General features: G+C 61.7%; 51 protein-coding genes and 5 pseudogenes (1 of these 56 running past the window's edge). 29 read left to right on the forward strand and 27 right to left on the reverse strand.

Annotated elements, in window-relative coordinates; genetic code table 11:
* Positions 1-257: 257 nt before the first annotated feature.
* Entirely contained in the window at positions 258-479 is a 222-nt protein-coding gene (locus QTI24_RS29635) for a hypothetical protein (protein WP_286605369.1), read from the forward strand.
* 353 nt (positions 480-832) lie between these two features.
* Here the strand turns inward: QTI24_RS29635 and QTI24_RS29640 are convergent, their stop codons facing one another.
* The gene (locus QTI24_RS29640; protein WP_286605370.1) at positions 833-973 is read right to left on the reverse strand and encodes a DUF4158 domain-containing protein; all 141 of its coding nucleotides are present in this window, start codon (positions 971-973) and stop codon (positions 833-835) included.
* 115 nt (positions 974-1,088) lie between these two features.
* Here QTI24_RS29640 and QTI24_RS29645 point away from each other — a divergent pair, with 115 nt between their 5' ends.
* The 3 genes from QTI24_RS29645 (at position 1,089) to QTI24_RS29655 (ending at position 2,811) form a co-directional block, all read left to right on the forward strand.
* Entirely contained in the window at positions 1,089-1,787 is a 699-nt protein-coding gene (locus QTI24_RS29645) for a toll/interleukin-1 receptor domain-containing protein (RefSeq protein WP_286605371.1), read from the forward strand.
* An 86-nt stretch (positions 1,788-1,873) separates the two neighbouring features.
* Positions 1,874-2,161: a hypothetical protein gene (locus QTI24_RS29650; protein WP_286605372.1), complete on the forward strand. Its 288-nt coding sequence runs from the start codon at positions 1,874-1,876 to the stop codon at positions 2,159-2,161.
* Between the two features lie 410 nt (positions 2,162-2,571).
* Positions 2,572-2,811: a hypothetical protein gene (locus tag QTI24_RS29655; RefSeq protein WP_286605373.1), complete on the forward strand. Its 240-nt coding sequence runs from the start codon at positions 2,572-2,574 to the stop codon at positions 2,809-2,811.
* A gap of 190 nt (positions 2,812-3,001) precedes the next feature.
* Here the strand turns inward: QTI24_RS29655 and phbB are convergent.
* From phbB to QTI24_RS29665, 3 genes and pseudogenes are all read right to left on the reverse strand, one after another.
* Positions 3,002-3,752 (reverse strand): annotated as a pseudogene (gene phbB / locus QTI24_RS29660) (acetoacetyl-CoA reductase).
* Positions 3,753-4,085: 333 nt separating this feature from the next.
* Positions 4,086-4,328 (reverse strand): DUF5710 domain-containing protein, encoded by a 243-nt coding sequence (locus tag QTI24_RS31565; RefSeq protein ID WP_353506126.1) that lies wholly within the window; start codon positions 4,326-4,328, stop codon positions 4,086-4,088.
* A gap of 164 nt (positions 4,329-4,492) precedes the next feature.
* Entirely contained in the window at positions 4,493-5,188 is a 696-nt protein-coding gene (locus QTI24_RS29665) for a Bax inhibitor-1 family protein (RefSeq protein WP_286605374.1), read from the reverse strand.
* Between the two features lie 134 nt (positions 5,189-5,322).
* On the opposite strand from QTI24_RS29665, the gene nhaR reads away from it, so the two are divergent.
* On the forward strand, positions 5,323-6,234 hold the full coding sequence (gene nhaR, locus QTI24_RS29670; RefSeq protein ID WP_286605376.1) for a transcriptional activator NhaR: 912 nt from the start codon (positions 5,323-5,325) through the stop codon (positions 6,232-6,234).
* A 151-nt stretch (positions 6,235-6,385) separates the two neighbouring features.
* On the opposite strand, the gene QTI24_RS29675 is transcribed toward nhaR, so the two are convergent.
* Positions 6,386-6,745: a type II toxin-antitoxin system PemK/MazF family toxin gene (locus tag QTI24_RS29675; protein ID WP_286605377.1), complete on the reverse strand. Its 360-nt coding sequence runs from the start codon at positions 6,743-6,745 to the stop codon at positions 6,386-6,388.
* 24 nt (positions 6,746-6,769) lie between these two features.
* On the opposite strand from QTI24_RS29675, the pseudogene QTI24_RS29680 reads away from it, so the two are divergent.
* Both QTI24_RS29680 and QTI24_RS29685 read left to right on the forward strand, forming a co-directional pair.
* Positions 6,770-7,474, forward strand: a pseudogene (locus QTI24_RS29680) (IS110 family RNA-guided transposase); the annotation flags it as partial.
* Between the two features lie 402 nt (positions 7,475-7,876).
* Positions 7,877-8,143 (forward strand): annotated as a pseudogene (locus QTI24_RS29685) (ISKra4 family transposase); the annotation flags it as partial.
* Between the two features lie 83 nt (positions 8,144-8,226).
* On the opposite strand, the gene QTI24_RS29690 reads toward QTI24_RS29685, so the two are convergent.
* Both QTI24_RS29690 and QTI24_RS29695 read right to left on the reverse strand, forming a co-directional pair.
* Positions 8,227-10,839 (reverse strand): tetratricopeptide repeat protein, encoded by a 2,613-nt coding sequence (locus tag QTI24_RS29690; protein ID WP_286605379.1) that lies wholly within the window; start codon positions 10,837-10,839, stop codon positions 8,227-8,229.
* Positions 10,769-11,746, reverse strand: a complete 978-nt coding sequence (locus QTI24_RS29695) for an SIR2 family NAD-dependent protein deacylase (RefSeq protein WP_286605380.1) — start codon at positions 11,744-11,746, stop codon at positions 10,769-10,771. Before QTI24_RS29695 ends, QTI24_RS29690 begins: the two co-directional genes overlap by 71 nt.
* A 207-nt stretch (positions 11,747-11,953) precedes the next feature.
* Here QTI24_RS29695 and QTI24_RS29700 point away from each other — a divergent pair, with 207 nt between their 5' ends.
* From QTI24_RS29700 to QTI24_RS29720, 5 genes are all read left to right on the forward strand, one after another.
* Entirely contained in the window at positions 11,954-12,556 is a 603-nt protein-coding gene (locus QTI24_RS29700; protein ID WP_286605381.1) for an NUDIX domain-containing protein, read from the forward strand.
* 28 nt (positions 12,557-12,584) lie between these two features.
* Positions 12,585-13,976: a hypothetical protein gene (locus tag QTI24_RS29705; RefSeq protein ID WP_286605382.1), complete on the forward strand. Its 1,392-nt coding sequence runs from the start codon at positions 12,585-12,587 to the stop codon at positions 13,974-13,976.
* A gap of 21 nt (positions 13,977-13,997) precedes the next feature.
* Positions 13,998-14,303: a hypothetical protein gene (locus QTI24_RS29710; RefSeq protein ID WP_286605384.1), complete on the forward strand. Its 306-nt coding sequence runs from the start codon at positions 13,998-14,000 to the stop codon at positions 14,301-14,303.
* Positions 14,303-14,566 carry a hypothetical protein gene (locus QTI24_RS29715; protein WP_286605385.1) on the forward strand — a complete coding sequence of 88 codons (264 nt, stop codon included), beginning with the start codon at positions 14,303-14,305 and terminating at the stop codon, positions 14,564-14,566. Before QTI24_RS29710 ends, QTI24_RS29715 begins: the two co-directional genes overlap by 1 nt.
* A 236-nt stretch (positions 14,567-14,802) precedes the next feature.
* A complete protein-coding gene (locus QTI24_RS29720; RefSeq protein ID WP_286605386.1) occupies positions 14,803-15,234 on the forward strand; it encodes a DUF4158 domain-containing protein in 432 nt (143 codons plus the stop codon).
* Between the two features lie 1,708 nt (positions 15,235-16,942).
* Here QTI24_RS29720 and QTI24_RS29725 read toward each other — a convergent pair.
* The 3 genes from QTI24_RS29725 to QTI24_RS29735 all read right to left on the reverse strand — a co-directional run bounded on the left by QTI24_RS29725 (position 16,943) and on the right by QTI24_RS29735 (position 19,171).
* Complete coding sequence (locus tag QTI24_RS29725; protein ID WP_503011328.1) at positions 16,943-17,146, reverse strand: DUF8198 family protein; 204 nt, start codon at positions 17,144-17,146, stop codon at positions 16,943-16,945.
* A complete protein-coding gene (locus QTI24_RS29730; RefSeq protein ID WP_286605388.1) occupies positions 17,143-17,364 on the reverse strand; it encodes a hypothetical protein in 222 nt (73 codons plus the stop codon). Before QTI24_RS29730 ends, QTI24_RS29725 begins: the two co-directional genes overlap by 4 nt.
* Positions 17,365-17,668: 304 nt before the next feature.
* Entirely contained in the window at positions 17,669-19,171 is a 1,503-nt protein-coding gene (locus QTI24_RS29735) for an FRG domain-containing protein (RefSeq protein ID WP_286605389.1), read from the reverse strand.
* A gap of 31 nt (positions 19,172-19,202) precedes the next feature.
* Between QTI24_RS29735 and QTI24_RS29740 the strand changes: the two genes are divergently transcribed.
* The gene (locus tag QTI24_RS29740) at positions 19,203-19,373 is read left to right on the forward strand and encodes a hypothetical protein (RefSeq protein WP_286605390.1); all 171 of its coding nucleotides are present in this window, start codon (positions 19,203-19,205) and stop codon (positions 19,371-19,373) included.
* Positions 19,374-19,420: 47 nt separating this feature from the next.
* Here the strand turns inward: QTI24_RS29740 and QTI24_RS29745 are convergent, their stop codons facing one another.
* The 4 genes from QTI24_RS29745 to QTI24_RS29760 all read right to left on the reverse strand — a co-directional run bounded on the left by QTI24_RS29745 (position 19,421) and on the right by QTI24_RS29760 (position 22,636).
* Entirely contained in the window at positions 19,421-20,320 is a 900-nt protein-coding gene (locus QTI24_RS29745) for a hypothetical protein (RefSeq protein WP_286605391.1), read from the reverse strand.
* A gap of 125 nt (positions 20,321-20,445) precedes the next feature.
* Complete coding sequence (locus tag QTI24_RS29750) at positions 20,446-20,742, reverse strand: hypothetical protein (RefSeq protein ID WP_286605392.1); 297 nt, start codon at positions 20,740-20,742, stop codon at positions 20,446-20,448.
* A 133-nt stretch (positions 20,743-20,875) separates the two neighbouring features.
* Positions 20,876-21,976, reverse strand: a complete 1,101-nt coding sequence (locus QTI24_RS29755; RefSeq protein ID WP_286605393.1) for an SIR2 family protein — start codon at positions 21,974-21,976, stop codon at positions 20,876-20,878.
* Positions 21,977-22,294: 318 nt separating this feature from the next.
* Positions 22,295-22,636: a hypothetical protein gene (locus tag QTI24_RS29760; protein WP_286605394.1), complete on the reverse strand. Its 342-nt coding sequence runs from the start codon at positions 22,634-22,636 to the stop codon at positions 22,295-22,297.
* Positions 22,637-22,673: 37 nt separating this feature from the next.
* Here QTI24_RS29760 and QTI24_RS29765 point away from each other — a divergent pair, with 37 nt between their 5' ends.
* The gene (locus QTI24_RS29765) at positions 22,674-22,976 is read left to right on the forward strand and encodes a hypothetical protein (protein ID WP_286605395.1); all 303 of its coding nucleotides are present in this window, start codon (positions 22,674-22,676) and stop codon (positions 22,974-22,976) included.
* On the opposite strand, the gene QTI24_RS29770 is transcribed toward QTI24_RS29765, so the two are convergent.
* A complete protein-coding gene (locus QTI24_RS29770; RefSeq protein WP_286605396.1) occupies positions 22,924-23,814 on the reverse strand; it encodes a DUF4158 domain-containing protein in 891 nt (296 codons plus the stop codon). The two genes, QTI24_RS29765 and QTI24_RS29770, sit on opposite strands and share 53 nt — an antisense overlap.
* A gap of 436 nt (positions 23,815-24,250) precedes the next feature.
* Here QTI24_RS29770 and QTI24_RS29775 point away from each other — a divergent pair, with 436 nt between their 5' ends.
* Entirely contained in the window at positions 24,251-25,408 is a 1,158-nt protein-coding gene (locus QTI24_RS29775; protein WP_286605397.1) for a TIR domain-containing protein, read from the forward strand.
* A gap of 252 nt (positions 25,409-25,660) precedes the next feature.
* Here the strand turns inward: QTI24_RS29775 and QTI24_RS29780 are convergent, their stop codons facing one another.
* The 4 genes from QTI24_RS29780 to QTI24_RS29795 all read right to left on the reverse strand — a co-directional run bounded on the left by QTI24_RS29780 (position 25,661) and on the right by QTI24_RS29795 (position 30,121).
* Positions 25,661-25,807, reverse strand: coding sequence for a DUF4158 domain-containing protein (locus tag QTI24_RS29780; RefSeq protein ID WP_286605398.1), 147 nt, complete (start codon positions 25,805-25,807; stop codon positions 25,661-25,663).
* 181 nt (positions 25,808-25,988) lie between these two features.
* Positions 25,989-27,173: a glycoside hydrolase family 19 protein gene (locus QTI24_RS29785; protein WP_286605399.1), complete on the reverse strand. Its 1,185-nt coding sequence runs from the start codon at positions 27,171-27,173 to the stop codon at positions 25,989-25,991.
* The gene (locus tag QTI24_RS29790; protein WP_286605400.1) at positions 27,088-28,932 is read right to left on the reverse strand and encodes an ATP-binding protein; all 1,845 of its coding nucleotides are present in this window, start codon (positions 28,930-28,932) and stop codon (positions 27,088-27,090) included. The genes QTI24_RS29785 and QTI24_RS29790 overlap by 86 nt, the downstream gene beginning before the upstream one ends.
* A 271-nt stretch (positions 28,933-29,203) precedes the next feature.
* Positions 29,204-30,121, reverse strand: a complete 918-nt coding sequence (locus QTI24_RS29795; protein WP_286605402.1) for a LysR family transcriptional regulator — start codon at positions 30,119-30,121, stop codon at positions 29,204-29,206.
* A 75-nt stretch (positions 30,122-30,196) separates the two neighbouring features.
* Here QTI24_RS29795 and QTI24_RS29800 point away from each other — a divergent pair, with 75 nt between their 5' ends.
* From QTI24_RS29800 to QTI24_RS29835, 8 genes are read left to right on the forward strand one after another with little or no spacing between them, the layout of a single operon-like run.
* Entirely contained in the window at positions 30,197-30,877 is a 681-nt protein-coding gene (locus tag QTI24_RS29800; protein WP_286605403.1) for a hypothetical protein, read from the forward strand.
* 3 nt (positions 30,878-30,880) lie between these two features.
* Entirely contained in the window at positions 30,881-31,792 is a 912-nt protein-coding gene (locus tag QTI24_RS29805) for a sugar ABC transporter substrate-binding protein (protein ID WP_286605404.1), read from the forward strand.
* Between the two features lie 44 nt (positions 31,793-31,836).
* Positions 31,837-32,625 carry an SDR family NAD(P)-dependent oxidoreductase gene (locus tag QTI24_RS29810; RefSeq protein ID WP_286605405.1) on the forward strand — a complete coding sequence of 263 codons (789 nt, stop codon included), beginning with the start codon at positions 31,837-31,839 and terminating at the stop codon, positions 32,623-32,625.
* Between the two features lie 31 nt (positions 32,626-32,656).
* A complete protein-coding gene (locus tag QTI24_RS29815) occupies positions 32,657-33,634 on the forward strand; it encodes a Bug family tripartite tricarboxylate transporter substrate binding protein (protein WP_286605406.1) in 978 nt (325 codons plus the stop codon).
* A gap of 8 nt (positions 33,635-33,642) precedes the next feature.
* On the forward strand, positions 33,643-34,011 hold the full coding sequence (locus QTI24_RS29820; protein ID WP_286605407.1) for a cupin domain-containing protein: 369 nt from the start codon (positions 33,643-33,645) through the stop codon (positions 34,009-34,011).
* A complete protein-coding gene (locus QTI24_RS29825; protein WP_286605408.1) occupies positions 34,011-35,438 on the forward strand; it encodes an aldehyde dehydrogenase family protein in 1,428 nt (475 codons plus the stop codon). The genes QTI24_RS29820 and QTI24_RS29825 overlap by 1 nt, the downstream gene beginning before the upstream one ends.
* A gap of 25 nt (positions 35,439-35,463) precedes the next feature.
* Positions 35,464-37,251, forward strand: a complete 1,788-nt coding sequence (locus tag QTI24_RS29830) for a thiamine pyrophosphate-binding protein (protein WP_286605409.1) — start codon at positions 35,464-35,466, stop codon at positions 37,249-37,251.
* A gap of 40 nt (positions 37,252-37,291) precedes the next feature.
* Positions 37,292-37,447, forward strand: a complete 156-nt coding sequence (locus QTI24_RS29835) for a hypothetical protein (RefSeq protein ID WP_286605410.1) — start codon at positions 37,292-37,294, stop codon at positions 37,445-37,447.
* Positions 37,448-38,750: 1,303 nt separating this feature from the next.
* On the opposite strand, the gene QTI24_RS29840 is transcribed toward QTI24_RS29835, so the two are convergent.
* The gene (locus QTI24_RS29840; RefSeq protein WP_286605411.1) at positions 38,751-39,632 is read right to left on the reverse strand and encodes a hypothetical protein; all 882 of its coding nucleotides are present in this window, start codon (positions 39,630-39,632) and stop codon (positions 38,751-38,753) included.
* Positions 39,633-39,655: 23 nt separating this feature from the next.
* Positions 39,656-40,165 (reverse strand): hypothetical protein, encoded by a 510-nt coding sequence (locus tag QTI24_RS29845; protein ID WP_286605412.1) that lies wholly within the window; start codon positions 40,163-40,165, stop codon positions 39,656-39,658.
* A 775-nt stretch (positions 40,166-40,940) separates the two neighbouring features.
* Here QTI24_RS29845 and QTI24_RS29850 point away from each other — a divergent pair.
* Complete coding sequence (locus QTI24_RS29850; protein WP_286605413.1) at positions 40,941-41,441, forward strand: hypothetical protein; 501 nt, start codon at positions 40,941-40,943, stop codon at positions 41,439-41,441.
* Between the two features lie 878 nt (positions 41,442-42,319).
* Positions 42,320-42,499, forward strand: a pseudogene (locus QTI24_RS29855) (transposase); the annotation flags it as partial.
* A gap of 48 nt (positions 42,500-42,547) precedes the next feature.
* On the opposite strand, the gene QTI24_RS29860 reads toward QTI24_RS29855, so the two are convergent.
* The 5 genes and pseudogenes from QTI24_RS29860 to QTI24_RS29880 all read right to left on the reverse strand — a co-directional run bounded on the left by QTI24_RS29860 (position 42,548) and on the right by QTI24_RS29880 (position 48,593).
* On the reverse strand, positions 42,548-43,576 hold the full coding sequence (locus QTI24_RS29860; protein ID WP_286605415.1) for a hypothetical protein: 1,029 nt from the start codon (positions 43,574-43,576) through the stop codon (positions 42,548-42,550).
* 253 nt (positions 43,577-43,829) lie between these two features.
* Complete coding sequence (locus tag QTI24_RS29865) at positions 43,830-44,114, reverse strand: CHAT domain-containing protein (RefSeq protein ID WP_286605416.1); 285 nt, start codon at positions 44,112-44,114, stop codon at positions 43,830-43,832.
* 303 nt (positions 44,115-44,417) lie between these two features.
* Positions 44,418-45,608: a hypothetical protein gene (locus tag QTI24_RS29870; protein WP_286605417.1), complete on the reverse strand. Its 1,191-nt coding sequence runs from the start codon at positions 45,606-45,608 to the stop codon at positions 44,418-44,420.
* 345 nt (positions 45,609-45,953) lie between these two features.
* Positions 45,954-46,697, reverse strand: a pseudogene (locus tag QTI24_RS29875) (IS256 family transposase); the annotation flags it as partial.
* Between the two features lie 540 nt (positions 46,698-47,237).
* Positions 47,238-48,593 (reverse strand): tetratricopeptide repeat-containing protein, encoded by a 1,356-nt coding sequence (locus tag QTI24_RS29880; RefSeq protein WP_286605418.1) that lies wholly within the window; start codon positions 48,591-48,593, stop codon positions 47,238-47,240.
* Between the two features lie 476 nt (positions 48,594-49,069).
* On the opposite strand from QTI24_RS29880, the gene QTI24_RS29885 reads away from it, so the two are divergent.
* A complete protein-coding gene (locus tag QTI24_RS29885; RefSeq protein WP_286605419.1) occupies positions 49,070-53,710 on the forward strand; it encodes a toll/interleukin-1 receptor domain-containing protein in 4,641 nt (1,546 codons plus the stop codon).
* Positions 53,711-53,867: 157 nt separating this feature from the next.
* Here the strand turns inward: QTI24_RS29885 and QTI24_RS29890 are convergent, their stop codons facing one another.
* Entirely contained in the window at positions 53,868-54,077 is a 210-nt protein-coding gene (locus QTI24_RS29890) for a hypothetical protein (RefSeq protein ID WP_286605420.1), read from the reverse strand.
* Positions 54,078-54,401: 324 nt separating this feature from the next.
* Between QTI24_RS29890 and QTI24_RS29895 the strand changes: the two genes are divergently transcribed.
* From QTI24_RS29895 to QTI24_RS31575, 3 genes are all read left to right on the forward strand, one after another.
* Positions 54,402-55,832, forward strand: coding sequence for a toll/interleukin-1 receptor domain-containing protein (locus QTI24_RS29895; protein WP_286605423.1), 1,431 nt, complete (start codon positions 54,402-54,404; stop codon positions 55,830-55,832).
* 664 nt (positions 55,833-56,496) lie between these two features.
* On the forward strand, positions 56,497-57,222 hold the full coding sequence (locus QTI24_RS29900) for a toll/interleukin-1 receptor domain-containing protein (protein ID WP_286605424.1): 726 nt from the start codon (positions 56,497-56,499) through the stop codon (positions 57,220-57,222).
* Positions 57,174-57,308, forward strand: partial view of a hypothetical protein gene (locus QTI24_RS31575; RefSeq protein WP_353506127.1) — the start only. The gene runs 147 nt beyond the window's last position; 135 of the gene's 282 nt are visible here — the first part of the coding sequence; its start codon is at positions 57,174-57,176; its stop codon lies beyond the right edge, outside the window. The genes QTI24_RS29900 and QTI24_RS31575 overlap by 49 nt, the downstream gene beginning before the upstream one ends.

The following is a 57,308-nucleotide window of genomic DNA, read 5'->3' on the forward strand; positions in this document are numbered from 1 at the left end:
GATGTTCTTCGACGATCGTGTTGCCGCGTTGCGCGAGATGCAGCGCGTGCTTCGGCCGGGCGGCCGCCTTGTCGTGGCGGTTTGCGATGCGCTCGAGCGCTCGCCCGGCTATGCGTCGCTCGCCGTGCTGCTCGAGCGGCTATTCGGCAAGACCGTTGCCGATGCCTTCCGTACACCATTCGTGCTCGGCGATGCGGCTGCACTTCGCGCACTGTGCGTAGCCGCGGATATCACGGACGCGACTGTCGTTCAATGCAATGGCATCGTTCGCTTCGCTTCGCTTCGCATCGATCGACCTGCTGGTGTCGACCGAACGCGCCTGCGTGTGGACGCTTGGCGGTCAGCTGGACGCAACCCAGTTCGAGCTTCTGCGACACGAAGCGCAAGACGCATTGCTGCCATTCGTCGATGCCGGCGGCATGGTTTCGTTCGCGATGCCGGCCTTGTTGATCACCGCGGCGAAAGGTGAGTTCCTCTGAAGGAGCCCTTGGCCATCGATCCAAAATGGCCGAGTCCCGCCCGTCGCCACCGCTGCCGCTAAGACCGGTCTTCCTGGCGGCCATCGGCGTGTCAGCCGAAGGCCGGCGCGATTGGCAGTCAGGCACTGTTGTCATGATGGCCTGCCCGGTCGATGCTTCGAGTTCGACCAGGGCGCCCGCCACCATGGCGCGGATTACTCGGTCGTACACGAGCAGGCGATGGTTGTATCGCCACTACCTGGCAAAGACCAGGAGCCGCTCGCGGTCCGAGCAATGCGCGACCTCGTCGCGCAGGACCCGGACCAAGGCTCGGCGCTGGAAAAGCAGGGCAGGGGGCACGATCCGCACGCTGTTTAGCGGCCGCCCGGTCTCATGCAGGTGAACCCGATGTGCAGCGCCAAACCGAGCTTGAGGCTGTCACTGCGCCGACGCGTGATCAATTCGAGCTCGGCGCGGCTGAAGCTGAAGAACGCCTGCAACTCGAACTCGGGCATGGCCGCATCGTAGTCCCGGAGCCGCCGTTCAGCTACCGCTCAACCGGTGGTCTTTAGCCGAGCCTCAGCATTCGAGCAGGCGTACAGTGCGAGCTTCGATGGTTGGAGATGGCGCGTGTACATTTCGGTCAAGCGGACGGTAGCTTCAACTGCGATGGATCTCGATCACGATGCGTTCATTTCCTACTCCAGGAAAGACAAAGTCTTTGCTGCCAAGTTGGAGCTGGCGCTTGAGTCTTATGCGATTCCAAAGGGGGTGCCGAATCAAAGGAAAAGTCGGCTGAGCGTGTTTCGTGATGAGGACGATTTCACGGGAACAGAGTACTACCGCGCCATCGAAAGGCACTTGGCGGCCTCCCGGACCATGATCGTCATCTGTTCACCTGCGGCACGCGCCAGTCGCTATGTGAACGAAGAAATTCAGCTTTTCGCCAAGGAAAAGGGCGCCGACCTCATCATTCCCGTCCTTCTGAGCGGTATCGCCAACAATGAGGCAACTTCGGATCAAGAGGCAGCCATGGCATTTCCCGATGCGTTGGTCAGCAACTTGAAGATGCCGCTGGCGTCCTCGTACCGAGGCTTCAACCCGGACGAAGACAAGATTGACAAGGGAGCGTTCAAGACTTCGTGGTTCTCGCTGCTCGCAATATCCTTGGCGTCACCCGTGGCGAAATTGAGGAACGAGATGCCAGACGTCGGCGCCGAATCCGGCTGGTTTGGATCGGTGGCATTGCCTCGCTATCGTTCGTGCTGGTGGTACTCAGCGTCTGGGTACAGCAGGAAAAACTGGCCAGCGACGCTCGTGAACGAGTAGTTATCACAGGCACGATTGTCAACTCCATACGCCAGTTCCGCTCCCTTTGCCGAGAGTCTCTTCGATTGGAGGTGCGTCGGCAAGGCGTGGCAACTGCGTCGGCTGCAGGTTTTTCGGACCTCGTCGTCAAACTTCAGGCACAGGTCGATGACATGCAAAGAAACATGGCCGACTATGAAGCCGCGTACACGCAGTCAGTGCAGCAGTTGGCGGGTTTGAACTCTGAATTGGTCGACGAGATGATGGCTGCGCACTTGCAGTCATACGGAAGAGACAAGCAGGAGCTTGACCTCATTCGCGCTGACCGGAATATCTTGCTGGAGCAGCGTTCATCGCCGAGGATGGCCGAACTGATATCGAGGTGCCAGCAATGAGGGCATCGTCAGCGACGCGTCCTGGCCGAGCCCATCGCCCGCCCAGCAGTTCTTGACCTGGGCTGCATAGAACTCGGTATCAGCCTCTGCCAGTGATTTGCGGATGGTGGTGGTGGCGAAGGAAAGAAGGCGTCTGGCCGGCTACTCGCGCATCGTCCCCGCGCGAGCAGAGCCTGTCAGAAAGGCCACGGCGCAAATTGTCGCGAAGTCTTCATGCCTGTAACCCCTGGCGCGGAGTCTAGCCACGTAAGGGCATGCCGCTGGCCGGCGTGCTCGCAACGGGCCTTGCGAGCGCCATCCTTTCGGCACTTTTCCGCGTTTCCGAGCCTTTCATGGCTTCGCATGGGCTCTTCCAGACTCCCAGAGGCCTGGCGGTGGCATGCTTATGAGGCACACGAAGGAAGAACCAGATGGATTGGGTACTGGTACTGACGTTCCACCTGCTCGGACCGCAAGGGGAGATCCGAGACATTGGGCCAAACATCCTGCCCGGATTTGCAACCGAGGCGACGTGCAGTTCCGCAGCAAACAGCATCGCGGAGTCCTTGCTCCGGTTGGAGGGCAAGGCCCGAGAGCGGCAGGGCATCGCTCGAAACTCGGACAAGTCCATTCCCGCCGTGAACTACGAGTGCTTTCAGAACTGGCGCTGATTGGGGCTGCTTCGCCTCGGAGGCAGGGGGTTACCACGTTATCCGCGTCTCGCGAGGCAGCTTGCGACGAGATCGCGCCAGACGCTGAGTTGGTGGCCTACTCCTCACTCGCAGCTGCATGACCTTGGGAACCTCCTCATGGGCCGCTTTGGCATCGAATTGCCTGGATCGACGCACTTCGACACCGTGCTCACTGCATGTGCTGTCCGCCGTTGATCGCAATGTTGGCGCCGGTGATGAATGCGGCTTCCTCTGAGGCGAGGTAGACGACAAGGCCCGCCACCTCTTCTGGCTTTCCGAGGCGGCCGACCGGAATGTGCGGGAGAATTTTCGTGTTCAGCACCTCGTCGGGAATGGCCGTGACCATCTTGGTGCCGATGTAGCCCGGCGAGATGGTGTTCACGGTCACATTCTTCCGGGCGACTTCGAGGGCCAACGCCTTGGTGAAGCCATGCACACCGGCCTTGGCAGCCGAGTAGTTGGTCTGGCCGAAGGCCCCCTTCGAGCCGTTGACCGATGAGATATTGATGATGCGGCCCCAGCTGCGATCGACCATGCCGTCAGCCACCTGCTTGGTCATGTTGAACAGGCTGTCGAGGTTGGTACGCAGGACCGCATCCCAGTTGACCTTGTCCATCTTCTTGAAGGTGGTGTCGCGGGTGATGCCGGCGTTGTTGACCAGCAGTTCGACCGGGCCGACTTTGCTCTGCACTTCGGCAACTGCCTTGGTGCAGGAGTCGAAGTCGGAGACGTCGCAGGCCACGCCCCGTGATGTCGTAGCCCTTGGCCTTCATGTCCTCCACCCATTCGCCATGCTTGCTGTTGCCCGGCGAGTAGGTCACGACCACCTTGTAGCCGGCATCGACCATCTTGGTGGAGATCGTCTCGCCCAGACCGCCGCCCATGCCGCCTGTCACGAATGCCACCTTTTGCCCGTTCATCCTGGTCTCCTTCTGGTAGATGAAAAGATTCGGCGCTCGATCGTCAGCACCGCGACAACGGTCACGATCGTCGGGCACGCCGATGCCACCGGCAATCGAATACGTGGCCACGGGCGCGCGTGCTAGGCCGGGGCTCTTGCTCATCACATATCGCCATCACGGTCTGCGGCCACACACCCGCGATAGCGAGATGCCAAAGAGCGACGAAAGAACGCCAGTATGCTCAGCGGGGGCTATCTGGCAGCGCGATTCGAACGCGCCCGCGCGCCCGTCAATCTGCGTTTCGACGACGGCAACACCGATTTCTGGCCAACATCGTCGGGGCCAAGGCGGTCAGGTGCTCGCGAAGACACACGCCATGACCTGGGTGAACGTCGCAGGCAAGATCCTTCCCGAGTTCGAGCGCGCCACCGGCGCAACGCGACATCCCCGGCAGAAGGTCCTACTTCGCGAAGACCGCCAGGTCGATCTCAGGACGCACCCACAGCGTCGACTCTCGGGGTCATAGCGCGCGCCCAGCGCCTTCGCGGCGTCTTTCTCCTTGAAGGGAACGTTCAGGTAATGGCGCTCTTCCATCCGCCGATTCTGGTCTATTCCGCAGCCCGGAAGGAGTTCCAGGTGTCTCCGAAATCTACTTCGTTGCAGTGCACTTCCCGGCTTCTGGATGTCCTCGAGCTGCTTGAAGCGCCCAGTTCATCAGGCTCAGCGTGACGTGGCGCGGGATTCATGTGGCGTCATCGTCACTCCTCGCGGCTGCCGCCCAGGCCCAGCAGCATCAGCAGCGACTGGAACACGTTGTACAGGCTCAGGTAGACGCCGAGCGTGGCCGTGATGTAGTTGGTCTCGTGGCCGTCCTTGACGCGCTTGAGGTCGTGCAGGATGAAGGCCGAGAAGATGCCGATCGCGAGCACCGCGAGCGTGATCATCAGCGCACCCGACTGGATGAAGAAGTTCGCGATGCCCGCCACCAACAGCAGGATGGCGCCGATGAAGAGCCACTTGCCCATGGCCGACAGGTCGCGTTTGATGACCGACGACAGCATCGCCATGCCGAGGAAAACCGCACCGGTGCCCGCGAACGCGGTCATGACGAGGCTGGCGCCGTTCTGCATGCCGAGCACCACGCCCAGCATGCGCGACAGCATCAGGCCCATGAAGAAGGTAAAGCCCAGCAGCACCGGCACGCCGGCGGCCGAGTTCTTGGTCTTCTCGATCGCGAACATCAAGCCGAAGGCACCGGCCAGGAAGACCACCATCGAGATGCCCGGCGACATGGCGCGCGCGATACCGGTCGAGAGCCCGAGCCAGGCGCCCAGCACCGTCGGCACCATCGAGAGGGCCAGCAGCCAGTAGGTGTTGCGAAGCACTTGGTTGCGCTCCGCGGCGGCAGGCAACGCCGCATACGGCGAGCCATAAACCTGGATGTTGTCTCTCATTTCGATGTCCTCGGTTGGTTGAAAAACCACGCGTATGGACGCGCATGACGTGCACTCTAGACTGGGATAGCCTTCGAGAAAAGTCGAATTTTTGACACCATTCATTCGTCTTTTCCGTAGGATGCGCGCAAAAGATGAACTTCAAGCACCTGCATTACTTCTGGGCTGCCGCCAAGGCCGGCGGCATCGTGCGCGCCAGCGAGCAACTGCACATCACGCCGCAAACGTTGTCGGGCCAAATCAAGCTGCTCGAGGACAGCCTGGGCTGCAGCCTTTTCCAGAAGCGCGGGCGCGGCCTCGAACTCACGCCCGAGGGGCGCACGGCCCTGAGCTACGCCGACCAAATCTTCGCGCTCGGCTCCGAGCTCGAGGCGGCGCTGGGCAGCCGCGGGGAGGGCGCCCGCGCGCTCGACTTCCGGGTCGGCATTGCCGACGCGGTGCCGAAGTCGATCGCCTACCGGCTGCTCGAGCCGGCGCTCGGCATCGCCGAGCCGGTGCGGCTGATCTGCCACGAGGGCAACTTTCGCGACCTGTTGGGGCAATTGTCGGTGCAGCGTATTGACCTTGTGATCGCCGACGAACCGATGGGCCGGCAGATCGGCGTCAAGGCCTTTAACCACACGCTGGGCACCACCGCGATGAGCTTCTTCGCCACCGCGGCACTGCGCCGCACGCTCGTGGGCGAATTCCCGGCCTGTCTCGATCGCGCGCCGATGCTGATTCAGGGTGCGACTTCGGCGGCGCGGCAGCGACTCGACCTGTGGCTGGCCGAGCACCGGCTGCGGCCGCGGCTGATCGGCGAGTTCGACGATGCCGCACTCCTGAAGGCCTTTGGCGGCGAGGGTCGCGGTGTCTTCATGACGCCCGAGGTGCTCGAGGAGGAGACCCGCGCCCAGTACGGCGTCGAGGTGATCGGGCGTGCCGCCGAGCTGATGGAGGAGTTCTTCGCGATCTCGGTCGAGCGCCGCATCACCCATCCCTGCGTGGTCGCGATCACGAGGGCGGCGCGAGGGCGCTTCCATCGGCGCCGCGGATCCGCAAAATAGCCGGCCCGCGCCGAAGCTCGCGAGCAGCAGCCCGCCCGCGGCGGGACCGATGGGCGCTATGTTGATCCGAGCGAGTTCACCGCCGCCGATCAGGCTGTTCACCAGTCCGCCGCGATTGAGAAAGTTCTGTTGGTCGAGGTCGAATCGGAACTCAGATCTCAATGATCTGATTGAGCGCTTCACAGGCCGCTTCGAAAACGGTGGGCGGCACTTGCTTCCATGGGTGGGCCTTGGCCCGCCGAACTCGCCAGTCGAACGACTTGGGCTGATGCGAAAGAACGTAGCCCTTCATGTCCTTCGGCCCGACGAATCGGATAGCGAACGGGTTGGAGGCGTTGTACGTTGCGGTTGTCATGGGCAAACCGATCACGATGCTTGTGCGATCGTTGAATGCCCTCGGGGACAGCACCAGCATCGGATGCATGTCCCTCATCTCTCGACGCACCTGCGGATTGAAGTCGATCCAGATGATGCCTCGGCGCTCAGGAATCCAAGGCGCGCGCGTCGCCATCAGAAAGTCTCTGCCCCTACCCGCGTAACCGTGAAGTCGGTCGAGCAACAGGATATCCAGGCGGTCCATCGCGTGCGCGAGTTGCTTGTGCAACAACGCACAGCACTGATTAACCAGGCCAGGGGATTGTTGGCCGAGCGAGGGGTGTCGATTGCACAGACGCGCCAAGCATTCAAGCGTGCGGTGCCGCAGATCGTTGGCTCGTGCGAAGGCGAAGTCACCAGCGTCTGCCAGGCCATGGTGCTGGAGATTTTCCAGCAGATTCACGCGCTGGAGGAGCGCATCAAGCACGTTGAGACCTGGCTCAGGTCGTTCATGAAGCGCTCCGCCCAGTGCAGGAAGATCGCGGCTGTTGACGGCGTCGGGACCATCACCGCGACGGCCATGGTGGCTTCGGTCGGGGAGGCCAAGGAGTTCAAGAACGGCCGCCACCTGTCGGCTTGGCTGGGATTGGTTCCGCGCCAACATTCTTCCGGCGGTAAGTCGCAACTCAGAGGCATCAGCAAAAGAGGCGACAAGTACCTTCGCACCTTGCTGATTCACGGAGCGCGCGCCGTGCTGCGCTATGCAGCGGGCAAGACGGATGCTCAGAGCCGATGGCTGCAAGAGTTGATTGCGAGACGCGGCTACAACCGAGCGGCCGTGGCGCTCGCCAACAAAAATGCACGGGTGATCCAGGCATTGCTGAGCAGCGACGCGCCCTACCGCCAAAGCGCCGCGGCGCATTAAGCGAGCTCGATCTGTACGCAGCACCGCACTACGCTCAAGGGGAGGAACGACACCCAGCACTGGTTTTGCGAAGCTTTCGGAGGTGATGACAAAAATGGTTGGACCAGCGCCCTGAAGCCTGCTTTTGGTGCCGGCTGTGCCTTTCAGCTCAAGCCGTCAATCTACCGAGGACGGGGCGTGCGGATCTCATCGAGGCTGCGGGCATGTTTCGACGCGCCCACCGGCAAGCCGTATACATGCATGCAGACCGTTTGACGTCACCGAGAGGGCTTGCAAAAGGCGCAGGGTCCATACATGCACCGAAAGGACAATCACCCCCTTGAGGACATCGCTGATGTACGCGAGGAGCAGCGCAAGGCGGCCCTTCCGAGTTCGGTCGTGCTCAAGAAGTTTGATCGGGCGCTGGATGAATTCGCGGCCTACGTCGACAGCAATGCCGGCGCCATCGTCAATTACGGGGGGAGGTACCGATGCGGGGAGCGGATCTCCACCGGCTTTGTCGAGTCTGCGGTCAACCAGGTGATGTCCGAGCGGTTCGTTGAGAAGCAGCAGATGCGCTGGACGCCGCGCGGAGCACATCTGCTGCTGCAGGTTCGTACCCAGGTCCTGAATGACGAACTACGAGCGTCCTTCGAGAGGTGGTATCCGCGCTTCGGCGACGCCGCTTAACACTAGGCACCCCTCGCAGCCTAGCCACCGGGAAAGCTGCCGCACTGCACCCCCAGGAAATGTATGCTCTCCTCACGTCAGGCTCAATACTTAGGCATGGGCCTTTGCGCGTTGCCCGAGAGTGATGGCAACCAGACCTCGATGACGTCCGGCTTGGCATTGGGAAACCGTTTCGGGTCGAGCTGGAAGGGCTGCAACGTGAGCTTCTGCCCCTCCCTGGCAAGGGTCGTTTCGACCGCTCTCGCGACCGTATCGGCGATGCGCCTTTGGTCAGCGGACGCGTAGCGCACGTCGCCATTGGTGCGGCTCGTAGGCACGGTCTCGATACCTGCCACGCGGAAGCCTTTCCGTTCGAGTTCGCGCTGGACACTGTCCGCCGCAGCTTTGTCGAGCGGATCCACGATCTGGAGAAATACGGTCGTCCCGGCCCCCACGGCGGTCGCCGACGGCGGTGCCGCGCCGAGCTGCGCGAGTCGCGTCCACGCAAGCGCCCGGGACCGCTCGTCGTCGGCGAAGTGGAGTGCGCGTTGGAAATCGGCACGCGCGTCGGCCAAGCGATCTGTTTGCCGATAGAGTTCGCCGCGTGCCAGCAAGGCGTCATCGAGTTCCGGCTGCAATTCGAGCGCCTTCGAGTAGTCAGCGATCGCCTCGGCCCGCCGGCCGGTCGATTCGTGCAAGGTTGCCCGGTTGTAGTAGAGCTGCGTGAGCGTGACGTTCTGCGCGCTGATCGACGCACGCAAGTCGGGGGAATCGCGCCGGGAGCCGATGCCTTGCGCAAGTCGCTGCGCCTCCTGCGTTGCCAGCGCGATCGCTGCGTCATAGTCGGCTAGGGCACGCGCGGCCTCGCCCTTGTATTGAAGCGCGACCGCTCGTCCCGCGAGCGCCTCCACCTGCTTCGGATCGAGCTTGAGCGCGGCATCGAAAGCGGCGATGGCCCGGTCGATATCGGCGGGACCCCCATAGGCGATACCGCGGTCGTAGTAGACGCGCCCGAGGCTTTCATCCGCCGAAGCAAGCCCGGGATCCAGCTGCAGCACGCGATCCAAACTCTCGATGGTGGTGTCATAGTCACGTGCCTTGGCGTAGTGGTCGCGGATCTTCTCGAGCTGCAGGGTCGCCTGTGCCCGCTTCGCCGTCTTCGCGTCCGACTCGGCCATCTCAGTCTGTTGTTCAGCCCTCTTAGTCTGCTTCCGAGCGTCGATGCCGAACCAGAATGCCGAAGCGGCCGCGATGAAGAAGGCAATCATTGCAACCTGGAACCGCCTCCTCGATCGCCGCTCCTGCTCGGCGCGTTCCTTTGCGAGGCGCAGATCTCGTTCGCGCGCAGCTTCTCCCTCCAGCCGAAGCCGCTCTTCGGCCGCCTCGCGCTCCTTCTCCGCCGCGGCCGTCTCGGCCTGCAGTTTCTCCTCTCGCTGCAGGAAGCGACTGCGCCAGTCCAGAATGCCGGGCGCGAGCACGTCGTGGAAGATCTGGTACTGATCATCCTCGTTCCGACGGCCCGGCGGGGCGGGGATCCTCGCGAGCAGCCGGTTGTCCTCGAGGAGCTTCGTCACGCGCGGGACTTCGGAAGCCAGGTCCTCCGCCCAGTAGCCGAGATCCCCGAGCCGGCACGCGACCTTCGCGCCTGCAGGCGTGACGAGCCGATCGAACACCCGTGCACACAGCCTCTGGTCGCGCGCGTCGAGCCGCTCCATGACCTGGTCGAGGTGCGTCCGCACGATGTTCTGCGCGCCTCCGAGCGTCTTGAGCGTCGACAACTTGAGCACCCGAGAGCCGGACCCGACCTCCTCGCCCCAGAGCCGCTCGAGCACAAGTTGCAGGTAAGGAGCCTCGACGCGCGTCTCGTCGGCCTGCGCCGCGGTCTGGCCCGCGCCGCCGGCCTGGGCGATCGATACCTGACCGGCGCTCACCTGTTCGAGCAACGACTGGACGAGCGCCGGCTCGATCGCCACCGGAAGGGCGATCCCGTCAGGATGACGCGCGTTGTAGACCTCGAGCGGCTTCACCACCGCGAGATTTGCGGCGCCCACCCAGAGATGAGAGAGCCGCTGCGTATTGCCGAAAAGGGTGGGAATCCGCTTGCGAAAGCGGTCAAGGCTAGACAGTGCGTCCTCGCGCATCGAGACAAGGAATCCCGCGTCGACCTCCCGGCGCGTGATCGCGCGTGCCAGTTCGGCGTCGAAACCGCCTTCGACGCCTGGATCGGAAAAGTACAGGAAATACTCCTCGAACTGATCGAGCAGCAGCAGGACGGTGCCATCGAGCGCATCGGCTGCCTGCTTGAGCAACTCGTCGAGCGGGAGCTGCTCGTCGATCGCAAGGCTTTTGCCCGCCGCGTTGGACACCGCCTCGATCACCTGATGCTTGAGCAATCGAACCGCCTCGGGAACCTGCCACCGTCGGAACAGCACCACGGCGGTACGCGCTTCCTTGCGCAGCTCCGGCACCAGGCCCGCCATGAGCACCGAACTCTTGCCGACGCCGCTCGCACCATAGAGGATGGTGAGGCGAGCGCCGTACAGGTTGTCGGCGATGGTGCGAATCTCCTTCTCGCGACCGAAGAAGTACGGCCGATCCGCCTCATTGAATGGCCTCAGGCCCACATACGGGCAGAAGGGGACCGCGTCAGCCACCCGAGCCTCTTCCGGGCGCGCCCAGGCCGTCGAGGAACTCGTCGATGCGAAGGTCGTAGACATTGACGCCGCGCGACTGCCACAACCACTGCTCGATCCCCGAAGGTCGATCCTGGATCGCCCAGTGCTTCCGGCTCGCGCGCTGGCTTTGCGCCTCGAATTCCCGGCCGAGGTTGCGCAGCACCACGCGCAAGTTCCAATCCGCAAGGCTGTAGCCGAGGAACAGAAAGGAGCGACCGCGGAAGTAGCGCAGGAAGGACTTCGGCACCGCAGTCCCGGTCGTCATGCGGGACAGGAAATCGATGTAGTCGTCCTCGGTGATGATGAAGTTGTCGAGCTCCCCTTGCGCTCGCTCGTCCACACTGCCGTGCATCTTGAAAACCACCCGTGTCGCCTGGAGATCGATCTGCATCCTCTCCAGGTCTTCATACAGGATGGTCGCCGGTTCGTCCTCGCCGGCGCGCCGCCACAGGATGGAGTTGCCCGCCTCGTCGCTGTCCTTGGGATGGACGACGAGATCAAACTGCTGCCCAGCCGCGGTGAAGGCCCGTTCCAGCAGCGTGTCGTAGTTGGTGGTGACGATCAGACGGAGATTCGTGAGTCCGGCGAGGTATTGATGCAGCCGCCCGAGCGGATGCGGCCGCGACAGAACCTGGTGGAGCCGAATTCGGAGCTCTTCACGGCCGCTTTGCTGCTCGAAGTAAGCGGCGGCCTTGAGCAGATCCTCCCTGTCGCGAGGGTCGTCGCTGACGTCCTGGAAGTGGGCCTCCTGGGCGAGCAGGCTCGACAGTTCCGGGCCGCGTGGCGGATAGGCCGCGTTCTCCGTCCATGATTCGCCCTCCGGCCGGCCGGCGAGCGAGGCGCCCGCGCCGACGAAGGGAACGACACGACCGGCCTCGAGCGCCGCCTTGATTGTCTCGAAGGGAGGCTCACGTGAGGCAATGGTCCTGAGCGCTGTACTTGTCGCCATGTCAAAACATTTGTTGGATTGGTTGGCAAGCCGTCACGCCACGAGGGCATGGGCGCACCCTCGTCCGGCCGAGGGCGCTCCATCGTCAGTCCATTCGCGGAGGCGGTCAATAGAACCGTCGGACATGCTCCCTCGGCGAGGTGATGTGTCCGGAGAACGCATCGTTCAGCCGCACCATTTGTGAGCTGCAACTGCTAGCATGGCGCAATGAGACGAGTGGCAGTGCACAGTCGACGGCGACTACTCGACGACTTCTTCAAGGTCGACGAGTTGATGCTCGATGTGGAGGGCGACGACGGCACGCAGTCGCCGCCACTGCGCCGGCTGGTCTTCGAGCGCGGTGACTCGGTGGCCGCCACCGTGCGGCACCGCGAGTCGGGCGATTTGCTCTTCACCGAGCAACTGCGCGCTCCCGCGATCGCCAAAGCCGGCGGATGGCTCGTCGAAGTGATGGCCGGAATGATCGAAGATGGCGAATCGCCGGAGGAGGCCCTGCACCGCGAACTCCTGGAGGAGCTGGGCTATCGCGTCGACGCGTTCGAAAAGATCGCGACCTTCTTCGTCTCGCCGGGCGGTTCGTCAGAGCGCATTTGGCTGTATCACGTCGAGGTCAGCGACAACGGCCGGGTCTCGGCCGGCGGCGGCCTGGCGAGCGAGCGCGAGGACATCCGCATAGTGCGCATGCGGCCGGACGAGGCCCGTGATGCCCTCCTCCAGCGGCGCTGGATGGACGCGAAGACGATCATCGGATTGCAATGGTTGCTGGCGCGCACCGGTTGGACGAGTCCCGTCGGCCCGGCGCAGCGGTAGGACACGGCACAACAAAAGGAGTTCAACGATGGCACTCGACCGCGACGCTCGCAGCTGCTTCGTGATCATGCCGTTCCATGAGAAGCCCGACCCGAAGAGGAAGGATCTCATTGACTTCGATCGCGTCTACCGGGACATCATCCGGCCTGCCGTCCAAGGCCTGGCCGAGCGCCATCTGTACATCGACTGCGTACGATGCGACGAGGTCGAGCGTGCTGGGTTGATCCACGAGCGAATGCTCGAATACATCGCGGACGCCGACATCGCTGTCGTCGACATCACGACGGCGAACCCCAACGTCTTCTACGAACTTGGCGTGCGCCACGCGTTGCGCGACCGGGTGACCGTGCTGATCCGCCGCAAAGGGACGGACAATCCCTTCAACATCGGCGGCATGACGACGATCGAGTACGACTTGGACGATCCGAGCGCCCAGCAGGCGCGCGACGCCATCGCGAACTTCGTGTCCAATGGGCTGCTGTCCGGCGCTAAGGACAGCCTGGTCTACTCCGTGCTGCCCGGACTGAAGGCCGGCCGCGAATCGAAGGCCATCACGAATAGCGGCATGCAAGACTATGCCGTGCCGCATGCCGAGGGCAAGCGCATCGGCATCGTCTGTGGCGACCTTCGCGACGTGAACCTCGGCGCCGACCTGGTTGACCGACCGATCGACATCTGGGTGAGCTCCGAGAACATCGGCATGCAGATGGCGCGGCCGCATGACCCGTCGATCTCGGGGCTGATCCGCTATCTCGGGTCGCGCCGCGACGACACCGGCACCGTGCTGGAGGACACCATCGCCGATGAGCTGAAAAAGAAGATGGACGGCCGACAGCTCGTCAATCCCGGCGAAGTGGTATCCACCAGCGCGGGCGAACTGGCCCGCACGCACAAGGTGAAGCGACTGTTCCACGCCGCTTCGGTCTACGGCGTGGTCGGGACGGGCTTCCACAGTATTGCAGCGGTGGAAAGATGCATCACCAACGCGCTGGCGCGCGCCGACCTGGAGGCCCGCGGCTGGGTCGACCAGGCGGGCTCTCCCGCTGCGGCCGAACTCCTCGGGCACGTGACGGCGGTGCCGGTGCCGTCGCCGAGCGATATCGCACCGCCACCGGTCTCCATCCTTTTCCCGCTGCTGGGCGCCGGCACGGCACGCGCCGACCTGGTTCGGAGCGCCCGGCTGCAGGTCGGCGCTGCGGTCGCCTATCTGCGCTCGCGGGCGCCCATCACCTGTGTCGAGCGCGTCTACTTCCTGGCGGCGAACGAGTCGGTGCTCAACGCGCTGCGCGTGACCTTCGCCGAACTCGGCATTCGGGACAGACCGCCCGCGGCCGGCGGAACGAAGGCACCCGCGAAGCGCGCGCCAGCAACCAAGGCGCCTCGCAAGCCCGCTGCGAAGCGGTCGAGGCGGACACGCTGAGCGCTTTACGGACTCGGCCGAATGTGCTTCACCGACCGCTCCTCGCATGCCCGCATTGGAGTACATCGAGAAGATTCAGATGACCGCAATCCCGAACAGGCTCACGCGTACGTCAGCAACCTCGACCTGCCTGCGCATGGCCCGAGCTTTGAGGCCGCCGGGGAAGAGGTGCAGTTCGGCACCGCCCCGCACGCGGCGGTGATCGGAGCGCAGATCGCTGCATGTTCCGAGGGCGTCGACGCCAACACGCGAAGCGCCGTTGCCGACAGCCTCCTGATCGCGCAACTGGCGCCGCCAACAAGGCGGTGGATAGAGCCATCAATGTGATGGCCTGGTACCGCAAGTACGTCGACGTGCTCCAGAACCTCGGCTGGATCGTTGGGGAGATGGAATTCAAGGAGCAGACCGTCTCCGAGACCAACGCTGGTGTCCACAGAGCCATCATCCCGGTCATCATGTCGATGATGGTGCCGGGGTCGGCCGCACTGACCATGGTGTTGTCGGTCCTGAACGGCCTCAAGGATACCGACAGCAGCGGCAACCCGCGCATCTCCGCGATGTGCTTCGGCATACTGCCGACCATGCCGTGATACAGGTTCTGCTCTTCAAGTTCGCCCAGGACCAAGTCAGCCTGCAAAGTGCCAATGGGTCGTTATCGATGACGACGCAGCACTTGGATGCGGTGCGGGACACCGTCGCCGCGCGTGTGCGCCGCTTCGTGGTCGATTTCGTCCAGAATCTTGACATCTGACTGCGTTCGTCGCTCGCGCGAGCCTCATCCATTCACGGACGGAATCTTGTAGGTCCCGCGTTCAAGCCCCTGGGGATGCGCGAACTTCCGCGCGACACCTCCGCCTTCGAGTTGCAGGCGTTCTTCACCTTCGGCCGGGCGGAACGTGAACTGATCCGCACGCGCCGCGGCGAGTCCCTCAAGCTCGGCCTGGCATTGCACATCGGATTGCTGCGAATGACCCGCCGTGTGCTCGACGCCTTTCGGATCGTTCCGCCAGCGCTGTGGCGCCATCTGGACAATGAGTTGGGTGCCGGTTGGGACGACATGCTTCGATTCGTCGCCTCGGTACGGGCAGGTCTCGTGAGCGCCAATGTCGGATTTCGTCTGTGGGGTAGCGCGGCCAAGGCAGTGCGGGGGCGTTGGCGTGACGAACTCGTCGCTATATCGGGTTCGCACGCGCTACTTACCAACATCGTGATCGCGTGGAACACGGCCCACCTGCAAGCGGTGATCGACAGGTGGTGAGAGGAACGCATGATCGTCGATGACCATTGCTGCGCCGAGTGGCCCGGTTCACTTCGAGCACATCAACATTCGGCCGTCTTCAATTTTGGCGTACAGCGTTACCGTCCAACACCAGTATGGAGCGACCGCATTTGGGGGGAGACGTCAGAACGCAGATTTTCTACTCATCGCCGTGTCCAGTTTCTTGGGTCCATCGCTGGGCAAGGTAACCTATATCGGGCGTCGAACGTACTCGCCCTTTTTTGATTCGATCTTGAACATTGCGCACGAGGGGTAGCGAAATCTACAAATGGCAGCAATCGCCTTTTTCGACGATAGAGTTGTACGTGGGCCAAGGGTCACCGACTCTAGCTCCTCGGCAAAGAAGTCTAGGTCGTCGAACAAAGTGCCAGTTGGTTCAGCCTGATAGGTGAGAGACCGCCATTCGCGTTCATATGACCACGATAACTCCCTTGTAAAACAGATTGCACGAACGAGCCTATCGCTCAGTCGTCTGGTCGGGCCATAGAGGACGAAATCAAGGCCCGAACCACCGATCGGAGGCCGATCCGAATACCTTATCCGGTGGGCGACCGCGAACGGAGTGTCCCTCTCGTGGATGTGCCGGAACCCGAGCACGCAGCCTCGATGGTTGTCAGCATAGTGGGCCCACATCGGCTCGCTATCCGCCTCGGTCGTCACGCAGAGCAATCAAACCGACGACAGGACAGATTTGTTGAACACTTCCCGGAGCGCTTCCAAGTGCGGCGCGTCGTCGACCGACTGCGTCAGATCGTCGATGAGGTCGGCATCTGACACGCCTAGCAGTACGAACTCTCGAAGCCACCCGAGAGACTCACCTAGAGCCGCGCCCAAGCGTTTCGCGTGAAGTCGGCGTTTACCGTGAGCGGTCTCCAAAAGCAAGGTGGGCAGAGCCCTCCCTGAGCGCTTCGAAGACGCGGCATTCTTTATAGCTCGCGGAGATCGTTGAATAGAAGCGGGCTCGACCAGCGAAGGCGCCCAGTCTCGAGAACGACAAGCGCAGTCTTAGCGGACATGTACTTGTAAAAGACCGCCGGATGAGCCATAGTCGTATCGGAGTTATAGCACTAAGGTTCGGCTGAAAGCAGATCTGGAAGTCATCATTGGTCGCATTTGTGGCAAGCGCCACTGGCGCTTCGATCCGTTGGAAATAGGCGTTCGAGGGCGCGTAGCCTCTCCCTTCTCAAGAAGGCCAGTGAGTGGCACTGGGTGGCTGCAGACGTGGATTGACCTTCGGGCCGATCAAGTTGGCTTATTCAGATCCGTGCGTGGTCTCAACGCAAGCCGGCAGGATGCACGTGCATCGGATCGCTCAGCTCGCGACCGAGAAAGAGGCTGTGCGAGAGCGGAGTCCGCTTCGCTCAATGAGCACGCGCCGTGTCGAGCGGAGGCAAGCTGTCCGACGACGACAAGGCGTTCTTCGACGGTGCCACAGAGTTGGATGTGCCGGCGTTTGTCACGATGCTGTTTGGTGGCCATAGATTGGCGATGCAATCTTAGAGGCTCCAGGATTCGGGATCTTCCTCACGATTGAGGTGCGTGGGACCTATGGATCAGCATGAGGTCGATCGGCGCCAGCCGACACTGCCTTTCGCTCTGGCCACGAGGTAAGAAGGCGTCCAACTTCTCTCGCACTGCCGCGAGACGCCGGTGGGCAAAGGAGCTAATCGCTAGAAGTGCCTGGAGCTCACGGATCGTGAGGCAATACGGACAACGCCGCATGAGTCACGCCGGTTGCACCGAACAGCGCCTTGTTGGGAGCGCTCTCGCGCTGATCGATGGCAGCGAGAAAACGCTTGGCGCCGCGCATCGAAGCGAATGCGTCGAAGCCGTACTCCAGAAAATCCTGCAATTGTCCTAGTCCCGCCAACAGCGCCGGACAGCGCATCATTCGCAGGCCACTGCCCGGGAGCGGATCAGGCGTCTGTCCGTCGAGCGGCGGACCACCGCGAGCATTGCGGCAACTGTGTCCACCACCTCGCGCGGAAACAGGAGCACCAGTGTCGGGACGATCCTCGTGATCTGCGTGTCGCGCCCGGCGGAATAGCCAAGTTCGTCGAGGAATAACGGTCCGCTTCGTGTGAGGTCAGTCGCCGAGTAGGTCCGCATAGGCTGCCTCGAGGCGGCGCTGCTGGTACGCCTTGAACACGTCGCCTGAGCCCCGCATCGGCCGCCCGTGCGGCACGTTCCTGCCCGGCGGCATTCAAAGCCGCCAGGATTCGATGCATCGCCTCGGAAGGCGTTCCCTTGGGGCGCATGGCGACCACCGGTATCCTCGAAGACTTCCGACTCATGCTCGCCGACACCGAGTACGATCCGGACATGAGCGGCGGACCAATGAATCAATGGCCGCACGGACGACCTCATATCCCCGGAAGCGTTGCGCCAACTCCAACTGCGCGGCGGCCTCGCGCTATGCCAACCCGATCCTTGCGGTTCGCGCAAGATTGTAGAGACGCGCCTTTCCCGACAGCTCGTCACGAAGGACGACCTGAGTTGGCACGAACTGAGTGCAAAACAACGAATTCAGTCGATGAAAAACGAGCACCCTCTTGGGATCGGACGCCACCTGTAGAACTGCACGGATACCTCTGATCCGGGGACGCCAATCATTCGTCAGGAATCCTGCAAAGTCCTGACGTACCAACTGCGAAAGCTGGGATTCGTTGAAGAACCCCCGCGAATAGCTTCCATCCTCGATCTCAATCTCGATCTCCACAGCGCAACCAAAGCATTGCTCCGCGAGTTGACGCGCCAATTCGACATCGTGTCGCGCGGTCGGCTGTTCATTGACGAGCATCCCGAACTCGATAGCCGTGGCCAATGCCTGAGCGACGTCGGAATCACTGTAGGGCCAACGGCGCAAACCATCCCAAACAAGATCAGTCCCGCGAGTCAGCCGAGCCTCTGGCGGGATGCCGAGGAGGCTCCAATGAACAGGCCCCGTTCGCAAACTCGGATTCTTCGAAAGGATTGCACTGCACTGATCCTTCATGGTTGCAATCTTCGCATGGCTGTCGTCACCAGCCGGATAATGAATCATTACTCCAGGAGCCGTCGACTGCGGGCGCCAGTTCTCTCCACCGAGAGTCAGCCATTCAGCCAGCCGATCGGGCTCCCAAGACTCATGAATCGGCAACCCGCCAGGACCAAAGCATTCGCCTTCTATTCCATTGGCGAGACCTTGCACGTGAATCGGAGTGAAGAAGTCGAGCTCCCGAATCCTGCGCGATCCTTTCTCAATCGTCTCCAGCATGAAGTATTGGTCCAGGAGCATTTCAAGATCACTCTTCTGCGTGGGATAGATGTCCGCCTCGGGATCGAGACGTTCTAGTGTGGCCCTGTCGCGCGGCGTCGGGAACACGATCCGATCGAAGTCAAATGTTCGTTTTTCGAAACTGACATCGAACGGATAATCGAGGAAGACTCCACGCTGTGCCTGAATACGCCATAACTCAGGGATATTCACTTTGATCGCCCGGAGAACAGGCATTTCGGGTCGAACGAGTCTCATCAAATTGCAGATTTCCTCTAGCTCTCCGTAGTTGAGACAGATGATGCAACTGAAGTCCTCTGCTTCGCTCTGAGGTGGAGGGTTATGTGCGGCGAAGAAGGCAGCTACTTTGGGTTCAGTCGAGAAGTCGATCAGATTGGTCGCCAGGCCATAGTGTTGGGCGACAGCCAGCGCCGCATCTTCGTTCGCTGCAATAGCACTCAGCGCGGGGACGGAATGCAGCCAGTTCCAGAATCGTTCGAAGCGCTCGATGGCAGCTGACTGATCGCTCGTCGCACGACGGAAAAGGCTGCTCGAAATCGGCCAATTGCGCGTTTGGCCCCGGAACCACGTCGCTCCAGCCGCACGCATCTGCTCAGCCTGCAGAAGCGCTTCTTCGAGACTGCTTGCTGCGTATCTCATGAAGAGTCCTCTCCGCTCAAGGCGCCCATTGATGACGGGCCAGTTTGCCCTTTGTCAAATTCAACTCGACGGCACAGTGAGGCCACGCCCCGAGCCCTACGGCGTCGGTCGATCCGAAGATCTCGAAGTCGATATCGCCGCCGAAGTGCAGGTCGGAAACGCCAGGGAGCTGATCGACCCCCAGTGCTCTCAAGAATTCTGAGCGCGGCAATCGCGCGAGTCTATACACCATGCTGGGGTGAGGGCGATTCAAACGGTGGGGTAGTAGCCGCTGACATGCGAGTGAATGACGCGCACCCGCACCCGCAGCAGCAAGTGCGCGCTGCGCGGATCCCAGCGCATTTGCTGAGACTTCGACATTCGCTTGTCGATCGGCTGGTTCACCGCTGACTCCACGAAGGCGCTGGAGATGCGTCGCCCCGCCCGATATCGCCGCCCATAGTCGGGCAGCGAGTCCGCGTTGTTGGGCAGGTAGCCGAGCAGCTCGAGGGTGAGCTTTCGAATCTGACGCGCGGCCGGCTTGCGGCACACCGTCGACTTGCCCAGGACGTACAGCACCGTGGCCAGGCGCCGCATGGCTTCCAGCGCTCGACCATGCCAAAGCCGCCAATTCAATCCGCCGGCCACACTTGACAGCCAATCGTGGTCAGCGGATCTGAGCTGACTCGTCGTTGGCCGGCCATGGACGACGGCGTTGGGCTTGGCCACCCGTCGTCGCAGGTGGTACCAGTCCAGAATATGCCTCGCGCGGGGCTGTTTCGACAGCTGGCACTGGCGAAGCTGGATGTCGCCGTCGGTGAACACCTCGATCGACAAATCCTGCCGGCCGAAAGCGTCCAAGACACGTTGCATGCGTTCGTGAGAATGTTCGTCAACCGTTTGAACGAACGCCACACTGCGCTGACCGACGCCAGCGCGCATGGCGCCGCCGGCGACGACCTCGAACGATTTCTCCTCATCGGGGTGGCAAAGCCGCAGGTAACCGCAGTCCAGCCCCATCGTGGTGACGTTCGCGCTGCCTTCCAATTCAGCCGTCTCTGACTGGATCTCCAGCCCTTGAGCATCCAATCGCCGACCCACATCCAGCGTATGCCGTCGCACCGTGCTCGTGGCATTGGCTCCGGCCACCGGCAACAACAGCTCCAGCAACCCCGAGGACTTGGCATAAGGAATCGTGGCGGCAGGCGGCTTTGGACGTACTCCAACTCCGCCGAGATCCAGCGCTGGGCCCGCCGTTCGTTTGGGGCAGTGCCGCAACGACATTCGCATCGCGGTCAACGCGGCACCTTCACGACAACACTGCCAAACAGGCTGCGGTAGTGGACGTCGTGGTAGTCCTTGATCGCGCGATTCAGCCCGCAGCCATCGCATCGGCGCTGGCTCGTCGACATCAGCTCGACCTGACGCGTGACGAGTTGGACCTGCAGCTTCGTGAGCACCGCCTTGGCATCGGCCAAGCCCGGCCCCAGCGGGTCGATGCTCGGCTGCGCATCGACCTCCAGCGTCAGCAGCGGCAACTCGCCCGACTCGGCTGCGCCGCGGGAAATGGCGATACTGACTTTGATCTGCATGGCCGAACTCCAAGGGCGCGCCAGGCCTCATTTTCCAGCCAGCGAACTCGATCGCAGAATGGTCAATCGCGATGAGAACTCGCAAGTTGGCGTCTGCACACCCCATCATCTGATTCGCTCTCACAACCCCCGATCACCCCGAGTCGGGCCGCATGACCATGCCAATGCGCTTTGCCAGATCGGTGTGAAAGTCGGAAACCCACAGTGGCCAAACGCCCAGCATGCCTGCGCCTACGTTCCTCATCCGGTTCACCGCTTCGTCGGCATGCAGATGCATGACAGCAAAGTGGCGGCGGAATTTGTACTCCTTCGCGGCCTCGGGTGGTCGGGCGGCAGCGTAGCTTTCCATCCTTTCCCGACAGCTTCGCAGAAGCGCGCGGCGGATCAGGTCGTCCGTCATGGAACAACCGATGAAAATGATCGGCATCTCGCGAGCCGCGAAGTGCAGTGTTACGTTCGCCCAAGCATAGTGTCCATCGGTTCTGGCTAAATACTCGCTCTCGGTCAGTACTAGACCATCCGAAGCTTCACCGCGCATTCCGGTTCGGGCGTCTGGAGGCAAAAGATACCCGTGGAGCTGGTAGATTGGAATTTTGTCGACGTCCAACTCGGTCGCTGCGCGCTCGACCGTTCTTATCATTCGCGAAGTGTGTGCCGCTCGGTCACAAAGTTGGGGAAGGCAGTCGATGTTGGTCGTCAGGAAGGCCCCGATGTTTTCCCTTTTTCGGTGACGGTTGGCTTTGTCCAGACGACCGCACGCGCTCACGACGTCCCAGAGAACCGGATTCGTTTCTCGGAAGAATTGACTGACACGACGCCTGCTACTTTCGTCCCTCGACGAAAAGTCAGATCTTGAAAGGTCGACGATATCCTTGGACTTTTGCTCGACTTGCTGAAGGAAGTCTCCGTAGAGCGCAGTTCTGACCCGTTCGCTCCAAATCGTGGACCCCACTCCGCGCTTCGCAATTTCGCACAGCGAGATGAGTGACATCCCAGACTTCTCAAAGACTTCCATCTGATCGGAAGTCCACCCTCCCAGCGTCTGAATGAAGCTCCGCCAACTGGGCATCCTGTTTACGGTAGAGACGCCCGCTCCGAGAAAAAGGGCTACTTGATAGTCCTCGATGGTCTTGCTCAACTGCCTCCAAGCTTCATCCGGACTTTGATAGGTGGGTTCCACGGCAAACTCCCAAACATTGCCGAGATTTTCCGCCACCAAGGCCGGATCTCTCATTGACGAGCGTCACGCAGGTACCAGGGTCGTCGAGGCCGCCGAACTGTCGATGGCGAGAGCCGCTCTGTGGGGCACTGCGCCTCAGCCCGATGGAGCGCGCTGAATTTCGTTGTTCGTGAACGATGACCTCCTGACGCGTTATCCGGGGTCCTGGTGAGGATGCCGAGCGCAAGCTGAATCCGCAAAAGCGCCCAGTTACACGCTCGCCGTTGCGCACTGTCTCCCCGGGAGCAGTGTGCCTGAGAGTGACGAGCAAGCCAATGCCCACCGCGTTGAAGCTGCCGGTCGGCGTCGCCGATGCCGCGCCCGAATATACGACTACACCCTGCGCCTGTGATTCGATGAGCCATCGATGCAGTACCGGTCGCAGCACCGAACCACCGAACGCCTCTCTAGTGTCGTGCGCTCGAAATAGTTGAAATTAATAGATGCGGCACACTCCGACCTCGCTGGAGGTCGCAGCCATGCGCATTGCCCCAAGGATCGAACTGGATGGATGGTCAGCTTGCCGTCCGACAACGCGTCAGCAACGCTGACCAGGCCAGCGCGGGCGTTGGCAAGCAATGGGTCGAGCAATGCGTCCGCCTTGGCGGGCTGCCCCAACATCGCGACGTAGTGGTCGTGATGGAGTTTCCAGTCGGCCGCCGGGATCAGCTTCATTGCAGGCTGGGCAACGTCTCCCTCGAACTCGAGGGTCGTGCAGGCCATCGAGCAGCGCGCGAACGCCAGTCGGCTCGTCCGTCAGCGCGCGGCGCGTCATTGCTGCGGCGCTGTGGGTGGATGGGTCAATGTCATGGGGAACCATCTGCTCGATGGCTGCCAGCCGCTGCTCGGGCGTGAGCGCGACGCTTCTGAGGGTGTCCTTGATCGATTTGAAGCGGGCCCGGTAGTCCAACGCATCGACGGCGCGCTTGGCGTCCGCCTTGCCGGCTGCCCGACGCACAAGGTCACCGACCCGGCGGCCAGCGAGCAAAACTACCGTATCGCTGAGTTCCAGTAGGGTCACGCGAAAGGAAGCAGATGACCTCCAGCGTCTGGGTTCGGTCTATGCGACGCCGCGATGCGGATGGCGGGCGATTGACGATGGCCCGAGCGTAGGCCCTTTGGCGAGCTGCCGGTATCCGGTCGAGGTTCCACTTATGGGCGCCAAGCCGCTTAAGGATCCGGACCTTGGCCATCGTGTCGGTCAAGGTGCTGGGGCTGTGCCGCGCGGTAGGGGTCTTTAGCCACTCCAGAACCGTTTGGCCTTCAGTGTTGGCGATCGTCTCGCACAGGATGGTCTGGCAGATAGTGAGCGCGGATACAGACACCACGGCCTCGATGACCTCGAGTGCTGATTGCTCAACGACAGCAAACGCCTGGCGTGCCGCATCGCGCAACACTCGGTCCGATGGGAGGAGGGTGCGTCGCTCGAAGAGCCACCGCTCGGCACCTTTGACAAGCTCGTCAACGGAGGCCGCATCATTGGCTTGGACTCGGAGCTGCGTCTTCAGCGCCGCGAGTTCCTCCTCACCGCAATTGCCTAGGCCCAGCTGCTCTCGCGCCCAGCGCTGGTGATCGTAGAGGGTTTCCCGACGGCGATAAATCGAGCGTAAGGAAGCAATGCTGGTCTGCGTGACGCCAAGTTCCTTGGCCAAGTGCTGCAGCAGCGTCTTTGGCACGACCGCAAATCGGTCGAGCGGGCGGCCGCTCGCGCGCAGAAACACGAACTGCACCGTGACGCCGAGTCGCCGGTCTGAATTTGGACACGTGGCCCTCTGGCGGTTCTTGCCAGGCGCCGGTATGGCCAGCAGCGCCGGGCCGAAATTCTGCGCCTGTCGGCGGTGCCCTGGGACCAAAGCGCCACAAAATGCACGAAAACCGAGATTACCTCTATTTGAATGCGTCCGCGTACACGGCGCCTGAGCAGGGCCTGAGCATGCATGCTCAGGCCCAATGTACTTGTCGTTGTCGTATAGGACACCTAGACCGTACCTTGGCTTACGCCATCGGTGTCGTCATAAGACTCCGCGGACAAGAAGGCGCAAAATGGGATGATTCCGTCGCAACCGTACGCGCCGCGCACCTGTATTGAATTGGTCCCGAAGCTGATAGGCTTTCTGCGCTGGTCGCCAAGCACGGGCCTCGTGATGACGGGGCATGCGTCGCTGCTTGCCGTTTCATCGGACAAGGAACTCTATTCATGAATACGTTAGCGTCGTTTCTCTACATGTGGACGGCAGCGAGCGAAGAGTCGGATCCACATGTTGCGCCGTCATCTTGGAAACGTTTCCTGTGCTGAAATGGGACCGAAGGGCCCGAGTCTTTGTCGGCTCGTCCTCTGAAGGGCGTGCCACGGCCGCGAAGGTCGCGGAAGCGCTCGAAGTGGCGGGGATGCGCGCGCTATTGTGGTGCGACTTCTTCAAGACCAAGGACCCACCGCTGCAAGAACTCGAACGGCGCGCCGAAGACGCCGACGGCGCTATTCTCGTGGGCAGCGCCGACGACCGCCTTCAGTCGCGCGGTGAGAGCTATGAGCAGATGCGCGATAACGTCCTGTTCGAATACGGTCTTTTTGCTGGGCGTTTGGGCCGCCACCGGTGCATCCTGCTAATGCCAGACAAGCCGCAGTTTCGCATTCCGAGCGATTTCCTTGGGGTCGCAGGATTCGAGTGGTACAGCGATATGACATTGAGCGACATGTTGAAACGCGTGCCGAAACGCTTGTCCGAAGGCTTTGCCGCCGATGCCTTCCACCCACCCAGCCTTCAGGAGCGCTGTCGCCGAGCACTATTGTTGGCGGCCTGGATTCGCGGAGAGATCGCGCAGATCGATCCAAACAGCGGGCGATGGACCTTGACGCGAACGCTTGGAGAGAAAGCGAAAAGCGTGCTGGCGTTCCTGAAGGAGGACATAGAAGCTCTGGGCCTGCGTGCCGATGTGGACAAGCTGTGCAAACTTGTCCGGAATGCGAGTGATTCCTTTCCGGGCGTTCCGGGGCGAAATGAGATTAGGTGCCGGTTGCACGAGGAATTGGAGCGTTTCCTCCGGAATCCGCGAAGCTACTACCTTCCGAGCCGATGGGATGCACACAATCACAGGCAAGAGTTGGAAGAACTCCTTGGTCGGGACGGCCCGCAGCTTCTAGCCTACGCCCAATCTCGAGCGCTTTGTCCCAGTTGTGTCGATGAGCGGGCCTGCTTGGAGAGCAGGGGCCGGCCCAGCACGCGCGGCGTCCTGCCAATCAAACGTCGCCACTACCATGACCTGTGCCTGCGAGGGTGGTACCTGGGCGCGATCGACATGCTCGACTTCGTCACTGGCGAACTCAATTCCTTGGACGACGAGGTTGATGCCCTCGACGCATGGCGCCGGCGATGGGTACCGGAAATCGTGGCAAAGGTGGAAGAGGTCGAGGCGGCGGTGCACCGACAGATCTTTGGTCACCTCTGAGATGCGCCCAAAGCGGGCACGACGCCCTCTATCGCGCCAAAAATGGCACATCGCTGATCACGGCCACCTGCACCGCGATGAAGGGCACCACCAGTGCACTGTGACGGTAAGGGCGCCGCGAAAAATGCGGCTTCCCGCGTGTCATCACTCCTAAGTCCTTGTCTCATCTTAGGTTTCTGTTGCCTCTCAACCAACTCGCGGTACGGCCCGCTCTGTGGTTGATTTCATGCGGGCGAAGCCGATTTGCCGCGCTCAACTCAGCTTGAGGCTGTCACTGCGCCGACGCGTGATCAATTCGAGTTCGGAGCGGCTGAAGCTGAAGAATGCCTGCAACTCGAACTCGCTGAGCCCGCCGGGCATGTCGAGCAGGCCCAGGTAGGACGTCTGCCAACCTTGCATCGCTGCGCTCCTTCGCCGTTGAGAGCGATTCATTTGGTGGGGTCAGCGACCGCCAACATTTCGACTACCCTCCGTCCAGCGTGCGCGAATTTCCTGATGATTCAACACCTTACGGAGCGCTCGACACATTGGATCCAATCGACCGAAAGACATGCCCTCGAAGTTACAAAAAACAGTTGCGTTACCTTGGAAGGGCGGTCGGTCCTGGAAGTGTCGGAGCAACCGCCGGCGCTGCAGATTCAGACAGAGCGGGGGCTGACGAGCCCGTGGGATCTCGAATAGCGTCGTTTATTCCGAATGTTTCTTTGGCCCTACGGTAATATTTTGATAATTGATCTAGGCCTCGAACCCCTCCACTGACCCGCCTCTGAATCCCAGAAATATCGCCGGCATCTGCAAACTTATTCAACCCCCTCTCTTCCCAGAAATCCGCTCCAATCAGAATAGCCACCTCAGGCGTGCTCATTAGTTCGGGCTTCGAAATGAAGTCCATGTCTAAAAGTTTCCCAAAGCGCGCATAATTGCCTCGCCCGGTAACCATCACTACACCTCTGCCTTTGAATCTCTTTCCGTCACCCGGCTGAGTGTTGCCCAAAGACTTATTCATCTCGTATTTCAGTTGGAATGCATTCGGTCCCCATACCTCCTCCAAGTGGGTCAGCTCACCCGACTCGTATGCGATGATTGCTAGAAATGCAGCCTGACGCAGCGGAGTATTAATGCCGAATTCGTGCATTACAACCTGCAGGTATGGAAGGTATATCTCCGCCTTCTGTTGCAATAGGCTCGGCATGATATGTCGCAGGTTCTCCAAACGGAGCTCGCGGAATTCATGATCTTGATCTTCCTTCCGACTGCGAACGAGGGAACCTTTTCCCACCAATAGCAAAACGCCTTGAAGTCTTTCAGTTTTTGCGAGCGCATCATCGCGTGCTTGGTTCGCCCAAAAAGCCGTCACACTTGCCGCAACGGCGAGCATGGCAAAAACCACGGCAACGGCGAGCAACTGTAGCCGCTGATGTCGCGCCTGGGCCTGTGCCGCAGTAGCGGACACCTCGATGTAGCTGACGACGGTGCCGTCCAGTTCACCCCGGCGCCGTTGCAGCAGATCCTCGGCTTCGGCTAGCGGCAAGCCGGTGGGCAGCAGTCGGCTGGTGCGATCAGCTCTCTGCGCGTTCTGCCATAGTGATGCCGCCTCCTTCACGCGATCCCGCGTCTGCAAATCGGCACGATCGTGCAGGAGTTGTTCCTTCGCCCGTTTCCAATGCGTCAGCAGTGCCTCATGCGTCACCCGCAGTTGCTGTCCGTCCTCCTCGTCGCCCCAGGCCAGCAGCAGCCGCGCCCCGGGCGCCAGAAACGCGTCCACTAACCGCCTCGCGCGCTTCGGGGGCGAAATGCTCCAGCGGAACAACCCGCGCTGTCACTGTCCCCCGGGAGCCCTGGCCCGTTGTCGCGAGCGCCCGCAGGACCTGCGGCAGAGCGGACTGGACGTCGGCCGGCAGCCGGACAAATTCCTCTTCAGCGCGGCGTCCCAGCGCACCCTCCAGCCCGCCCATTTCGTCGTAAGCGGCGAAGGTCAGCTCGTCCCGCTCGGTGCGGCGTTGCCAAAGCTGGTCCAGGGTGAATTCCAGCAGAGGGAGGGCCGACGGTGCCCGGGCCGCTGCTTGGCAGAGCTCGTCGTCGAGACCCAGGCCGCGTGCCCGATCGAACTCGAAACGCAAACCGGCTTCACGTCCCGGCTGGCGGACGATCTGGCCAATTTCCGCGGGCGTTGGCAGCGCTAGGACGTAACGCGCCTCGCCGGCGGCGAGTTGCGCGAGGGTCGGCACACTATCTAGACGGTCGAAGAAGTCGCTGCGCATGGTCGCCACGACCCAGACCAGGCCCGATTTTGCTAGCCCTTCAAGCGCCGCAACAAAGGCAACCTTGTCCAGAGGGAGCAGCGCCTCCAGCGTGAACAGTTCTTCTAACTGGTCGATCACGAGCAGTAGTCGCGCCTCAGCGCGTTCGGTGAGTCGCTCCGTTCTCCCGATGGCCGTGAGGCCCTGCAGGATAGGCTGCTTCGCCTGGTTAGGGGCTTTCCTCAGCAGTTCCGCCAGCGCGGCCTGGTCGTACTGCAGGTCGGCCAGTTCGGGCAGGGCGGTAGCGCTGACGATCGCAGCGGCGAGATGGCTTAGCAAGTCGCCCCGGGCATCGGCCGGGCGCAACACCGCATGGCGGCACAGTGCGACCTGGCCGATCATGCCGGGCAGTTTGAGGTCTGGCAGCAATCCAGCCTTGACCAAGGACGACTTGCCGCTGCCGCTGGCGCCAAATACCAGTACGAAGGCGCAACCGGCATCCGCTTGGCGTGCCAGGCGTTCTCGCAGTTCGTTGCGCGCCCGGGTGCGGCCGAAGAACACCTGGGCATGCTCCGGCCCGAAGGATTCCAAGCCCCGGTAGGCACTGCCCTGATGCCAGCGGATGCCGCCCCCCACCGACGCACCTTCGGTCAGGTTTAGCCGCCTTTCCAGGAGCCCGCGCAAGTGCGTCTCCAGGGTTTCCTCGAAGTCGGCCGTGTCGACGAAACTGCTGTAAGCGAGCTTGAAGGTCTTGGAATCCGCGTCCACGAACCATCGCTTGATGAAATCCAGGACCCGCTTCTTCTGGTCGAGCTGTTGGAGCAATGCGATTTCGTCGTCCAGCGAGCCCTTGACCTCGGCGGTCTTCAGGTAGAACAGCAGTTCTGGCTCACCGCCCTGCCGTGCTGCCGCGAAAGCATCCTCGAACTCCCATTCGGTTCCGGTGACGCGACGGCCGGTGATAGCCCCCAGAAACTTGTCGGTCGGCAACGGCACGCCGAGCCGGGACCACATAATCACGACCACAATGTTGGTCTCGCGAGGCGGCGTAATGGAGTCCTGGAAATGTCCGGTGGCTACGAGCGGCTCCCATTCCCACAGCACCGGCTCCACCCGGAAGTGATGCCCGAACTCGCGATCCAGCTTTTCTATCAGGCGTTTGGTGTTCAGCCGCTCAGGCCGCACGTCGCTCGGGGAGGATATGAAAATCCTGATACTTCGCCGTGCGGTGCCGGCTTGCTCGCTGGCGGGAACGTCGGAGCCGGGCTTCGAATCGGTGGACATGCTGTTCAGCTCTCGGTCAGTCGTTACCAAACGACGAGCACCTTCAAAACCGCTTCACGCTCGGCCTTCAGATCAGCAAGGGTCGACGACAGATAGACGTGAAACTGTCGGCAATGGAGAGCATCTCATTCCTGGGGTGTGCATCGCAACAAAATCCTTAGCGGCGCCGCTCGACGAAGACACCGGTCAGCAGTGCTTCCGGTATCGATCTCTTTGCTGCAGCGCACACCCCAGGAATGAGATGCTCTCCAATCACCACTGGCCATGACCTTCACTCGAACTCGCCGACGAGCAGCGCGGGGACGCGCTGCTTCAGCAGTTCGAGCAAACGCCGGGACACCGGCGAAAGATAGCCACCGCTGCGGGAGCTCACGCCCAGTTCGCGTCGGAGCACTAGGAGCGACGGCTGTACTTCGCGTAGCCGCGCGTGCTTTTCGGACGCAATCGTGTGTCGTGACACAAAGCTCAGGAGGTTGGTGCCCGCGATCAACTGCGGCAGCAGCGGGATGGAGTTTGCTTCGATCTGAACGTTCGGTGGCGGGAGACCGTGAGCCGCGAAAGCGGCCTCGAGCCATTGGCGGCTCGGGGCTTCCGGTTTGGGTAGCACCCATGGGTAGTCAAGCAGCATCTCGAGGCTGATGCGCCGTGCCTTGAAGATCGGGTGGGCTCTGCGGCCGGCGACCACGACTTCCTCCATTGCCAAGGGATGCCGTGTGAGCAACTCATCCTTCTCCGGCGGAAGCAGGCCGACGACGAGGTCGAGTTGCTTTTGCCTCAACTGCTCCAGCAGATCGAAGCTCGCCCCTACCTCGATGCTGACCTGCGCCTTCGGCGCCTGCGACAGCAGCACGTGGCACACCTGCGGCAGCAGCGCGCCGACGCTCACTGTCCCGCTGCCGATCCGCACAAGTCCTGCGACACCCTGGGAGAAATCGGCGACGTGGCGCAGCGCCTCGTCCGCCGAGACGCGCAGCTGCCTGGCTTCCTCCAGCAGCACCTGGCCCACGGGCGTGAGTCGCACGCCGCGGCCGGCTTTCTCGAAGAGCGGCCCGCCCACGGTTTGCTCGAGGCGGCGGATGGCCTTGGTCAAAGCTGGCTGGCTGCGGGCGATGGTCTCCGCGGCACGCCCCAAATTTTCGGTCTGCGCCGCCGCTTCGAAGTAACGCAGGTCGCGCAGATTCAATTCCATTCCAAACTTTCAGTTATCGGTTACTGAATATTAGCGAATGGACGGTTAAGGGTTACGGAACGACCATTCGTTCCCATGGATGCACCCACGACCCCATTGCTTGCCGCCAGCCCCGGCGGCATGCTGGCGATCTGGCACGACGTGGCGCCCGGGCAAAGTGCCACGGTACGCGAATGGTACGGCCGGGAGCATCACTTCGAGCGCCTCGCGATCCCGGGCTTCATGGAGGCACGCCGCTTTGATCGGGTTGCCGGCACTGGCGCAGAGATCTTCGGCGCCTACCGCATTACCGCACCCGAGGTGCTGAACAGTGATGCCTATCGGGCCCGCGTCGATGCGCCCAGCGCGTGGACACGCGAGGCGATGCTCCACTTCCGCAACATGTCGCGCACGGTCTGCGTCATCACAGGCCGCGCGGGGCATGCGCAAGGTGGATTCCTGGCGGCGCTGGCCTCGCCGCACGGCGAATTGGTCGATGCGCCCGCGACCTGCGATCAGCTTATGAGTCGGCCCGGCGTGCTGCAGGTCACTGCGTTGGCCGGTGAACGCAAGGCGCCCGTGGCGTCCAGCACCGAACAGGGGCTGCGCAGCGGTCCGGACGCGCAGATCGCCTGGGCGCTGCTGTTCGACACCGACAGTCTCGATGCGGGCAAACGGGTCCTTGAAGCGGCCCAGTCGCTCACCAACTGCCGCCAGCCTGTGCAGGCTGCCGTCTACAGACTTTGCTTCGCTGCCCGAAACCCCCTTGAGGCCTAAACATTGGAACACCTTCGCATCATCACAAAGAACCATACCAACCCCGCGTACGGCGGGGCGCTGGTCGGTGCACGCACGGTGGCACAACGCATGGGTTGCACCCTGGACCATCGTGCGCCGGAGATGGCCGACAGCCCTGAGCAGCAGTCCGCCTTGATCGATCAGGCCATCGTCGGTCGACCGGACGCGATCATTTTGCTGCCTGCGCACGCCAGCGCCATCAACGATGCCATCGCGCGCGTCAACGCTGCGGACATCCCTCTCGTGCTGTTCGTGAGCGAGCCGACTGCGGGGAGATGGGTGGGCTTCATCGGGTCCGACGACACGCGCATGGCCGCCGCGCTCGCGCACACCGTGCTGCCTCGTCTGCGCCCGGATGCCAAGGTGGCCATCATCGAAGGCCACCCAGGCTCCATCACGACACCACAGCGCCGCGAGGGTTTCGAACAAGCACTTGCGCAGTACGCCGACATGCAGTTGGTGGACGTGGTGTCGGGCTACTACCAGCACGCGCCTGGCCGCGAGGCGGCGCTGACGTTGTTGTCGCGGCACGCACGACTCGATGCAATCCTGAGCGCCAACGACCTGATGGCGATGGGCGCGCTGGAAGCCTTCGCGCAAACCGGACGCAGGGTGCCCATGGTGAGCATCAATGGCACGCCGGATGCCGTCGCTGCCGTGCGGGCAGGCACCCTGGCCGCCACCGCCTCCTTCAACACCCACCGCTTCGGCTGCCTGGCCGTCGAGATGGCTCTACGCCACCTGCGCGGCGAGCGCGTAGCTCGCCGCATCGATCTGGCGCCCGACATCATCGATGCTGGTAATGCGGCCGAGTGGGACAGACCGTACGAACAGCGCGTCTGCCCGGACTGGGACCAAGTGGTCGCCAGCGAGGCCGGATCTCAGATCGCCTGAAAGCCCCTTTTCCTTTCCATCCACACACTCAGGAGACTCATTCCATGCGCTTGAAAGACAAGGTTGCGTTCATTACCGGAGGCGGTGCCGGCATCGGTGCCGCTGCGGCCGTCCGCTTCGCCAGCGAAGGTGCGGCGGTGGTTGTGGCCGAGATCGACCAAGCTCGCGGCGCGGACCTGGCGGAATCCATTCGCGCCCATGGTGGCAAGGCCAAGTTCGTTCGTTGCGACGTGACAGACGAGGCATCCGTCGAGCAGGCGGTTGCCGAAGGCACGGCGGCTTTCGGCGGCCATCTCGACATCCTGTACAACAATGCTGGCGGATCCACCCCGCACGATGACATGGTGACGGTTGTCGACATGGAGGAGTTCTGGCGATGCATCAAGCTGGAGCTGCTAGGCACCTTTCTCTCCAGCCGCTTCGGGATCCGTGCCATGCAGAAAGCCGGCCGCGGGGGCTCGGTCATCAACACGGCTTCTTACAACGCCACCATCGGCACCTCGGGGCGCGACTGCTACACCGCCGCCAAGGGAGCGGTGATTGCGCTGACTCGCTCCATGGCCGTGGAGTACGCTCCCGACGGCATCCGCGTCAACTGCATTGCCCCGGGCGTCGTGATCAGCCCGCGCATGACCAAGTTCCAGCAGGACTTCCCCAACCATCGTATTTTCGACAAGAAGAACCGCCACCACCGGCCGGAGGTCCCTTCACACCTGCTGGGACCGATCGAGATCGAGGACTTGACCCACATGGCCTTGTTCCTGGCCTCTGACGAATCAAAGCGAATCACGGGCCGTATCGAGCTTGTGGACAGCGGCGCCACCGCGTCTTGATCGTCGCCTCAACACCAAAGGAGACAACAGCATGCACAAGACCGTCCTCGGCGCGCGCCGCCTTTTCTTGGCCGCTGGCCTCGCGCTGTGCGCCCCTGCCTTTGCGCAGGGGGCAGCCACCTTTCCGAACAAGCCGATCCGCATGATCGTGCCCTTTACGCCTGGCGGTGGCTCGGACGCGGCCGCGCGCTTTTTTGGCGAAAAGTTGTCGGCCGCGCTCGGTCAACCGGTGCTGGTTGAGAACCGTCCGGGCGGCAACAGCGGCTCGATCGGCACAACATTCGTGAAGAGCCAGCCGGCGGATGGCTACACGTTGCTTCTGGGCAGTACGGCACCGCTGGTCACCAACGTGGTGATGGTGAAGGATCTTCCCTACGATGCCGCCAAGGATTTCAAGCCGGTGGCGGGCTTGACCAAGAATATGACCGCCATCGTGGTCCCTCCCGGCTCGCCCTACAGGACGCTGCCCGAGCTGGTAGCAGCGTCGAAGAAGTCCGCTTTGAACGCGGGGACGGCCTCCGAAGGCTTCCACCTGGCGGCCGACTGGTTCGCTAATTCCGCCGGCTTCAAGTACACGCACGTTCCCTACAAGGGCCTCACACAGGTATTGACCGACGTCGCGGGCGGGTATCTGGACTGGGCCATCGTCGACTTGGCCGGCGCCACGCCGCTGCTGCAGGGCCATCGCATCCGCGCTTTGGCCGTCACGGACGAAGCCCGGCATCCGTTCTTTTCGAGCGTGCCGACAGTGAAGGAGAGCGGCTATCCGGAGTTCGTCTACGACACCTGGACCTCCATTCACGTGCGTTCCGAGACACCCGACGACATCACGCGCAAGCTGGCGGAAGCCACGATGAAGATCGTGGCGTCGGATGCCGCCCGCGCGTATGCCCAGAAGGCAGGTACCCAACTGCTGCCGCTCGGTCCGGAGGAATTCGCGAAGTACCAGCGAGAGGAAGTCGAGCGCTTCCAGAAGGTGGCGGAATCCTCCGGCATCAAGCCTGAATGAGGCCGCAGATGACTGATTCTTTCCTCGCCAATGTCGCCGAGATCGACTGGCTGCAATATCCCGGCCACTTCGGTGGTGCGCTGTCGAAGCCGTTGATCACACCGCAGACCTGCCGCTCCAGACGCATCGATCACCGCATTTCCTGCTACGCGCCGATGGCGTTCGTGGAGCCGCACGTGCACGAGGTACAGGAACAGGTCTATCACGTGCTGGAAGGCGAGGGGCTCCTCACGCTGGACGGCCAGCGCCACTTGCTGCGCCGCCACGACTACGTGTTCGTCCCTCCAGGCGTGCGTCACGGGTTCACCAACAACGGAACGGTGCCGTTGGTCTTCCTCGTCATCACGACGCCAGTGACCGACGAGGAGCCGCTGTGATGGCGGCCGACACGCGTACCTGCCGCCTGCTGGTGGCAGGCGAATGGCAGGACGGCTGCGACAGCAGCAGCGTTCTCGACAAATACCGGCAGGCACCATGGGCGCTCGCCCAACTGCCCTCCCGCGAGCAGGTGGCACTGGCGGTGACTGGCGCCGAAGGGGCCTTTCGCGCGAGCACGCTTGACGCATACGCCCGCGGTGCGATCCTTGATCGCGCAGCCGCCATCATCGAGCGCCGCTCTGACGAATTGGTGGCCGTGATGCGGGCGGAGGCTGGATTCACCGGTCACGACGCTGCCAACGAGATCCGGCGCGGGGCCATAACGCTGCGGCTTTCGGCCGAGGAGGCCCGTCGCTTCAGCGGCGAGCTCGTGCCGATGGAAGGCGCGCCCGGTCAGGCAGGCCGCATCGGCTTCACCTTGCGCGTGCCACTCGGCGTGGTCTGCGCCATCACACCCTTCAATGCGCCGCTCAACACGGTGGCCCACAAGGTGGGCCCAGCACTCGCTGCCGGCAATGCGGTGATTCTGAAGCCCTCCTTGCACACGCCTGTGACGGCCTGCATCCTTGCCGAGGCGCTGCTCGAGGCCGGCCTGCCGCCCGGGCTGCTCTCGGTCCTGCACGGCGGCGCGCAGGTCGCCCAGTGGCTCCTGGAAGAGCGCGCAGTCCGCTTCTACGCATTCACGGGCAGCACCGAGGCAGGCCGCGCAATCCAGCAGCGCGCGGGCCTGCGGCGCACGCAGATGGAGCTGGGCTCGATCGCGCATTGCGTGGTCTGCGATGACGCCGACCTCGACGCGGCGCTGCCGAAGATCGTCAATGCCGGCTACCGCAAGGCGGGCCAGGTGTGCACGTCCGTCCAGGTGCTGCTGGTGCACACGGCCATTGCGGCCGAGGTGGAGCGGCGGCTCACCGACATGGTCGAGTCGCTGCCCTACGGCGACCCTTCGGATGCGAGCACGGTCGTCGGCCCTGTCATCAGCGAAGCCTCGGCCCAGCGTATCGAACGCTGGATCGACGAGGCCATGGCAGCCGGCGCGCGCAGGCTCGCGGGCGGCGAGCGCCGCGGCGCGGTGGTACCGCCCACGCTGCTCGCCGACGTCGACCCGGCTACGTCGCTCGGCTGCCAGGAGGTGTTCGGCCCCGTCATGTGCATCGTGCCTTTCGACCGCCTTGAGGACGCGATCGACCGTGTCAATTCCACGCCCTACGGCCTGGCCACCGGCGTGTTCACCAACCGCCTCGACGACGCCATCCGGGCTGCGCGGCGGCTCGAAGTCGGCGGGGTACACATCAACGAGACCTCCAGCTCGCGCGTAGACCTGATGCCTTACGGCGGCTCCAAGGACAGCGGCTTCGGCCGCGAAGGTCCGCACTACGCGATCCGCGAGATGAGCGAAGAACGCATGGTCACCCTGCTGGCCTGATCCCCCGAAAGAAAGAGACATACCCATGGCAACCATGAAGGGCGGCGAACTCATCGCCGAATACCTCGTCAAGCAGAAGGTGCCGTACGTGTTCGGCATCTGCGGGCACGGCAACGTCGGCATCCTCGATGCGCTGCACCAGGTGCGCGACAAGATAAAGATGGTGTCGCCGCGGCACGAACAGTGCGCGGGTCACATGGCCGACGCCTACTTCCGCGTCAAGCACGAACCGGTCGCGACACTGACCTCCACCGGCCCCGGATCGGCCAACATGGTGATGTCGCTCGCGACTGCCCTGTCGGACTCGTCGGCCTTCCTGGCGATCACTGCCAACGTGCCCACCTCGCAGGCCAACCGCGCGCCTTTCCAGGAGCTGTACGCGCACAACCAGGCCGACTTCGCGCAGGTGCTGCGCCCCGTCGTCAAGCGCACTTTCCAGCCGACGCGCGTGGACATGCTGCCCCTCGCGCTGCGCCAGTCTTTCGACACCATGGTCACGGGCCGGCCGGGGCCGGTGAACATGGACATACCGTACAACGTCTTCCAGGAAGAAGCCGAGGTCGAGGTGCCGCCGGTATCGCACCGGCACGGCTCGCACCGTCCGGGCGCGAGCGATGCCGACGTCGCCGCCGCGCTGGACCTGCTGGCCGCGGCGAAGAAGCCGGTCTTCTTCATCGGCCATGGCGCGACGCTCGCGGAGGCGGGGCCGGAGATCACGGCGCTGTCGAAGCAGCTCGGCATTCCCGTCATCACCTCGCCGAATGGCATGGGCTGCGTGCCGGCGGACGATCCGCTGACGCTCGGCTTCATCGGCCGCAACGGCGCCTATCCGGCCAACCAGGCCGGCCGTCATGCGGACCTGGTGCTGTGCATCGGGACGCGCTTCGACGACCGCTCGTCGTCGAGCTGGCATCCGGGCTATTCGTGGAACTTCCCGAGCACCAGGCTGCTGCACGTCGATATCGATCCGCTGGAACTCGGGCGCAACTATCCGCCGACGCTTGGCGTGATTGCCGATGCCAAGGTATTCAGCGCGCAATTGCTGGCCGGGCTCGGCCAACGGCGCGAGATCGAGGCCGCGCACTATGGCGCCTGGCGTGCGCAAGTCGCGGAATGGCAGGCCGAGTGGGAAGCTTTCGTGCGACCGAACTTCAGCGCCATCACGACGCCGATCCGACCCGAGTACGTTGTCGATTCGCTGCAGGACGTCCTCCCTGACGACGTGATCCTCTCGCTCGATTCCGGCGTGCATCACAACTGGTTCATGCAGTTCTGGAAGCCGAAGCGCACGCAGAGCATGCTGAACAGCTGGGGTTATTCGTCGATGGGCTTCGGCGTCTGCGGCGTCCTCGGCGCCCAGTTGGCCGCGCCCGACCGGCCCTGCGTCGCGGTGGTCGGCGATGGCGGTTTCATGATGGCGCCGTATGTCGTCGCCACCGCGGTCGAGTACGACCTGCCCTGCGTGTGGATCGTCTGGAACAACTTCGCATGGGGCGCGATCCGCGACCTGCAATACGGTCTCTTCGAGGGCCGCGAACTGGGCACCGCCTTCTACAAGGGCAAGCAGGGGCCTGGCGGTGAACGCTACAACCCCGACTTCGCGGCATGGGCACGCGCTTGCGGCGCCGACGGCGTGACCGTGACGCGCAGCGAAGACCTGCGCGGCGCCGTTGAGCAGGCCGTGCGCAATCGCAGGCCTTGCGTCATCGACGTGCACGTCGACTCCGAAGTCCGCCCACCTTCCACCGGCACCTGGCAACTGCCGCCGATTCCCTACAAGGAACCGATGTTCGGCAAGCCGTGGATGGGCTGAGAATGTGATTGCCCGTTCTCGATTGGGTGACGAGCGCCTCTTGAACCGGGTGCTGCAGATCATCGACGATGCGCCGATACGACTCGTCGGTCGTCTTGCGCTCCAGCAGGTCGGTGCGTCCGCGGAAGAACTCCTTGATGAACCGGACTTGACCCTGTTGCGGACGGGTTGGGACTTGATTCTCAAGTCAAGTTGACGTCTCCCCCTTATCCGGTCATTTCTAAACTGGAGTCGGGTGGGGGTGGCTCAATGGTGCACTCCTGGCTCGCGCGGCGAGGCGTCTCCGATTGGCACACCGTTGGCATTCGCAAGACGCGCGGCTCTCGCTGACGTCAGCCGCCGGTGCACGCAACCGGCATGGCGCGTCCCACGGCCCACGACGTGCGGCCTTGCTCGACGATCAGCGTTTGGCGTCCGTTGGAGAACTTGGTCCCCGACTCTCCGATCGCCGGAAGATCGCCAGCAGCCGCCCCGTCAACGGAGACCGAGGCGCTGTCTCCCATCAAGCGCACAGCCAAGCGTGTCCCATCGCATACGTAGCTACTGACTGGATATGGATTGCCGACGCCGATCGAAGGACTTGGCGTCGGATGGTGGCATGCCGCCAGCGTCCAGATGGCAAACGTGCCGACGATTAAACAAAAATAGTGTCGCATTCATCCCCTCTCGGTCGGCTCCGTGGCGATGTTGCCAACGTCGTTGTAGCCAGTGGTCGCCCCCTTCGGTCCAATCGCGACGCGCTGGCCCCCCCGAGGTGTAGGTGGCGTTAACGCGTTGCAGCCGACACTGCCAGGCGGGGTCGTCAAGCGACCGCACCTTCAGCCAGAGCGTAAGGCGTGCGACTACAGCCCGCAAGCAGCGATTGTCGGTCAGCGAGAGCCGCGCGTCTTGCGGATGCCAACGGTGTGCCAATCGGAGACGCCTCGCCGCGCGAGCCAGGAGTGCACCATTGAGCCCCGCGCGCGAGTGAGTCGACGGCGGCACGGATCTCCACGTTGGGGTAACCGAATCTTCGATGAAAAATGACACCGTTGCCCGCAGAAAGCGCAAGCGCGACAAGTACCGCGTCCAGACGTCACCCGACGCTCCGCGTACGTTGTTCAGTTCGCTAAGCAAACGGTTTGAACAAGCCGGCAACCGTCCACGGAACCGGGTCAACTCCAAGATGCGGTTACCACAACTTGTGGAGTGCGCTGTACCCCGAGACTAGCGGCCGTCGAGCGTCATCCTGCAGATGCGAGCGGACGCGTCGTCCGGATCCAGCTTCACCTCGAAGCCGAGGCGCCTGGCAAGACGAAGCATCGGCTCGTTCGCTGACTGGACGAGCTGTTTCGGGGCGAAGTTCGAAGTGCTGCTGCCGCGGACACGGAATTCTTCCCACGAGAGCGAATTCGGTCTCGCTTCTGTCAGCATGGGGCCTCTGGCCGCTTGGCAGAGCGGTCCGGTCTCGGAAATGCGGGGCGGAAATGCTTAGCTTTCGGGGCTAAGGAGGTGGACGCTCAAGTGGGGTCCTTCGTCAGAACTCCCCATGCCATCGAGCCAGTGGGAGAGACATGAAAAACCTCAACAACTCCGTCGGGACGCATGCGGTATGACACCCGGTAGCCACCACCCTTCAGGCGGAGCTCGTCGTTGACAAAGGTCGCAACTCTGACGTTTTGGTTTGGAACAAAGCCCTTCGCGGCGAAGAGCTGAATAACGTTTGCGGTATAGGCAGTGACGTCGAGGACCGCCAGCTTCACGTCGCACCCTCGAGCGCGACAGGACCATCCAGACCATTTTCCCAGCCACTTCGAACGCTCTGCAGGGGTATCGGACGCGGCCGGTTTGATGACCAGGGAATCTGGGAACGTCGCCTTTTCCGCGCTCTGCGACTCGCCTGGTTGCATCCGCACGATGTCAGGTGGCCAGTACGGGCCCGGCCCATCGGATGCGTATGGCGAGACGGGCACCACCTCTCTCTTCAGCTTGCCCTTCATCTTGAAGCCACCCCACTCACTGACCACACTCATCTCTTCGTTGGACTCCAGCTTATAGGTGGCTGTGGCGCCGTTGATACTGAGCACCAAGGCGTCTCCGTGCGCAGTCCCCGGCATCCGGTACCACGTCGACGGCCCACCTGCCATCTGTCCGCGGCCAGTCCCAACGGACCAGATCACCCAGGCGAGCCCAGGCTCGATGCGCTCGACGACGATCGTGTGTTGCTGCTGCATCTGTGCGCCTATCAGTGTGCCCGTCCACTTCCCAGCCAACGGCTTGAGATTCTCGGAAACCGCAGGCGCGGCCGCCATGACGGATGCATCGGCTGGAACTGGCGCATCGAAGACGTCGGCTGTGGCTGCGCCGATCCCTGAGGTCAAGAGCGCGACGAGAGAATTCAAGAGAACCCTGCACATGGAGCCTCCTAGGTCGACAGCCTTACCATGGTGCCAGCTGCCGATGGCTCCGTCCATGCCGCGGCGGCGAGATCCGCCACCGGCAGCAGCAGCTCCAGCAACTCAGAAGACCTGGCATATGGAATCGTGGCTGCCAAGTGGCTCGGGACGTACTCCAGCTCTGCAGAGATCCAGCGTCGGCGACCGGCGATTTCGGCGCGGACAGAGCAGGCGCAGCGCTGCCACCTTGGCACCCTCACGGCGACGCGGTCGAACAGGCTCTTGTAGTGCACGTCGTGATAGTCCTTCAGGGGCCGATCCAGGCCGCAGGCTGGGCACTGCCGCTGTCTGGCCGACATCAACTCGACCTGGCGCGTGACGATCCGGGCCTGCAACTGCGTAAGGGCAACCTTCCCATTGGCCAAGCTCAGACCCAGGGTCTCGATGCTCGGTTGCGAATCGAGCTCTAAGGTCAGCAGCGGCTGCGCATCCGACTCGTCCGTCCCGTCGCAAACCGCCAGACTGAGTTTGATCTTCATGGCCGATCTCCGGGTAAGCAAGGAAGACGGATTCTCCGCAGCCGCCAATGCTGCCACTGACCGTCAGGCAAATATCAGCGGCCGCGCACTCCACCAAATCGAACGGTCTCCCGCTGTTCCGGAATCGCCCAAGTCGCGCGCACCTTTTGTTGGGGGCGAGTTCATCCTGACCATCATCGACGAGTCGCAACTGTTCGCCATCGTCGCGCTCGGCCCAGAATCAACGAGCCGAGACTTGGGAGAAGAACGCAAGCGAACAGGGCGTTTGCAGGGGCGTAGCAGCGCCGGATGGGCTTCCAGGCGAAGCCACCTGATCGAGTGTCGACCGATTGAACAGTCGGACCCGCCTGCCCAGTTTGGGGCTGAACCTCGTGGGCATGGTGCGTTCAGGGCGTCGAGAAGGGCGGCGCGAAACTCCTCATGATTCAACACCTTACGCAGCCCTCGACGCATTGGATTCGCGAAGTATCGAATTTACTTCGCACGGTTGCGAAGTACCTCATTTACTTTCTTTCCTGTGACGGTAAATCTGTGACTACGAGAGCAGCCGCCAGAGGCAATCGGCGCGCGTGGCCGGTATCGGATTTACTTTCTTCCACGGGATCGAAGAGCTGCACCCTAATCCCGGCGTCACACGATCGTGACAGTTCACGCTTTTCCTTGAGCGCGCGCCTCTTCGAGCGCATGATGCGCACCGCTGCGGCTGACCTGTGACGGTACGAGGCCGCCGTGAAGCGCAGCGTTCATGTGGCCTCATTTTTCGAGGAGCACAACAATGAACAATCGCGCATTTCAGGCGATCCATCTCGCGGCCTTCGTCGTTGCGGCCACCGTTTCCTCCGGCGCATTCGCGCAAAAACCACCGATGCAGAAGTCGGTCTGCCAGGCCGTAGGCTTCTCGCCCCAGGAGCCTGTTGGCGATCGTGATGGGCATACCTATTCTGTCAGTAGCTACAGCTGCCAGAACCAGGGTGGCGATTTTGACGGCGCCATCCTCACCGGATCAACCATTTGGGAATCAGAAAAGGGCAGCTCCGTTGCGCTCGCCGGAAGCGGCGTGATTCGCAGGCCCGGCATGTCGGCGGTGTTCGTTCTGACCGATGGCAAGAGCAGCCTAACCATGGCCGATGGAAAAGTCACCGGATTCTCAGGAACCGCAAAGGGCGTCTACAAAGTCGCGGCCGGCGCGGCTGCGTCGCTGGCCGGCAAAACGTTTAGCTCCACGTTCAGGAGCACGGCCGGCGGGCAGTTCGTGATCGAGACAGTCGTCGATTGACTACAACGCCTTCTCGACGTGACGCGCGAAGCGCTCGAGGATGGCTCCTCGACGCCGCTGCTGAGCGGGAGCGTCGTCTCGGCATCGAAGGTCACGCGCACATTGCGCCGATCGCCGCGATCATGATTGAAGACTGATGTGTTAGAGCGGCCACAGGGACCAATCGAGTAGGAGCCGAGGATGGATGCCATGAAGGAGCTGCTGGATAACTACTGGCATTGCTTCGTGGCTGCAGGCGGTGTCTTGATGGGGGGCGCTAGCTGCAATCGATCACTTTTACGATATACGCAAGAAGCAGTTGGATGAGAGGACGCGATCCCGCGACGAAGGACTTATCCAGATCGCCACGCCCGACGAGATCGAGCGACACGGCGAACCGATCGCAATGTCCCGGCAGAACGTCAACATGCGGGGCATCGGTGTTGTCGCAATCGCGATTGCTGCGGTGCTACCGGTTTTCGCCAACCGGCCTCAAACGAGGCCGATCGAATCACGCCCAAGCACTCCAGTTTGCGTAGCGGATGATTGGTTGAAGCTGCTAGACATGGGGGACTCTCCGAGAGCCTTGCAATCCATAACTCTCCCGACTGATAGCAATCTTAGCGCCGCCGATTTGGAAGAGTACGCTTCCAGTGAGCGGCGCGGCTTGGGTGCTGCACTGGGGAGTCGAACTTTGATCAAGAGCAGCAATCCGCGCGACGATGGACACGCGAACATCGCCTCAGCGCAACGATATTTGGAGATGACGCCTGAATTGCTGCATCAGGCCAGCATGCGCTTCGCCCACCATCTGCGGCACCGCATTACCCCGATAACGGATTGCTCAGCATCGCATGATCAGGCATCGTTGTTCTCCTCGCAGGCGTCGAGCTCGGCGTGCCATGGTGGCCTCGGTCGGGGAAGCCAAGGAGTTCGGAAACGGCCGACATCTGTCAGCCTGGCTGGGATTGGTGCCCCGGCAGCATTCCTCCGGCGGCAAGTCGCAGCTCGGAGGCATCAGATCGGGCCGTGCGCAAATCCCAAGGACCCTTCCGGGGCGTTTCCAACGAGCTGTGCTTGGTCGCGCCGGCGGTCCGTGTAGAAGGATTAAGGCCTAGCGCTGCCCATTAGATTCGAGAGTCGCGGCGGCAAGATACTTCTTGCAGAAGGCGAGCGCGCAAAGCTAAATGAAACTTGACACCACCGAAAAAGGAGCCGTGGCGAGTCAATACCCGACGCCCTTGAAGCGCAGCTTGGACTTCATCTGATAGTGCAGTGGGGGCGCAACCTGCCTCATGCAGCGCCCCAGAACTTGCAGTAGAGTTCGAAATTAGTACTACACGTGTCGGATACTTCGGCAACAGAGTCTCGATCTCCCAAATTACGCCACTACCAAGCGTTGAAACATCTATAAGGATGGCGTCAACGCTGTCAGCCAATGTCGCGACCGCTAGCTTCCAGTATCCCTCAGTACTGCGAATACGCATCATGCGCGCCGGCGACCAGGATTGATGCCGCATTGATAGAATTGCCTGCGATGCGTCGGCAAGAGAGTCTTCATCGGTTATCTGATACGCAATCCTGTTACGAACTGCATAGCGCAGACAGAAAGTGATCGCCAGGAAAAGCGCAGTTATGATGAAAGTATTGATAATTGCCAGCAGTAGCATTTCGAAGCTGCCCAAGATTGCGATAGGCAGAACGCTTGAAAAGCAGAGCCAGGCCAGCAGCCCGGCGGCTGTAGGCCACCGGCCTGAAGGATTGGAATGGCCCGAGCTGTCGTGAATGGCGACGAGCCGAAAATAGCGCGGTAGGAGTTCAGAGACCACGCCTTCGGCCAGTGTCGAGTCTTTTCCGGCAGAGAACTTGCGCAAATAGAGAACTGTGAATGGCCGGCTGTATCGACGCCAGACCTTTACGAGCCATATTAGCGAGGCCGTTCCAATGGTCAAGAGTAGCCAATTGTCAATGAGGTAAGAAAACAGGGACCAATGCGTTCCTGGCGGCCGGGAGGCTGTAAGTCGCAGCGCTCGTAGGGCTACTATAGAGCCGAAGAGGACAAGAACGGGCGCAAAGCTATGTAGGAAGAAATACTTCCAGGCGCGCAGAACGATCTTTCCGTCCGAAGCCATAGACATGGTATCGGTGCGAATCACCGCGTGTTGCTGGGGTCTGGCGCGTCGCGGAGCGACAAGTTACACGCCCCATCAAACCAACAATCCTTTAACGTCTCCACTCTCAATAACTGGACTTTCATCTGGTATTAATCACCTACACACAAGTTGCATCTGATTTGTGTCATTCAATCTGGCGCGCTGCAAGTCAAGACCCAGTCGGATAAAGCGGTTGGAGAACGCCAGTCTCTTAACATCTTGCGAGCTATATCAACTTGCTTATGCGCCATACGTATCATCCCATCACCAGCTGCATCGACGCCCACACCCTGTCGACGCGGTACTGACCGAACATACGATTCCAAGCCCTAAATAGCGCATCCTCGATCGAGCGGCGCTGGAAGAGTTCCTCGTAGAAGGCCTGTGAGTGGCGCCGGGCCATGCTGTCGTCGATGTTCCAGCGGAAGCTCGCGAGCGCCGGTACACCGCGCGCGCAGAGGTTGAGTACAAAGTCCTGCGAGGCGAAGCTGCTCAAATAGAGGAAGCGCGTGCGCGACAGCCAATCGGCGAACTCGATCACGCCTACATAGTCGGGGTCATCGTCCTTTTCGCGTATTTTGATACGGTTGGCTCTAAAAAGACGAATCCTGATAATAACTTAGGCATCCAGATCGAGGGCAATTCGTACCGCCTGCGCGAGCACGCCGCGCTCACCCCGGAGCACATGCGCGGGCGCACCCTGCTGAGCGAACCGTCACCAATCCCTTCCGTCAAGCGGCGGCCAGGGGGGCCGCGAAAGGAGGTCGCTGCCTCGATCGCGGGCTGAGCACCCGAGACAACGGCCTGGGGAAAATTACTTCGGCCAAATGGGGAAAACTTATGGCTATCCAGACCGAGCCGTTGCGCACCGCCCGGCGCAGAGCAAGCAGGGTGGCGACCTCCAGCGCCCGGAAAGCGCGCTCGCGGTCGGCGTCGGCGATGGCTGCACGCCAGGCGGCTCCCAGTCGTGGGGTCTGACTTCGCTGGGAAGTCGCTTGATGCCGCCGGCATACCCGGCTCGGAGCTTGTTCAGCGCATCGAGTGCCGGGTGCTCGCCGGTGGCCTGCCAAGGCAAGCGACTGACTCCCACCAGCAGAGAACGCACCGGCGCGATCGCATCGATCAGGCGTTGCCGGATGACTGACGCCCGACTCGGCGGGCGCTGAGCGTGCTCGGCCGCGACAATCTCGCGAAGGCGTGAACGCAGTTCGGCATCTGGCACCGCGTCATGACCTGCGAGGTCGGAGAGCTCCAGCAGCAGTTCCTGGTACTGCCGTGCCCAATCCACGGACGCGACACCGTCCGCACAGTGGCGCCACAGGTCGGCCACTCGACGCTGGAACAAGAAGATGATCTGGTCGGTCGCCGTGAGCAGGCAGTAGCGCAGGAAGCAGCTGAGCTCCAGCTTGCGGGCCAACTCCTTGATCTTGGCACTGACCGATGGGGGCCGCCCGGCCATGCGCCGGGCGTAGCGGCGCACCAGCACATCGTTGAGATCCCGCAGATGTCGATCGATGCCGAGGTCAGTCAGGAACGCGATCCTTTCCAGGACCTCGGTGATCTGGCGCGTCGAGTGCCTTGCCGGCGCGCTCCATAGCCAGCTCTGGCAGTGTTCGCCGTCCGGACGTGGCGTGTTCAATGCCGATATCCAGCGCTTGCGAGTCTCGGCAGGCACTGTGGTCACGATGAACTGGCCGGTCGATGCTTCCCGTTCGACCAGGGCGGCCGCCACCATGGCGCGGATCACCCGGTCGTGCACGATGAGCAGGCGATGGTCGTAGAGCCACTGCCTGGCAAGGACCAGGAGCCGCTCGCGGTCCGAGCAATGCGCAATTTCGTCGCGCAGGACCCGTACCAAGGCTCGGCGCTGATGCTCGGTCATCCACTTAAATCCCAGGCATTCGCAGGCTTGGTGCTGGTGATCGAACAGGGTGCGTCCGCGGGCGTACAGCGCGCGCAGAGACACCAGATCCGGCGCAGCGATATCCGGCTCCCGGCCAAGGTGGCGAAGCAGGGCAGGGGGCACGATCCGCACGCTGTTCAGGGCCGTCCGGTCATGCGGGCGAAGCCGATGTGCAGTGCCAAGCCAAGCTTGAGGCTGTCGCTGCGCCGACGAGCAATCAAGTCGAGCTCAGTCGGCTGAAGCTGAAGAACGTCTCCAACTCGAACTCGCTGATCTCGCCGGGCATGTCGCGCAGGCCCAGATAGGACGTCTGACAGCCTTGCATCGCCGCGCTCCTCCGTCGTTCAGGGGGCGCAGACGATACGCCGCAAAGAAGTGAACAGCAATGCTCGCGAAATCAACAACTTAACGAACCGACTCCGCGCCGTTGCTGGAGTTGCGAACCGTCACTTTTGACACCAAAATCAAATCGACCCCGACGCACGTTTGCAGCGTGGTGGCCGGGAAGACCGCACCGAGCGCCTCGCCGATGCCCTTGAGGCCGTCGGTGACCGCAATCAGGATGTCGCTCACGCCGCGCGTCCTCAGGTCGTTGAAGACCTTCATCCAGAACTTGGCGCCCTCGGTGTTCTCGATCCACAGGCCCAGGATGTCGCGGGTGCCGTCGGGCAGCACCCCCAGGGCCAGGTAGATCGCCTTGTTGCGCACCACCGCCTCTTCCCGGATCTTCACGCGCAGTGCGTCGAAGAAGATCACCGGGTACATCGGCTCCAGCGGCCGCGATTGCCAGGCGCTGACCTCGGCCATCACGGCATCGGTGACCGAACTGATGAACTCGGCGCTGACCTCGGTGCCATATTGTTCGGCAAGGAAGCCCTGAATCTCGCGCACCGTCATGCCGCGCGCGTACATGGCCACGATCTTGTCGTCGAAGCCGGTGAAGCGTCGCTCGTGCTTGGGGATCAGGACCGGCTCGAACGAGCCCTCGCGGTCAGGCGCCACCTCGATGCGCACCGAGCCGTCCTCGGTCAAGACAGTCTTGCCGCTGGCGCCATTGCGGTGGTTGCTCGCGTCCTCGACCTTCGTCGCACCCGGCGGGTAGCCCAGATGGTGCGACAGCTCCGCGACCAAGGCGCGTTCGATGAGCGCCTTCTTGAAGGCCATCGAGGCGGCTTGCACCGCCTCGGCGCTCATGGGCCCCTTCACGAACTGGTCAATCAGTTACTTGGGGATCGACGGCAACGCCCCCGCGGCGGCCGCTGCCGCCTTCGTCGTCTTCCTGCTTGGCATACATGCTCCTGGTCGTCATGCTATGCCTCGCACACAAAATTCCGGACAGGCTCTTCCGTCTTGACACGCTCTGCCAACTCGGCCGGCGAACCGCCGATCCGCGCCGATCTCGAGACCGGCAGTTTGGTGTGCCCCCTCGCCGAACCGGACGTACATCTTTCGCAATGCATCCGGCTCTCCAGGAACCAAGGTGAAGTCGGGTGGTTCATCCATCTGCGTTTGTAGCGCTGCCCCTTCATCCAGCCCATTTGGTATTGCTCGTGCCGGACGCGCTGCCCACGCGTCGTGTAGGTCGGTGCCGGGTGGGTCGTCGGTGTCGGAGCGGCAACCGCACGGACGTTGCTGGGTGCTTCTTTCGCATCCAGCGCCACCCAGGGTCTCCCATGTACCGATCAAGGCCGCCGAGGACGTTCTTCGCTCCGATGCACACGCTCCTCTTGCAACTCATGAGCGACCGGCACGGCCCGCCTCTCACCCTACCAGGGTGTCCCTCAAACTTTGCAAGAGGTCTTTGAATTTTGCTTGAATCGACCCGTCGGACATCTGCGCAACGCTCGTTTCAAGATCGGCAAGAGTTACTTCGATCTTCCACGCTGCGTGTCCTTCGCGTTTTACCAGTTTCACGGCCTTGGCGGCGGCCTCGTAGCTCCCCGCGTCAAACGCTGCTCCCAGCAGCGTGGCCCGCGCCCATTCATCGGCTCTGCCACTAGCGATCGCAGACTCCGTCATCACCACGGTAAGTTGCTGAACGAACTTCGCCTGTTCTTCGTCGCCTTCCTCACCGCGCATGCGGTAGAGACGCGCTAGGTTGGATACGCAGTAGTAGTTCCCGAGTTCGAGCAGCATGCCCTTTTCATACGATTCAATCGCCAGATTCAGCGATCGAAGTTGCGCTCTGCCGTCGTTCCTGACCTTCGCTTCATTCACCATCCTCTTGTGGCGACCGCCGATCAATCCGCGTCTCTCCGATGTGTCACCACCCATTTCTATCATCGCGTTAAGCCCGGCGATCGCTGCGAGGTGATCACCTGATTTCGATTGCGCAAGTGCGCGTTGCTCCCTCATCACTGCCAATTCGCGGAGCTTCTGCGGCAATGCCTCCATATACGCAAGCGCTTCCGCCCAGCTTGCGTGATCGCGCAGCAAGGTCACCATCGGGATTGCGAAAGAGCCGAGGCGTTGAGTGGCAGCTGGATGTTCCGCGGCCATGGCCAGTGCGGCTTGGCGTGCGCCTTCTCGATTGCCGAGGGTACCAACCGCCCCTATGCGCTCGTTGAACGTCGTGTACTCAGCCAATTCCTTGCGCATCGTCAAGGCCCTGTCGGCAGATGGATTCGGATACCCCGGCAAGACCTGGTACATCGGCGATGCACCGTCGCGCATTGCAGGGATGCCCGCTTCGAGTTGCTTGGCGATCTCTGCCGCCTGCTCGTCGGAGAGTTGCTGTTGCGGCAGAGGGTACGTGAGTCGCCGCATCTGCTGCACATCGAACAGCGGCGTCGACCAATCGGCGGCAATTAAGACACACCCGTCCGGCTTTGCCGCATGCCTCACGCCGATTTCGTAGTACACGTTACCGTTGGGAATCGACATGTCCGCAACCACCAAATCAGCAAAAAAGAGACGTTCGAGCATTTCATGAATGATCAGGGCGCCGATGTCCTGATCTGCCCGCACCGGTTCATAGCCTAGTGAGAGCAGGGCTGGGCTGATGGCGCCAGACCATAGTCGGTCAAAATCCACACGGCCCGGAGCGTTGGCAGCGCTCGCAGGTACTTCCTTGATCCCGAAGGGCATCACCACGAAGCAAATGGGCATCGTAGGCATAGTGTGGTTCCTTTGCTTGCATCGCAGCCAACAGAGCGATGCACTAGTAGCAACTGCTTCCTTCGCTGCCGCTCAAATCGGTCAAGTTTCTAAGATTGCGGTGATGAGAGGGGGACTTTCGCCTATGTGCTGAATCAAATTCACTGTTTTCCCTGATGGGTAGCCGTCTTATGATGCACATTCATCTAGCAGTCTGCATTCGCAATCGGCAACTGAGCATCCTCAGTCTTGTTGATATGCCTCTATCGCAAATGCACCCGGCTCGAACTTGAAGCACCGCGCATCCGTGCGCGGCGTTGACCCTGCAACAGCTACGCGAGGTGATCGGCGAGGCTGCCAACCACAAGTGATTGATCCATGACCGCGAGTCGGATCGATGGAGCGTCAGGGACGTGGCCCTTCAAGGGCGGAGCCTCGCAGCGCGAAGCGGGTCATGACTCCGCCCAGCGCCCGCGATTGCGAGCCAGTAGGTTCGCATGCACAATGCCCGCGTGCGCCCCACGGATTTCGAGGTCGAGCCGCTTGCGCGCGACCTAGTGTTCATCTCTTACCGGCGTACCGACTCGATCGCGCCGGTTACAGCGCTGCGTCAAACGCTCGTCAGAAGATTCGGCGTAGCCGCTGTCTTTCACGATCTCAGCAGTATTCCGCCCGGCGCCCCGTTCCCTGACTACCTGCGCGCGCAGCTGCAGCGGGCCGTGGTGGTCATCGCTGTCATCGGAAATCGATGGCTGACGGCGAGTGACGGAGACTCCCGGCGGCGTATCGACGATCCTCGGGACTGGGTGCATATTGAGTTGGCCGCTGCGTTGTCCGACGACCAGACGACGGTTATCCCCCTCCTCGTTGAGGGCGCGCCCTGGCCACCGGCCGACGCTCTGCCGCCCACTCTTCAGTCGCTGGTCATCCTGCAGGCCGTCCCCGTGTCGTATGAGGCTTGGGATCTTGGTCTCGAACCGTTGCTGAACCGCATCGGCGAACTGCTCGGAACAGGCCAGAACACCGGGCCGACGTACACGCGATTTCGGCCGTCCTATCGGCCAATCCTTCGAGCACTGCGAGTCGCACACCCCACCCTGCTCGATCGCGACGATGATCTGGCGTCGCTCGTGCTGGCGGCGCAGCACGATGGCTACCTGGTTGTCGAAGGTGATGCGTGGACCGGCAAGACCGCCCTGGTCGTCCACTTGACGGCCGAACTGCAGGTTCGTGGCATGGACGTAATCGCCTACTTCGTCGAGGAAAACCGGGAGAACCTTGCCAAGTCGTTCTATACCTATGTGAACTCCCAGCTGCTCGATCTCATACGAGGGGCAGGTGGCCTAGCCGAGGACCACCAGTTGGGACTGCAGTTCCAAGAGCTGTGGGTAGCGGCATCTTCCGCGGCCGGCTCTAGCGGACGCAGGCTCGTTCTCTGCGTCGACGCCATCGATGAGCAGTCGCAGGACGATCCAATCGCCGCTTGTCTGCCAGTGTCATTGGCGGCCGGTGTGACAGTCATCGTGACGAGCCGTCCGTTTCCGTCGGTCGATTCGGGTCTGCCGGCCTACCACCCGCTGGCAACCCTCGACCCAACGCGACGCTATCGTTTGACAGGCAGCCCACACGCGCGCGCCTATCAGGCGGAGGCGCAGCGGGCCATTGCCGCGTACCTAGACGGACCTGACGCCAATAGAGAGGACCTCATCGGCTTCCTCGCCGCGTCCCGAGCGCCGCTGGCAACAGACGAACTCTCCGAGCTGCTCGAGATCGCACCGGGGCGTGTCGAGAGCCTCATCCGTCCAATCGGCCGCTACATCCGGCATGTCGAAGATGTGGGCGGCTCGGCTCGTGTGCAGCTCAACCACACCGAGCTTGTCAGACAGGCCCGGGCCTGGTTCGGCCGTCGCCGTGTGGGCGCCTACGTCGCACGGCTACTTGGCTGGGCCGACCACTACGCCAAGCTTGGCTGGCCCACCGAGACTTCGTGGTATCTCGTGGCGCATCTGGACGATCTCGTACAGCGAGCCGACGACGTCGACGATCGGCTCGGCCGGCTTGAACGGTTGCTCGCCGACGCCAGAATCGCGCTGCTTCGGCGTCGGTTCCACTTCCAGCCGCTGTTCTCTTCCATAAATTTCCTGCGGTCGGCCCCCGCCAAAAGCGTCGGCCGACCCGATGAACTACGGCTCGCCGTCCTGAGCCATGAACTGCGTGCAGCCACCGAGGAAGTACCAATCGAGGTCCTCGTCGGACTTGCCGCCGTCGGGGAAGTCGACTTTGCGATACAGCGAACGTTGAGCAATCCCGACGGCGTGCGAGCGTCGGAGGCCCTGATCGCCACCGTCGACATTCTGGCCGACCGAGACTTTCCGGCCGCCGTCGACATCGCCAACCGCATTCCCGACGAACGGCTGCGCCGACAGGCTTTTGTGCTTCTGGCGTCTCGGAAAGCGGTCACCGACCCGGAGGCGGGGCTAGCGATTGCCATGTCGATCGACGACGTGGCGTGGAAGGCCGTGGCCGTGGCGGACGTCGCCGCGGCAACCAGCCAGGAGGAACTCGCCGCGCGGGCAGTCGACTTGGCAGGGTCGCTAGACGACGTCGACGAGCGCCGCGAGGCGCTGATCGTCGTCGCGAAGACGTTCGCGCCGGCCGCGCCAAGGCTCGCCCTTCAGACGCTCATCGCCGCCGGCATCGACAGCGGCATGGCTGACACGGTCAGCGACGCCATCGTCCGTCTTGCGAAAATTGACGTCGACGAGGCACTGAGTGCCTTTGAGGAACTGCCGCCGGACGGCATCGAGTTTGTCCGGGCAAATCTCGCATTGTCGATCGTCGGGATCCGGCCATCGGCCGCCATCAAGCTTGGCCATGACCTCGATCGATCGGAGACGCTGTTGGCGGGAGAGATCGACGTGGCACTGCTGCATTCAGAGTTGGCCGGGAAGCTCGCAGAGGCCGACCTTGGGCTGGCGCACCAGTATGTGAGTGAACTCAAGTGCGAGCTCGCCCGCACGTGCAGCGAGCTGACCCTGCTTGCCCTGTCGGGCGATCTTGTCCGAATCGGACGGCTGGTTCATGACCTTAACGAGATGGAGTCGCCTTTCGAAAACAGGTACTTTGGGATCCGCCAGGAACTGATATATGACCTGCCGCCCCTCCGCGTCGAGGCGCAGATGTCGTTCAGTCGAAACGACGGTGGTCGCCTCGGTGTCGGTCGCGTGATTGCCGCCTGCGCGCGATCGATCGCTTCGTCCACAACGCCGGCCTCCGCCATCTCTTTCGTCGAATCGCTTGCCGACCCCGTCCAACGCGGATGCGGCCTCTCGGCGGTTGCCGCGCTCGAACGGGACCCGGCCCTCGCGCGAGCTGCGTTTGCGACAATTCCGGCGATTGAATCCGACTTTCGGACGGACGTTGCCGAATGGATGGCACTGGAGTGCGGAAGCGCTGGCTTGATCGTCGAGGCCTGGGACGCACTCGGTCGCTTCGACGCGGGGTCGGGCCCGGTCGGTCGGTTCGTTCAATTTGTATCCGAACGCGATGCCTCAACTGCGGTCGATCTCGTGCGGTCGATCGGCGACGCCTCGATCCGGTCCAAGCTTCTTGCGACGCTCGGTGTCAAACTGCTTCGGCGTGACCTGGTGGAGGAAGCCGACGAAGTCACGATCGGTCTGAAGGCGGCATCGTGGACGCAGCCCGTCCGACGGGATCTCTTCCTCGCGGTCGCCGCGAGAGATCCGCAGCTCGCGTTGCAGCTCGCGGATTCGCTCGACAACCCCTTCGACCGCGATAAGGTTCTGCTTGCGGCCGCCAGCACGGCCGCAAGCAGCGACCGTGACGTCGCCGCGACGGCTCTCGGACATGTGCAGGATGCAGCTGAGCGAGCGATAGGCCTCGCCCATGTCGCCGCGATCTGGAATCACCATCAACTGGCGGCCGACGCCATTGACTTGGCGCGTGCCCGACCACCCGCCTCGCAAGGGCCATCCTTGCTTTTCGATGTCGGCAGCCGCATCCTGGCCTCCGACCTCGGACTCATCGACCACCTGAAAGATGCCATCGCTGGGACGCCGGACGCGAGGGACCTTTTTTTTGCCGCGGGCGTCGACTTGGTCACGTCAAAGCCCGACGACATGCTGGCACTTGGTCGGCTGGTCAAGCCCGAGTCCCATCGCGCGGTCGCCCTTGCTAGCTTGGCAAACGTGCTCCATCGGCCCGAGTTGCGCGACGAGGCGATCGAAACAGCGCGCCGGCAGAGCAGTGGCTTCGACCGGGCGGTGGCTCTGGGCAGGGTCGGTAAAGAGCTTGGCCAGCCGGAACTCGAGGAGCAAGCTCTTGTGATTGCTCGTTCCCTTGAGGCCGATGAGTTCCGCGCAGCCATGATCTATTTGATCAAGTTGACGGCGACTAGAAGCGCGGCGAACGGTGAAGAGCAGGCGAGGTCCGCCTTCAGTACCGCTGCGACGATTGATGATCCGGACGCAAGCTCGATGGTCGATCAAGCGCTGGCAGTCATCGCCCAGGAAACGGCAGGCCGCGAGCCTGGAACGGCGATTCGCTTGGCTGAGGGGATTGGCGGTGAGGAACTCCGGGTGAATACTACGCTCTCGGTCGCGGCCGAGATCGGGCGAACAGACGTCCGCGCTGCGCTCGGGCTGCTCGATCAGCTTGGACGCCGCAACTACGACACTGAGCAGGTGATTGCAGGCCTCGTCGGGAATCTGGCAACGACGGACCCCGACGCCGCCACAGAGCTGGCCACAGCCATTGCGAACGTTCAGCTACGCGACGATGCTCTCGTGTCCGTGGCGGGCGTCCTAGAGGCCACGAATCTGCAGGCGGCCCATGAAATGACCGAAATGATCGACGATGGAAACCGTCGGGTCGAATTTGCGCTTCATCTGGTGGCGCAGCTCGCCGAGACCGATCCGCGAGTTGCTTTGGAATGGACTGAGCAGATCGGCGACACGCCGGGACGGGCACGAGCACTTCTCGACCTGTCGCTCCGGTGGGCCGGATCAGAGAACGAGGAGCTAGCTCACGCAGGCTCGGCCGCACTCGACTGGCTCATTGATAGGTGGTGCGCCGACCTCGACCCCTCTGTGGCAGTGCGGTTGTGCCGGACGGGATAAGCACGGGCTACACCTTTAGTTGGTCAGCGCAGAAGACGCCGCCGCGCGTCAATTCGCGTTTGAGGCGTCGCTGCAAGAACACGCGCAGCGTCGCCAGCGCGGTACCCTCACGACAACCCTGCCAAACAGGCATCGGTAGTGGATGTCATGGTAATCCTTAACGTTTCGACTCGACCATGGCCGACTGCGACTCGACCTGTCGCGTGACGATCTCTGCCTGTAGGCGGGCGAGCAAAGCCTTCGCATCCGCCAAGCCCAGCTCCAGAGTCTGGACGCTCGGCCGCGCATCGAGTTCTAGGGTCAACAGCGGCAGCAAATCGGACTCGCCGACGCCATCGGAGATGGCAAGACTGATTTTGAGCTGCATGGCCAAGCTCCAAGGGCATTCAAGAAATCAGTCTCATGCCACCGAGCCGCGCCGAGGATCCGCAATCGTGATTTACAGGTTAGTGATCGCACACCCACCAGTTGAACCGCTCCCGGCGCTGACTTCCCGCGCCAACGCGTCCGCCGTACGACGTGCGTCTTCACGCTTCAGTTCAGGCCGCTCAGGCTCTGCGACACGAACGTCATCAACTGGTAGGACGTGGCGGCGTGATTGCGCTAGACAACTGGTGCTTGTCCAAGTAGGTTCCTGCGTGCGCCTCGGGAGCGAAAACCGGATCGCTTCTCTGTTAACAAGGGGATGTTCATGGCACGCGTTGAGAAGACCGTTTTCATTAGCTACCGTCGATCAAATGTGCCTTGGGCGCTAGCGGTGTTTCAATACCTGACGAGAACGGGTTACGACGTATTTTTTGATTTTCAAGGAATCGCAAGTGGAGATTTTGAAAGCGTCATTCTTGACAACATTAAATCACGCGCGCATTTTCTTGTTTTGTTAACTCCGTCCGCGCTAGAACGATGCGATGAGCCGGGAGATTGGCTAAGACGTGAAATTGAATACGCGCTCGAGCATCGTCGAAACATTATTCCCCTTATTCTTGAAAGCTTCGATTTTGGCTTGCCTTCAATAAAGTCGCAGTTGACGGGGAAACTCGCCGCACTCACCCGATACAACGCGCTGAAGGTACCACCTGAGTACTTCGACGCAGCGATGACGCGCCTTCACGAGCACTATCTAAATGTTCCGCTCGACGCAATACTGCATCCCGCTTCCGAGCCTGCATTGCAGGCGGTCAAGGAGCAGCAGGAGGCGGCAGCAACTGCCCGCAGCGTCGAGAAGGTCGAACTGACGGCGCAAGATTGGTTCGAGCAAGGTTTCACGGCGAGTTCTTCACGAGAAAAGATCCACGCCTTTAGTCAAGCCATTCGACTTAAGCCGGAATTCTCGGGCGCATTCGTTCAAAGGGGTAATGCCGAGTTGGATATTAAGAATTTTGAAAATGCGAGAAAAGATTTTGCCGCCGCGCTCGAGATCGCACCTTCAGATCCGGACGCGTATTGTGGTCGCGGCGTCCTCCGACAACTGGAGGGCGATATTGACGGTGCACTTCAGGATTTCAGCGAGGCAATCCGATTGCAGCCCACTCATACGACAGCATTTGCCTATTTGGGTGCCGCTCGACATAAAAAGGGGGATAGCAAAGGCGCAGTAAGGGAATTTAGCAAGGTGATAGCGCTGAAGCCGAATGACGCGATGGCATATCATCGTCGGGGCTTAGCTCACCATGGTCTTGGAAAGCTAGAGTCCGCATTGAACGATTTGAATGAGGCTATTCGAATAAAGCCAAACTTTGCTCAAGCCTTTAATGATAGGGGGCTAATTCGATATGCACTTAACGACCTGCATGGCGCAGAATCCGACTTTACCTTAGCAATTCAACACAAAATAACGAATGAGCGAGGCCATTTCCCGAGGTATAGGTACTCAGATGGCAGAGACAATTATCTCAGTGGCAATGACGGTGATGTGGACATGCTTGGATTCAAGAACGCAGTTCGACCTGATTCGAGTCAATTCCCAGTCGAAGCGGAGTCGAGTTTGAGATTTTCAACATTACTTGGGAATAGGGCCAGAGCTCGTGCTGCGCTCGGCGACGTGGATGGCGCAAAAGGCGATTCCTTGCAATCAAGCCGAATCAAAGGACGGGAGGCGACACAATTTGTGGATGGGGCTTAGATCACGAGTTGGGCTACGCGAATCTTCTCCGCAGATTGACGCGGTGGCGAAGATTTTCGAATTCGACATGTTAGGCGAGGCGGGGGTCGACGTCAGGACGCGGTCGGCAAATACCTTGTCGTGCCAGAAATCAACGAGCCGACGCTTGGATGCAGAACGCAAGCGAACAGGGCGTTTGCAGAGGCGCAGCAGCGCCGGATCGGCTTCCAGGCGAAGCCACCTGATCGAACGTCGGCCAGTTGACCAGTCGGACCCCACTGCCCAGCTTGGGGCAGAACCTCGTGGGCATGATGCGTCCAGCGGCGTCGAGAAGCGCGGCGCGAAACTCCTCATGTTTCAACACCTTACGCGGCCCTCCACGCATTGGATTCGCGAAGTACCGGATTTACTTTCTTTCTTGTGACGGTAAATCTGTGACTGCGAGACCATGCCAGGCTCGTAGGTGCGCCGTACCAGCGCTGCCTTTTCAGAGAGGGACCAGCGCCTGCGGCGCTGGTCTTTCAAAATCACTTCCACCGACTCCGTATGCCTAGTCGTATTCATAGTCCTATTCCTATCACAAAGATAAGCGATAGGACGGGACCGGGGAATCAGGGGGCTATTTCATCCGCACCTGTCAATCTTCAACTTCGCTTACCTTATGCAGAAAAATATGGATAACGATATGTCTCTGCATGTCTTTTACTCGTACTCTCACCGAGACGAACAGTTTCGAGAAAAACTTGCAACTTCTCTCGCGCCGCTTAGGCAGAAAAAACTGATTACAGAGTGGCACGATCGCAAGATTGCACCAGGCATTAACTGGGACGTGGAAATTAGCACTCAGCTCGAATCTTCAGACTTGGTCCTCGCCCTACTAAGTCCAGACTTTCTGGCGTCGGATTACTGTTTCGGCGTCGAAATGGAGCTTGCGTTCACGAGAGTGAAGGAACGCCGCTCGATGCTGGTGCCAATTCTGGTGCGGCCATGCATGTGGGAAGAATCTAGATTTAGCGCATTGCAAATGATTCCCAGGGATGCAAAGCCTATTGCGTCCGCGCAATTTCTTGATGAGGCATTGAAGGAGGTTTCACGGGAAATCCGAGATTTGGTCTTAGACGCCTTGTCTATTTCGAAGCACGAAGAGCCCGAGAAATCTTCCCGGACTAGTTCTGATTCGTCGCTGGATATTGTGCGCAAACAGATTCATGCATATGCAAGACTCTATGAAAAGACTCGACAGCGAATGCCCGCATCGGATACCCGGACAAAGCAGAGATTTTTAAAAGTTTGCAGTCTCTTGCTACCGCGTCGTATCCGCTACTTGCAGAGCTGTGTCGCAGTCCATCGCCAGGTGAACGCTTGGCGGCAGTCTCAATACTCCAGACGTTCTCGGATGAAGCATCACTAGAGTTCTTGGTTGAGCTAGTTCGTACCGAAAAACCTTTCGTCGCATACCAGGCGATAAAGGCACTAAAGTTTGCGGTGGGCGCGCTA

Source organism: Variovorax sp. J22P240 (genome assembly GCF_030316855.1).
Taxonomy (GTDB): domain Bacteria; phylum Pseudomonadota; class Gammaproteobacteria; order Burkholderiales; family Burkholderiaceae_C; genus Variovorax.

Excerpts from the sequence above, each read along its gene's own strand:
- QTI24_RS29635 (WP_286605369.1), top strand. The coding sequence starts at position 258 with ATGGCATCGTTCGCTTCGCTTCGCTTCGCATCGATCGACCTGCTGGTG.
- QTI24_RS29640 (WP_286605370.1), bottom strand. The coding sequence starts at position 973 with ATGCCCGAGTTCGAGTTGCAGGCGTTCTTCAGCTTCAGCCGCGCCGAG.
- QTI24_RS29655 (WP_286605373.1), top strand. The coding sequence starts at position 2,572 with ATGGATTGGGTACTGGTACTGACGTTCCACCTGCTCGGACCGCAAGGG.
- QTI24_RS31565 (WP_353506126.1), bottom strand. The coding sequence starts at position 4,328 with ATGGAAGAGCGCCATTACCTGAACGTTCCCTTCAAGGAGAAAGACGCC.
- QTI24_RS29665 (WP_286605374.1), bottom strand. The coding sequence starts at position 5,188 with ATGAGAGACAACATCCAGGTTTATGGCTCGCCGTATGCGGCGTTGCCT.
- nhaR (WP_286605376.1), top strand. The coding sequence starts at position 5,323 with ATGAACTTCAAGCACCTGCATTACTTCTGGGCTGCCGCCAAGGCCGGC.
- QTI24_RS29675 (WP_286605377.1), bottom strand. The coding sequence starts at position 6,745 with ATGGCGACGCGCGCGCCTTGGATTCCTGAGCGCCGAGGCATCATCTGG.
- QTI24_RS29690 (WP_286605379.1), bottom strand. The coding sequence starts at position 10,839 with ATGTCTACGACCTTCGCATCGACGAGTTCCTCGACGGCCTGGGCGCGC.
- QTI24_RS29695 (WP_286605380.1), bottom strand. The coding sequence starts at position 11,746 with ATGGCGACAAGTACAGCGCTCAGGACCATTGCCTCACGTGAGCCTCCC.
- QTI24_RS29700 (WP_286605381.1), top strand. The coding sequence starts at position 11,954 with ATGAGACGAGTGGCAGTGCACAGTCGACGGCGACTACTCGACGACTTC.
- QTI24_RS29705 (WP_286605382.1), top strand. The coding sequence starts at position 12,585 with ATGGCACTCGACCGCGACGCTCGCAGCTGCTTCGTGATCATGCCGTTC.
- QTI24_RS29710 (WP_286605384.1), top strand. The coding sequence starts at position 13,998 with ATGTGCTTCACCGACCGCTCCTCGCATGCCCGCATTGGAGTACATCGA.
- QTI24_RS29715 (WP_286605385.1), top strand. The coding sequence starts at position 14,303 with ATGGCCTGGTACCGCAAGTACGTCGACGTGCTCCAGAACCTCGGCTGG.
- QTI24_RS29720 (WP_286605386.1), top strand. The coding sequence starts at position 14,803 with ATGCGCGAACTTCCGCGCGACACCTCCGCCTTCGAGTTGCAGGCGTTC.
- QTI24_RS29725 (WP_503011328.1), bottom strand. The coding sequence starts at position 17,146 with ATGATGCGCTGTCCGGCGCTGTTGGCGGGACTAGGACAATTGCAGGAT.
- QTI24_RS29730 (WP_286605388.1), bottom strand. The coding sequence starts at position 17,364 with ATGCGGACCTACTCGGCGACTGACCTCACACGAAGCGGACCGTTATTC.
- QTI24_RS29735 (WP_286605389.1), bottom strand. The coding sequence starts at position 19,171 with ATGAGATACGCAGCAAGCAGTCTCGAAGAAGCGCTTCTGCAGGCTGAG.
- QTI24_RS29740 (WP_286605390.1), top strand. The coding sequence starts at position 19,203 with ATGACGGGCCAGTTTGCCCTTTGTCAAATTCAACTCGACGGCACAGTG.
- QTI24_RS29750 (WP_286605392.1), bottom strand. The coding sequence starts at position 20,742 with ATGCAGATCAAAGTCAGTATCGCCATTTCCCGCGGCGCAGCCGAGTCG.
- QTI24_RS29755 (WP_286605393.1), bottom strand. The coding sequence starts at position 21,976 with ATGAGAGATCCGGCCTTGGTGGCGGAAAATCTCGGCAATGTTTGGGAG.
- QTI24_RS29760 (WP_286605394.1), bottom strand. The coding sequence starts at position 22,636 with ATGAAGCTGATCCCGGCGGCCGACTGGAAACTCCATCACGACCACTAC.
- QTI24_RS29780 (WP_286605398.1), bottom strand. The coding sequence starts at position 25,807 with ATGCAAGGTTGGCAGACGTCCTACCTGGGCCTGCTCGACATGCCCGGC.
- QTI24_RS29790 (WP_286605400.1), bottom strand. The coding sequence starts at position 28,932 with ATGTCCACCGATTCGAAGCCCGGCTCCGACGTTCCCGCCAGCGAGCAA.
- QTI24_RS29795 (WP_286605402.1), bottom strand. The coding sequence starts at position 30,121 with ATGGAATTGAATCTGCGCGACCTGCGTTACTTCGAAGCGGCGGCGCAG.
- QTI24_RS29800 (WP_286605403.1), top strand. The coding sequence starts at position 30,197 with ATGGATGCACCCACGACCCCATTGCTTGCCGCCAGCCCCGGCGGCATG.
- QTI24_RS29810 (WP_286605405.1), top strand. The coding sequence starts at position 31,837 with ATGCGCTTGAAAGACAAGGTTGCGTTCATTACCGGAGGCGGTGCCGGC.
- QTI24_RS29815 (WP_286605406.1), top strand. The coding sequence starts at position 32,657 with ATGCACAAGACCGTCCTCGGCGCGCGCCGCCTTTTCTTGGCCGCTGGC.
- QTI24_RS29820 (WP_286605407.1), top strand. The coding sequence starts at position 33,643 with ATGACTGATTCTTTCCTCGCCAATGTCGCCGAGATCGACTGGCTGCAA.
- QTI24_RS29825 (WP_286605408.1), top strand. The coding sequence starts at position 34,011 with ATGGCGGCCGACACGCGTACCTGCCGCCTGCTGGTGGCAGGCGAATGG.
- QTI24_RS29830 (WP_286605409.1), top strand. The coding sequence starts at position 35,464 with ATGGCAACCATGAAGGGCGGCGAACTCATCGCCGAATACCTCGTCAAG.
- QTI24_RS29845 (WP_286605412.1), bottom strand. The coding sequence starts at position 40,165 with ATGAAGATCAAACTCAGTCTGGCGGTTTGCGACGGGACGGACGAGTCG.
- QTI24_RS29850 (WP_286605413.1), top strand. The coding sequence starts at position 40,941 with ATGAACAATCGCGCATTTCAGGCGATCCATCTCGCGGCCTTCGTCGTT.
- QTI24_RS29880 (WP_286605418.1), bottom strand. The coding sequence starts at position 48,593 with ATGCCTACGATGCCCATTTGCTTCGTGGTGATGCCCTTCGGGATCAAG.
- QTI24_RS29885 (WP_286605419.1), top strand. The coding sequence starts at position 49,070 with ATGCACAATGCCCGCGTGCGCCCCACGGATTTCGAGGTCGAGCCGCTT.
- QTI24_RS29890 (WP_286605420.1), bottom strand. The coding sequence starts at position 54,077 with ATGCAGCTCAAAATCAGTCTTGCCATCTCCGATGGCGTCGGCGAGTCC.
- QTI24_RS29895 (WP_286605423.1), top strand. The coding sequence starts at position 54,402 with ATGGCACGCGTTGAGAAGACCGTTTTCATTAGCTACCGTCGATCAAAT.
- QTI24_RS29900 (WP_286605424.1), top strand. The coding sequence starts at position 56,497 with ATGTCTCTGCATGTCTTTTACTCGTACTCTCACCGAGACGAACAGTTT.